Here is a 46224-nt window from a genome sequence, read left to right as displayed (position 1 = left end):
GATCAGCCTGGACCAGGCGGCGGTCGTGGCCCGGCACACCCCGGCCGCGTTCGACACCACGGTCGCGGAGTTCGCCCAGCACGCGACGGTGACCCAGCTGCAGCGCACCGTCACCCGCTACGACTTCACCCTCCAACCCGACAGCGTCGACGACCGCGGCCGAGGCCTCCCCGGAGAGATGCTGCCCGGTGAGATGCCGGCCGGTGACGAGAGCGGGGAGGACAGCGGCGGTGGGTCGGGGAAGCAGGTGCCGGTCGAGCCGGCGCACCTGAGCATGGGCCTCGACGCCGACGGGCGGTTCCGGCTGCGCTACGACGCCCCGGCCGAGGTCGGCGCCCTCGTCGAAGCCGCCCTCGCCGAGGCCAAGGACCACCTCTTCCACACCCTCACCTCCGACGGGCAGGAGCCCGACCGGCAGCTGCTCAACGGCGACGTGCTGCACCCGACCTGGACCGAGGTCGACGGCGGCCGGCCCCGGGTCACGTGGGCCGACGCCCTGCTCGTGCTCGCCACCCGCTCCCTCGACGCCGCCACCACGGCACGCTCAGACGGACCTGGCGACTCCGGTGGTTCGCGCGGGGCGGCCCGCCGGGCTCGCTACCGGGTACAGGTCCACCTCGACACCAACGGTGGCTGGCTCACCGGCCGCCCCCGCCTGCCCCAATACATCACCAACCAGCTGACCTGTGACGGGACCCTGACCCCGGTCTGGGAGACCGACGGACACCCCGTCAACGTCGGCCGCGCCCACCGCGTCGTCCCCCACCGCACCCGCATCCTGGTCCTGGACCGCGACCGCGGCTGCCGCTTCCCCGGCTGCGCCTCCACCCACCACCTCGAGATCCACCACCTCCGGCACTGGCGCGACGGCGGACCCACCGACACCACCAACCTCCTGGCCCTGTGCACCTTCCACCACGACGGACACCACCGCGGCGAGTTCACCCTCACCGGCGACCCCACCCACCCGGACGGGCTCACCTTCCACACCGACACCGGCCTGCTCATCGGCCCACCCCAGAAACCACCCCCACCACCCACGCCGCCCCCGACACACCGGCTCACCCTGGCCCCCGACCCCAACCAACCGGACGGGCCAGACGGGCCGGACGAGTCAGACGGGGCACACGAGCCGGACCGCCGCAGACCACCAGCCCGACTCGGTCGCCGCTACCCCGCGCCCTCCGGTGGCACCCTGCACCTGCACCTCGTCGACTTCACCCCGACCTGAGGGCGCGGCCGCCTGACGCGAACGGGGCTCAGGCCCACATCGGCATCAGGCCTGTGTGGCGCCGATCCCCTCAGCGGCCGTCACGTCGGTCCGCTCCACGACGCGTCCTCGGACGAACCACACGAGGATCAGGCCCGCGACGATGATGATGAAGCTGAACGACCCCGCGACGGTCAGCAGGGTGTTCTGGGTCCCGTTCGTGCCCACCTCGTCGATGCCACCCGTCGACAGCAGGACGAAGGGGTCGGTCAGCCCGTGGAGCACGATCGCCGGGATGATCGATCGCGTCACGCGCATCGTGAGGTACATGCAGACACCGAACCCGAACGTGTAGGCCATCGTGACGCCCACGGTCGAGACCGCTTGACCGCTCAGCAGGTTGACCGAGTGGAGCGCCGCGAAGACCAACGAGGAGACGAGCGCCACGACGCGCTCCGAGTGACCCGCATCGCGCAGCATCTTGACCGCGATGCCGCGCGTCAGCACCTCCTCGACGAGTCCGACGAGCAACCCCGTCACGATCGTGAGCACGATGACGGCGATGCCGTACTTCCCGTAGTCCGGGCCGATCACGCGCAGCACGATGGGGATCGTGACGAGGATCGGGCCCAGCCACATCCACCGCGACCCACCGATCGGCTGCGGGCCGAAGATCTCGCGCGTCCAGCCCATCGCCCACAGGAAGACGCCGAGGACGACAGCGCCGACGATGAGCGCGAAGGTGACGTCGACGAAGACGCTGCCGACGGTCGTCAGCAGCTCCTCCTCACTCTGTCGGGCGAAGACCCTCGACGCGAGCAGGCCCGCGCCGAGGTAGATGGCAAGGTAGACGACGACGAGGGGCACGAGCCTCCAGAAGCCGCCCCGGTCGAAGAACGAGCGCAAACGGCCCCTGAGTGCTGTGGCTGAGACGTCGGACATGTGGACCTCAACTCCCCTGTCGTGCGATGAGGCTGACACGTCGGCGGGTCAGCGAGTCACCACGATCATCACCCATCGCTCTGCTCGATGCCATGCGGGTTCGTCACGCCGCGGCCCCTGCCTGCGCCATACTCCCCACGTGACAGGGGACGAACCGACGCGGTGGGTCGACGGTAACCTTCACCGCTACGGAGGACGGCAGAACGTTCTCCGCGAGATGGCCGCGGCAGACGTACCAGCGGTCGTCGCGGTCCAGGAGCCGGGCGCGGTCCTCGGGCTGGCCGACGTCTTCTCGCAGGACGAGCACCCGTTCCCACGCGAGGCGATCGCCGAACGCTGGCTGCGTGAGATCGACCTCCCGGGGACCGACTGCTTCGTGGTCGTGCGCGACGACGCGGTCGCCGGTTTCGCCGCCACCCGTGGTGACGAGTTCCTGCACTTCGGCATCGCCGTCGAGCACTGGGGCACGGGCCTGGCCACGCTCGCGCACGACGACGTCCTCGACCACCTGCGTGGCGGCAGGGTCACACAGGCCCGGCTCCGCGTCTTCACCGGCAACGACCGAGGACGCCGCTTCTACGAGAAGCACGGCTGGCGGCCGACCGGCGAGCGCAGCAGGAGCTCGTTCGCGCCCTGCCCCGAGCTCCTCGGCTACGCGCGTCACCTCTGAGAGCGCCCGACCGCCCAGGTCGAGTACGCATACGGACGCGGTCCACGACAGGGAGCCGCGAGGATGGCGCCCATGGGCGCGGAAGAGTCGGCGGAGGGCCGGTGGGGACTCAGCCTGCCGTGGTGGTCACTGGCCATCGGCGTCCTGACGACGGCGTTCCTGGTCGGTCTGGCCTTCGCGCTGCTCGTCATGCACGCCCTGACCTTCGGCTTCACCTCCGTCGCGGGGCTCGGTTCGGTCGACGAGCCGGACGTCGACCGCTACGAGCTGGCGCTGGCGGTCGGCATCGGCACCAACGTCTTCGGCGCGCTGGGCCTGTCGCGACTGGCCCTCCGGACGCGGGCCGCCGCGTGGCCCCGGGAGCTGACGGCTCTGCTGATCGCCGTGGTCACCGGTGCGCTGGCCACAGCCGGGATGCTCGCAGTCCTGGGGATCGACCCCCTGCTGCTCGTCGACGGCCTCTGACATCGACGCGCCGACGGCGTCAGCCCTGGGGGTCGACGTCCACGGGGCGGTCAGCCGTCCTGCCCTCGTCGCGGCCGGCGGCGCGCCGGTCACGACGGCCGCGGACGACGGCGATGACGAGGCAGGCCACCATGCCGAGGAGGAAGAGAGGCAGGGCCGCCAGGTAGCCGAGGAAGAGGACGGCGTCCGAGGGAGCCGGGGCGCAGCCGAAGCCGAGACCCGTGCACTGCCCCGAGGCGTTGTAGTCCGGGAGCGTCAGGTGCAGCACGAGCACGAGGACGGCCGGGACGATCCAGAGCAGGCCGAGGGCGACGATGTACGGGCGAACGCTGCGTGGCTCCACACCCCCACCCTCGCCCATGACCGCCGGCCGCGCATCGTCGCCCCTCCTCAGCGCCGCCGACTCCCGCATCGCGTCGACGAAGCCGAACGTCCGCATCCGCTCCTACGGTGACGGCATGGCCACTCACTGGACCCTCGGCTGCGTCGCTTGACGGTCACAGCTCCTTGCGGAAGTGCACGTCGGCCGCGTCCGCCGTGGGCACGCCCTCCCAGCGGAAGATCTCGCGATAGCCCTGCTTCTCGTAGAAGCCGGGAGCCTGGAACGTGAACGACGTGACGAAGACGTGGCTGCAGCCACGCGACCGCGCCTCGGACTCGAAGTCGGCGAGCAGTCGCTCCCCCAGCCCGGTCCCGCGCACGTCCTCACGCACCCAGGTCATGCCGATGCCGGCCGCGACACCCCAGGTCCAGCCGCTGACGCCGGCCGCCAGCTCCCCCGACGCGTCCTCGAACCGGACCGTCAGCTCGCGGGCCGCCGGCGTGCCTGCAGTCGCGGCCGCGTTGACGTCGTCCAGCTCGTCGGAGAGCCGCTGGTCGAGGGCCCCATCGGCCTCGCCGACGGCCGACGTGAATCCCCGTGCCTCGGTCACGACGGGCGATCATGCCACGCCTCCGAGAGGGCGCGCACCCTCCACGACGCGCGCCCCTCGGTGTCGGGTGAGGCCCGCGTGTTCGAGCTCCGCACCCACGACCCGGTCGCGGGCACGTGGCCCTCGATGGTCGAGGGCAGCGACACCGGGTGTTGCCGTCGATGACGGAGTAGTCGCCGGTGCGGGGCCGACGCCGCACCGGTGCTGCCGGACCAGCCGATGATGCGTCCCTGATGTCCCCCGACGGGCACGTCGAGCACGACGACGGCGCGCCAGTCAGAGGCGCGCGATGACCTCGTCGAGCATCGTCTCGGTGAGCTTGCCCGTGAAGGTGTTCTGCTGGCTCACGTGGTAGCTGCCGACGAGTCGCACCCGCCGCCCGGTGTCGGTCGCCAGCACGGCCTCGGCACCGTGGCCGAACCTCGGCTTGGGTCTCGGCACGTCCCACCCCCGGCGGCGGGCCGCCCCGAGCGCCGCGTCCCAGGCGATGGACCCGAGGGCGAGCATCGAGCGCAGCCGCGGCTCGGAGAGCTCGAGGTCCCGGTCGAGCCACGCCGCGCACGTCGCCTTCTCCTCGCTCGTGGGCTTGTTGGCGGGCGGGGCGCACCGGACGGCGGCGACGATGCGCAGGCCCGTCAGCACGAGCCCGTCGCCCGAGGCCACCGACGTGGGCTGGCTCGCGTACCCACCTCGGTGGAGGGCGGCATACAACCAGTCGCCGGAGCGGTCGCCGGTGAACATCCGACCGGTCCGGTTGGTGCCGTTGGCCGCCGGGGCCAGGCCGACGACGAGCACCTCCGCGTCCGGGTCCCCGAAGGAGGGCCCGGGGCGCCCCCAGTACGGCTGGTCGGCGAACGCCGCGCGACGTCCCGCCGTCGCCACCGACTCCCGCCACGCGACGAGCCGCGGGCACGCGCGGCACACGCTGATGCGGGCATCGAGCTCGCGTATGCCGTCCGCACCCGTGGCTAGTCGGCGCACCTGCGCAGGGGTGGCCGCGACCGGTGTCTCGAACGTGGCCGGGTCACCCGGCCAGCCCGAGCCCGCCGGCACCGGCGACAGGAAGAGGCCGCCGGTGACGGGGTGCTGGGCCGGGTTCGGCAGGTCGGCGGGGCACATGGCCCCACGCTAGGCCGACCCGGCCCGCCCGTAGGTTCTAGGACTTGGTCTTGATCGGTGTCCCGGCGGCGTCGAGCACCCACCACACGTCCTTGACCGCCTGCCCCGTCACGTCACCGGGCTTCGTGTCCTTGGCCCAGTAGTAGAGCGGCCATCCACCCAGGGTGAGCTGCTTCTTGCCGTCCGGCGTGTCGATCGCAGCGACCGTGCCGGTGACCCCGGACGCCGTGGGCGCGGCCGCACCCATGAGGGCCGGTGGCCAGGCCGCCAGGCACTGACCCGTGCAGGCGCTCGTCGCGCCACCCTTCGTGTCCTTGTCGAACATGTAGAGCGTCATGCCCTTGCCGTCCGTCACGATCGTCCCGAGGGACGAGGTCGCCGTCTTGAGCTCGGCGACCTCGGCGCCGCCACCTCCGGCCGGAGTTCCGGCGGACGTGGAGGCCGACGGTGACGGGGCTGCCGGGCTGGCAGGGTCGGGAGTCGACGACCCACAGGCCGTCGTGAGCACCAGGACCGCGGCGGCGAGCGCCGTCGTGCTGATGGATCGGGTTCGCATCATGATGACCTCCTCGATCTCGACGCCCGGGTGGCGTCCATGTCGGATACGTCTCCCGGCGTGAGACGGTTCAGGGGTCGACAGAGTGAACCTGACGCGCCGCGCAGGCGTCTCTGGACGGTGGAGCACCAGTGAGGAGGTGGCTGCGGGATGCCGCTGGACGACGAGGCGGTCGCTGAGATCTACCGCGAGCACGGGCCGATGCTGCGACGCGTCGTCTGGCGCGCGACGAGCGACGCCAACCGGGTCGAGGACATCGTCCAGGAGGTCATCCTGCGCGTGTGGAAGCAGGCGCCCGAGGCCGACAACCTGCGCGCCTACCTCATCACGACCGCCCGCCACCTCATCGTCGACCAGCACCGTGCCGCCGGCCGGCGCCCCCAGCAGGCGCAGCTCGTCGACGTGGCCGAGGCGGACTCCGCCCTCGACCGCGCCCTCGACCAGGTGCTCGTCGAGGAAGCCCTCGGCCGCCTCCAGACCAACCACCGAGAGATCGTGCGCTACCTCTACTTCGAACGCCTGACCGTCGCCGAGACCTCCACCCGCGTGGGGGTGCCCGAGGGCACCGTGAAGTCGCGGGCCTACTACGCCGTGCGCAACCTGCGCGTCATCCTCGACGAGATGGGAGTGACGAGATGACCACCGGATCGGACGACCTGCACGTGCTGCTCGGCGCGTACGTGCTCGGTGGCCTGTCCGACGACGACCACCGTGCCTTCAGCGAGCACCTGCGCGCGTGTCGGCAGTGCCAGACCGAGCTCGGCCAGGTCTCCGGGATGCCGCGTCTGCTCGACCTCGCCGGCCCCGAGGGCGGGCCGCACCTCAGCGACACCCCCGTCGCCGTGCCCGCTCCCCTCCTGACCGACCACGACGACGAGCACCTCGTCACCCTGCTCGGTGAGGTCGGCCGACGCCGCCGCCGACGTCGGGCGTGGATGTCCGTCGTGGCCGCCGCGGCCGCGGTCGTGCTCTTCGCCGCCGGCGCCTGGCTCGGTCCGCAGCTGCTGACACCCACCACGCCGACACTGCCGACGACGCACGTCGCTGCGGCCGCCGTCGCGGGCAGCCAGGTCCGGATCGACATCGCCCTCGTGACGCGCGGCTGGGGGACCCAGCTCGACGTCAACTGCGAGGACATGCCGACCAACGGTGAGCTCGCCCTCTGGGTCATCGACCGGAGCGGCAAGGCGACGACCGCCGCGTCGTGGCGGGCGACCCCCGCCGGCTACTCCCGCGTCACGGGCGCGACGGCCTTGCGACCCAACGAGATCCAGGCACTCGAGGTGCGCACCGGCACCGGCAAGGTGCTCGCCGAGGCCCGCACGTGAGCCGGCCGACCTGACGGCCCGGGGCACGCCTGAAGAGCACGCCTGAGGGCCCGGCTCGCGACTGATCAGGTCTGCGATCCCGGGCCCTGATGGCGGTTAACGTACCTCAACGGGCCAGCCGCCCAAGCGATTCGGGGTGTGGTGCGGGGCAGCCCCCCTGCCCCGCACCGTTTCCCCTGACACTCAGAGCCTCTTCAGAGGTGGTTGATACACCGCAGACCTCACAAGCCGGACGGCAGCCGCGTCGCCGGCGGCGTGACCGAGACCTTCTTCCCGGCGACGGTGACCTCACTGAGCCACATCGTCCGGCCGGGCACCTCCGAGCCGATCGAGTCGGGCGCCCACGCGTGGTAGACCATGAGCACGCGCCCGTCCTTCTCGAGGAGCGCGCAGTGGCCCGGGCCCGCCGCGACGTCGCTGCTCGTCAGCACCGGATCGGGGTCCTTCGTGAAGGGCCCGGTCGGGGACGCCGCCGTGGCGTGCCCGACGGCGTACCGGTCGCTGCCGTAGTCGTTGGCGGAGTAGAAGAGGTGGAAGACGCCGTCCCGCTCCCACACGAAGGGCGCCTCGACGAGCTGGCCCTCCCATGGGAGGTCCTGTCGGATCAGGCGTCTCGGCTCGCCCTCGAGTCGCAGTCCGTCGGCCGACAGTCGCTGGACGGAGATCCACGTGTCCCTGCCGACGGCGTTGCCGTCGTTCTTCCAGTAGAGGTATGCCGTGCCGTCCGACGCGACGAAGGGTGACGCGTCGATGGAGCCGCCCTGGTCCTGCTCGCAGACGAGGGGCTTGCCGCTCGTGTCGCGGTACGGGCCCTTGGGGTCGTCGGCGACGGCGAGACCGATGCACTGGATGGCGGGGTCCGGCGCCATCGTCGTGTAGTACATGACCCACCGGTCGCCGAAGCGGTGCGCCTCGGGCGCCCAGACCTTGCCGGGTGTCGTCCACGACGCGAGCTCGGGCAGGGCGTCACTGCCCTGGGTCCACGAGGCGAGGTCGTCGCTGACGAGCGTCTGGACGTTCATCCCGTTGCCGTTGGTGGCGATGGCCACCCAGCCGTCGCCGTCCGGGAGGATCTGCGGGTCGGGGAAGTTGCTCGGCCAGACCGGATTGGTCGCGGCCGGTGCTGCCTGCGTGGCGGGGGTGGTCACGGTGCCTCCGGGGTCGGTGGACAGGCTGGTCGGGGCCCCGCCCCCGCACCCGGCGAGGAGCACGGCTGCGAGGGCGACGGTGGTGGTACGGATGAGGGTGCGCCTCATCCGGCGCCCGGGTCGGCCGGCCAGCTCGACGCATAGAACCGCAGGTGGTCGACCTCGGCGGTGACCGCCGGGCTCGACCCGCCGTGCGCGACGAGCCCGATGCGCGGGTGGGTGTCGGTGCGGAACGTCCACGTCGCTCCCCACGTCCAGTGCACGCCGTCGCGGCTCGTGCCGGCCCGGTAGAGGTGCTCGCCGGCGGCGTTGCGGTGGTGGGCGAGCCGCAGCCACAGCGTCGTCGCCGACGTGCCGATGACGGCACCGCCGTAGCTCGTCGGCCCGTCGGGAGCGGCCGGGTCGGCGGCGGTCTCCCGGCCGAACTCGGTCTGCCGGGTGTTCCAGATCGCGACGTTGGAGAGGCGCGCGAAGTCGTCGTCGTCCTCGTAGGCGACGAGACCGACCTGCTGGTAGTTGCGCACGGTGTCGACGCCGAGGTCGAGCGTCGTCCTCGCCTCGGCGATCCAGTCGCCGTCGCCCGGGGTGTCGTGGAGCAGGACACTCGCGGTGTTGCCGCCGCCGACGAGGTCGGCGCCCTCGACCGGCCAGCGCAGGCTGCCGCCGGAGACGGTGACGGCCGGGTTGCGCCGCACCCACGTGAAGCCGGCGAGGCTCGGGTCGTCGAACTCCTCGGACTCGAGCAGGGCCCCGGCCACGGGCACGGGCGCGAGGCCGGTTGCGTCCGTGGCTGCCGGGTTGACCACGACGTTGTCGACGACCGCGTTGCTGCTGCTGAGGCGTACGGGGGCGGCAGCGGGCCTGGTGTCGCCGGACACCTGCACCCGGGCCACGACGTCGGCGAGGTCGCTCTCGGTCACCTCGGCGGTGAGCCCGTCGGCCGTCGCCTCGACGGTGAGCGTGCGCCACGCCCCGGTCGGGAGCGGGGACAGCGCCGTCGTCGACGAGCGCACGGTGCCGTCCCGCTCGACCTGGGCCGTGAGCCGGGCGCCCTTGGGGTCGAGCGTGACCTTGACGGCGGGGTCGCGACCGAGCAGGACCCGGAGCGGCTCGGTGCCGCGGTGGTCGAGGCGCACGTGGACCGGGCCGGTCGGGGCCGAGGCGGTCGTCGAGGCGGTGCCGTGGACGAGGGCCGTCCGCCCGGCCACGGGATCCGTCGGCCCCGCGCCCAGACCCCTGAAGCCGCTCGCGGACGGGTCGGTCGGTGTGACCCCGAGCCCGGAGGCCAGCGACGGCGCCGGCTGGGGCGTGTCCGAGGGTCCGGCGCCCGCACGGGTGCGCGGCCAGCCGTCGACCCAGTCGAGGCGGTCGAGGAGCATCGGTCGACGGTTGATGCCGAAGGTCGTCGTCAGCCAAGGGTTCGTCCGGTCGATGGCGTGGTAGGCGATGAAGTCGCGCCCCTCGGCATCCGTGACGACGGCGTGGTGGCCGGCGCCGACGAAGCGGTTGCCGTTCTGCGTCAGGACCGTCGTGCCGCCGACGCGCGACGTGAGGAGCGAGGTGCCCTCGGCGTCGACGAACGGCCCGAGCGGCGACCGCGAGCGACCGGCGAAGACGGAGTAGCCCGTCGTCGGACCCGCGCAGCAGTTCGCGGCCGAGCCCATGAGGTAGTAGAAGTCGCCGTGGCGCACCACGTAGGAACCCTCGTAGCGGTTGTCGACGGCGACCTGTGTGGCCGGGCCGACCGGGGTCAGGCCGTCGGCCGACATCCTCGTCACCCACAGGCCGCCGAAGTAGCTGCCGTAGTAGAGGTAGCGCTGGCCGTCGACGTCCGTGAAGCCCGCCGGGTCGAACGTCCAGAGGAACCCGCCACCCGACGCCGGCCGGGGTGGGACGGCCGGCGCGGGGGCGGGAGTCCAGGGACCTGCCGGGGTGGGCGCCGTCGCCGCACCGATCGCGGAGTCGTCACCGGGGTTGAGGGTCGTGTCCGTCACGGTGAAGTAGAGGACGTACCGTCCTGCGACATAGCGGATGTCGGGCGCCCACAGGCCCGACGTCGCGGTCGCCCACGAGGGACGGTTGCCCGCGTCGAAGACCGTGCCGAGATACTCCCAGCTCGACCAGTCTCGGGTGCGCGCCACGTGGATCGCGCCCGGTGCGTCACCCGCGCGCAGCGGGTCCGACGTCGCATACGCGTACCACCAGCCGTCGCGTCCGCGGATGACGGACGGGTCGGCGAAGGTGTCCGAGAACGCGTCCGAGACGGCGTTGTCGTAGGTCGATGGGGCGGCAGCGGACGGCATCCGACCGGCCGACGCGGAGGCCGCCGGGACCGCGGCGCTCACACCGACGGCCGTGACGAGTGCTGCGATACAGGCGGTTCCGCGCCGCAGGGCACGGTGGCGCAGGGAGGTCAGGGGACGCATACGGACTCCTCAGCCCTTGACGCCGCTGCTGGCGACGCCCTCGATGACGTAGCGCTGCACGAAGACGTAGAGCGCGAGGACGGGGATCGCGGCGAGCATGGCGCCCGCCATGACCACGGGGTAGTCGATCGTGTACGCGCCCTGGAGGCGACTCAGGCCGGCGGGCAGGGTGAGCCGCTCCGGCGAGAAGAGGACGTAGATCGGCCAGATGAAGTCGTTCCAGTTGGCGAGGTAGCTGAGCACGCCGAGCGTGACGAGCGCCGGCCGCGCGTTGGGCAGCACGATCGACCACCACGTGCGGAAGGGCCCAGCGCCGTCGAGCCGGGCGCTCTCCTCGAGCTCCTTGGGCAGGCCCATGAAGAACTGCCGCATGAAGAAGACGCCGAACGCACCCGCCGCTCCGGGCACGACGAGCGCCCAGATCTGGTCGAGCCAGCCGAGCTTGTCGAGGAGCAGGAAGTTCGGCATGAGGAAGATGAACCCCGGCACGAAGAGGGTGAGGATGATGGCGCCGAAGATCGCCTTCTTGAAGCGGAACTCCATGCGAGCCAAGGCGTAGCCGGCGAGGGAGCAGACGACGAGGACGAGCGCGGCGTGCATCGTCGCGGCTGCCATCGAGTTGAGGAACCACCGCAGCACCGGGCTCGCGGCGTCCTGGAAGAAGAGGACGTCGAAGGCGCGCAGGCTCCACTCGGACGGGAAGTACGTCGGCGGCACGGTGCGCGACTCGCTCTGCGACTTGAACGCCGTGAGCAGCACGAGCAGCAGCGGTCCGATGAAGATGACGCTGAGCACGCCCATACCGAGCCAGAAGAAGGGTCCGTTGCGGCGCTTCACGACTTCTTCTCCCTCAGGGCCCAGACGTTGACGAGGGAGACGAGGGCGAGGAATACGGCGAGGACGTAGCTCATCGCCGAGGCCTGGCCCATCCGGTACTGCGAGAGCCCGAGGTCGGTGATCTCCATGATCGCCGTGCGCGTCGAGTCACCCGGCCCGCCCTTGGTGATGAGGTAGCTCTGGCCGAACATGTTGGCGCTGGCGAGCACCGTGGTGACGACGACGAAGACGAGCACGGGCCGCAAGCCGGGGATCGTGATGTAGCGCAGCTTCTGCCACGCGGTCGCCCCGTCGATCTCGGCGGCCTCGTAGTGCTCGGCCGGGATGTCGGCGAGGCCTGCGAGGTAGATGACGGCGTTGAAGCCGATGGTCCACCAGACGGTGACGGCCGCGAGCGAGATCCACGCCCACGGCTGCTCGGTCGTCCACGCCGTGTCGCCCGGCAGGCCGAGCGCGGAGAGCACACCGTTGACCATGCCGAACGACGGGTCGAGCAGGTAGCGCCACATGAGGCCGACGACAGCGACCCCGAGCACGAACGGTGCGAAGAAGACGGCCCGGAAGAACGTGCGTCCGGGGAACCGACGGTTGAGCAGGATCGCGAGCAGCAGCGGCAGCACGACGAGGAACGGCACGCTGATGACGACGAAGATGCCGGTCGCCTTCATGCCGTTCCAGAACGGCTCGAACTGCGGCGACCCGCTGTCGAAGAGGTCGGCGTAGTTCTGGCCCCCCACGAACGGCTTGTTGGGCAGCAGGAAGTCCCAGTCGTGCAAGGAGATCCAGATGCCGAGGAGGCCCGGGACGGCGACGAAGGTGATGAAGAGGAGCAGGAAGGGCGACAGGAAGAGGTAGGGCGTCCACCGGGACCCGTGGATGCCGGATGTCGCTCCCCGGGAGCGACGCCCACCCGGCGCAGGCGTCGCTCCCGAGGGCGGTCTCGTGGGCTGTGTCATGGTCACAGCCATGGCGTCAGCCGCCGTACTTCTTGGCGTTGGCCTCGAGGATCTTCGTCGCGCGGCCGGCTGCGTCGGACAGGACCGTCTTCGGGTCCTGCCCGCCGAGCACCGCGGCGTTGACGGCCTTGTCGAACTCCGGCATGGCGTCGCCGATGCCGGCGACGGCCGGCGTGAAGTGCAGGTCGTCGATCTGGCTGGCGAGCGTCGCCTGCTCGGTCAGGGCCTTGAACTCGGCCGACTCGCGGACGGAGTTGCGGGCCGGCACCTGGCCGCCCTTGGCCCACTCGAGGCTCTTCGTGCTGATCCAGTTGAGGAAGACACGGGCCGCGACCTGCTTGTTCGGGTCGGGCGTGCGCATCGTCGGAAGGACGAACTGGTGGGAGCCGGCCCAGGCGGCCTTGGTGCCACCGATGTCGGGCAGCGGCGCCACGCCCCACTGCAGGCCGGACTTCTCCTTGAGGGTGTTGATCGTCCAGATGCCGTTCCAGTTGAAGGCGGTCTTGCCGTTCTGGAGCGCGACGATGTCGGCGTCCTGGGCGATCTTCCCGGCCGAGTATCCCTTCGTGACGAGGTCCTGGAACCACGTGAGCGCCTTGACGCCGGCGTCGTCGGCCCAGAGCACCTGCTTGCCGTCGTCGGAGAAGAGCGAGCCGCCGAACTGGTAGATGAGCGACTGGATCGACAGGCCGCCGGTGAAGGGGAACGGGCTGGCCCAGTGGCCCTCGATGCCCTTGCCCTTCATCGTCTCGAGGGCCGCCATGTAGTCGTCGGCCGTCATCGGCGGCTTCTCGGGGTCGAGGCCGCCCTGCTCCATGACGCTCTTGTTGTAGAAGAAGCCGAGCGGGTGCACGTCGAGCGGGATCGAGTAGCGCTTGCCGTTGTAGACGCCGGCCTTCCACGGCACGGGCGCGAAGTCGCTCTCGTCGAGCTTGAGGGCGGTGGCGACGTCGTCGAGCGGCTGGACGACGTTGCGTGCGGCGTTCGTCGCGACCGAGTCGACGTGCATGATGCCGATGTCGGGGCCCTTGCCGGCCGCGACGGCGGCCGGGAGCTTGGCGTAGTAGTCGGCCCACTGCATCGTGTTCATGCTGACGGCGATGTTGGCGTGCTCCGTGTTGAACTGGTCGACGAGGCGCTTCATGTACGGGCCGTCGCCACCGGTGAAGCCGTTCCAGAACTGGAGGGCCACCTTCGGGCCGCTGTAGCCGGTCGCTCCCCCGCCGGCCGACACGGCAGGAGCCTGGCCGGGGACGCCGCTCGAGCCGGAGCCGCATGCGGCGAGGCCGGCCACGCCGGCGATCCCGAGCGCTCCCGACAGGATCGAGCGCCGCGAGAGCGGGGTGAGGGGTGACTGGGGGCGGGGCGTGGTGTTCGTCATTGAACGGTCCCTTCGGAGAGTCGGATGCAGTGCCAGGAGATGGGCGGCAGGGTTGCCGTGAGGGTGGTGCCGTCGGTGCCGTCGACCGCCGCGTCCCCCGGGCGCGGGGTCACCCGGTCGGGGTGGTCCTCGGTGTTCGTCGCCGAGGGGTCGTCGTCGTGCACCTGGAGGTGCTCGACGAGGGCGTATGCCGTGGGGTGGCCCCCCACGGCGGCCGCGACGTCGAGCGTCAGCTCGGCCGTCTCGGTGCGGCTGCGGTTGACGACGAAGACGGTGAGGTCTCCGGTGTCGGGGTCGTGGGTCGCGGTGACGACGAGCGCGTCGACGGGACCGAAGGCCTGGGTCGGGGTCGCGTCGCAGCGGACGGCGGGGCGCAGCACGGTGCCCCGGGCATACCTCGCCGTGAGCGCGAAGGGGTGGAAGATCGTCTGCTTCCACGCGGCGCCGCCGGGGCGGGTGGCGATGGGAGCGATGACGTTGACGAGCTGCGCCTGGCACGCCATCGAGACGCGATCGGTGTGCTGCAGGAGGGTGATGAGCAGGCTGCCGACGACGACGGCGTCGGTGACGTCGTAGACGTCCTCGATGAGCTCGGGTGCCTCGCGGATCTCGAGGGAGCTCTCGCCGTGGAAGCGCTCCTGGAACCACACGTTCCACTCGTCGAAGGAGACCATGATCCGCTTGTCGGAGCCCTTGACGGCGGCGACGTGGTCAGCCGTCGCCACGACCGACTCGATGAAGCGGTGCATGTCCTCGCCGCTCGCGAGGAAGGAGTCGACGTCGCCGTCGACGGGCTCGTAGTAGGCGTGCGCCGAGACGTGGTCGACGAGGTCGAAGCAGCGCTCGAGGACGACTCGCTCCCACGTGCCGAAGGTCGGCATGCCGCGGTTGGACGAACCGCAGGCGACGAGCTCGAGGCCGGGGTCGACGCGGCGCATGGCGCGCGCGGTCTCCTCGGCGACCCGGGCGTACTCCTCGGCGGTCTTGTGGCCCATCTGCCACGGGCCGTCCATCTCGTTGCCGAGGCACCAGACGCGCACGTCGTGCGGCTCGGGGTGGCCGTTCTTCGCCCGCTGGTCGGGCCACGAGGTGCCGGTCTCGGCGTTGCAGTAGAGGAGCAGGTCGATGGCCTCCTGCACACCACGCGTGCCGAGGTTGACGGCCATCATCGGCTCGACGCCGACGCCGCGGGCCCAGTCGACGAAGTCGTCGGTGCCGACCTGGTTCGTCTCGACGGAGCGCCAGGCGAGGTCGAGCTGCGTGGGACGGTCGGCCTTGGGTCCGACGCCGTCCTCCCACCGGTAGTTCGAGACGAAGTTGCCGCCGGGGTAGCGCACGACGGTGACTCCGAGCTCGCGGACGAGCTGCGCGACGTCGGTGCGGAAGCCCAGCTCGTCGGCATCGGGGTGGTCGGGCTCGTAGATGCCGGTGTAGACGCACCGGCCCATGTGCTCGACGAAGGACCCGAAGGTCCTCGGCCGCACGGGCCCCACCGTGAAGGCGGGGTCCAGCCGCACCGTCGCTCGTCCCATGCGCTCCTCCTTGACCGTCGGCGTCGGGTCGCACCGTGATGTACAACGGTTACCCATTTGCATCTGGGCTGAAAATTACAACGGTTACCGAAAAGTGTCCAGAGGTGTCCCGAGGTCATCACGCAGCGGGTCCCCGGGCGCTAGCCTGTTCCTCGACGGGGGCACACGGGTGCACTCAGGGGCAGTCAGGAGCCGGACAGGGCTCCGCACGGACGGAGGCACGGTTGGCGGCGCGGCTGCGGGACGTGGCGGAGCGTGCGGGAGTGTCGGTCAAGACCGCCTCCAACGTGCTCAACCACCACCCCCACGTGAAGGCCAGCACGCGCGAGCGCGTCGAGGCCGCCATGGCCGAGCTGCACTACCGCCCCAACCTGTCGGCGCGCAGCCTCAAGCACGGCCGCGCCGGGTTCCTCGCCCTCGCCGTGCCGGCGATGGACTCGCCCTACTTCGCCGAGCTCGCGGCGCGCATCACCGAGGAGGCGGCCGCCCTCGGCTTCATCGTCCTGCTCGACGTGACGGGAGGCGACGCCGACGCCGAGCGCGTCGTCCTCGAAGGCATGCGCTCGCACGTCATCGACGGCGTCATCTTCTCGCCGCTCGCCCTCTCCCCCGACGAGATCAGCCGGCGCGCTGACATCCTGCCCATGGTGCTGCTCGGCGAACGGCCCGTCCCCACGGGCTTCGACCACATCGCGGTCGACTCCGTCGCTGCCGCGAGAGCTGCCACGGAACACCTTGTGGCGCAAGGACGCCGGCGCATCGCAGCCGTCGGGCGCGAGACGATGAGGGGCACCGCCTCCGCTCGTCTGCGCGGCTACCGCCAGGCGCTCAAGGGCGCCGGCCTCCCCTACGACCCCGACCTCGTCATCGGCGTGCCCCACTTCGAGCGCGCCGACGGCCACGCCGCGATGCAACGGCTGCTCGCGCTGCCCGAGCCTCCCGACGCCGTCTTCTGCTTCAACGACCTCATGGCCATCGGCGCCCTGCGCGCCTGCGTCGAGGCCGGCGTGGACGTGCCGGGCGAGGTCGCCATCGTCGGGTTCGACGACATCGCCGAGACCCGCTACTCCAACCCGACGGTCACGACGATCTCGCCCGACCTCACCGGCCTGGCGCGAGCCGCGCTCGAGCTGCTGTCACGCCGCATCGACGGCGAGCGCGGTGACGCCGAGGAGGTCGAGGTGGCGTGGACGCTCGAGGCGCGCGAGACGACGCTCGGGGTCCCGGCCCGTCGGCACCGCCCGGCGGCGACCCAGGGCTGAGCCGGAGCGCTCAGTCGGCCGAGCTCGACGTCGCCGCAGCCGGGTCGGCCAGGGCGGCCGCGGGGGCGGCCGACGGAGGCTGGACCGGGAGCGTGACGCGGTAGGTCCGGGTGACGCTCGTGCCGACGCAGGGGGTGGAGGCCCTGGCGTCCGTGCCCGCCTTGCCCGTGGCGCCCGCGGCGCCCGCGGTGCTCGCGGTGCTCGTGCCGCTCGTCGTCGTGTAGCTCGCCGTGACGTCGGCCGTGACCACCTTCGCGGCAGAGAAGGCCGGCACGAGGAAGCGCACGGCGGTGTAGTCGTGGACGGATGCCGCGAGACGGTCCTGACGGTAGAAGGAGGAGTAGCCGCCGGTGTTGACCGGGTAGCCGACGTCGGCACCGTCCGCCGTCACCGTCACGGCCACCGAGCAGACGGGGGCGTCCGTCGTCCACGGGATCCGCACCCACGACTGCTGTCCGGCCACGACGGCGCCGAGCGCCCGGGTGACGGGCCGCAGGCCCGTGGAGACGCTGGCGTCCACGAGGTCGCTCTCCGCCGCTAGAGGCGTGACCGGCGCGGCCGGTGCGCTGCTCACGGCCGCCGCTGCGCGTGGCGCCGGCGTGGGCGCCGGTTCCATCGACTGGGCCCCGAGGACGACGGCGCCGGCTCCCACCGCGACCAGGACGGCACGACCGAGCAGCGTGCGGCGCGCCTGGGCGGGGGCAGACATGGGCGGTCCTCCGGGGACGGTCGGTCACGTGACGGCGCCGGGACCGGCGCCGCTGCCCCAGTGTGTCGAGGTCGCCGCAAGGGCAGCCGCGATAAGCAGCAGGAATCCCGCAAGGTCGGCGCAAGAGCAGCCCGGACCGGCGTCAGTCCCTAGGAGCTGAGGCGCCGGATCCCGCTGCGCGAGCGGCCTGCTCGACGCGCTCGCGGTGGGCCGCCCATTCGGCCGCGTCGTCGCTCGTCGACACCGGGTCGTCGCCGACGACGCCGTCGACCTGCTCCCGGAGGATGTCGGCGTGGCCGACGTGACGGTTGGTCTCGGTGAGGACGTGCACCATGAGGTTGAAGAGCATGACGTCCGGCCGGGGCCACCACGGCACGTGGCCGGGCGCGTCGATCGGCAGCGCCTCGATCGTCGCGTCGGCGTGGGCGCAGGCGCGGCGGTAGCGCTCGACGACCTCGGCCCGCGACTCGTCCACCCTGACCCACAGCTGGTCCCGGCTCACGAAGCCCGGGTCGTCGAACTGCGGCAGCGGCTCGGGGAAGGGCCGGCCCACGATGCCGCCGAGGTAGCGCGCCTCGGACAGCGTGAGGTGCTTGACGAGGCCGAGCAGGTTCGTGCCGGTCGTCGTCAGGGGTCGGCGTGCGTCGTACTCCGAGACCCCGTCCAGCTTCTGCAGCAGGGAAGCCCGGACCCATCGCAGGTTGTCGTGGAGGTACGCCTTGGCGAAGTCGTCGATCACGGGGCCCAGCCTCGCACGCGGGCACCTCGCTCACCCGTCGTGCGGCGCGGTCACACGGACCGGAAGAACCGCAGGTAGAAGGCCCCGAACACGAGGACGATGCCCACGTTGACCATGAGCCGCGCCCACACGTGGTCCCGGAAGAAGAGGACGTCGACGGCCACGACGACGGCCACCATCACGAGCGCGTAGAGCACGCCGAGCACGGGCCGTCCCATACCCCCAGTCCTACTCCCGATGTCCGCCGGAAGCCATGAGGTATGCCGTCAGCTCGGCCGGGTGCGAGAGCGCGGCCAGGTGCCCGCCGGGCACGAGGTCGATGTCGAGTCCCAGCCGGTCGCGCGCCACGCGACGCTGGAGGTCGACCGGGAAGAAGCGGTCGTCGGCGCCGGCGACGACGCGGATCGGCACGTCGGGCCAGGCGTCGATGGCGCACGGCGTCTCGAAGGCACGCTCGGCCTCGGGACGCTGGTGCTCCTCGCCACTCGCCGCGACCGCCGGGTCGACGTCGTGGAGGAAGTACGTGTCGAGGTCGAACTCCTCGCTCCACCCACCGGCGCGGGCCGCCGCGACCCGGGCCTCCTCGCACCGCACGGCGTCCCACCACGCCCCGGCGGTCTCGCCCGGCAGCGGGACCATGGCGTTGAGCAGGACGATGCCGGCCACGGGCCGCCGCGCGGCCACCATCGGCACGGTGAAGCCGCCCATCGACTGCCCGACGACCACGACGTCGTCACGGCCGTCGACCGCCGAGGTCACGAGGGCGGCATACTCCGGCAGCCCCGCCTCCGGGTCGTCGGCGGGCAGCTCGACGGCGACGGCCTCGTGGCCGGCGTCCTCGAGGAGCGGCACGACCTGGTGCCAGTACCAGGCGGCGCCACCGGCGCCGGGGACGAGCGCGAATGTGGTCACTGTCCACATGCTAGCCCTCGACGGCGCCCGTGGGGCCGTGCGATCGTGGCCCCATGGCTGACGACCCCTCGATCCAGGACCGCATCGGCTCACTCATCGACGAGGAGCACCGGCTGCGCTCCGCCCTGCAGGCCGGCGACATCACCGTCGACGAGGAGCACGCCCGACTGCGCAGCGTCGAGGTCGAGCTCGACCAGTGCTGGGACCTGCTGCGTCAGCGACGGGCGCGGCGCGAGTTCGGCCAGGACCCCGACGGCGCCGAGGTGCGCTCCGAGCGCACCGTCGAGGGCTACACCGGCTGACCGCCCCGAACACGCCTCAGATCGTGAGGCCGTGGCCGAAGGCGAAGAGCGGGTCGTCGTAGCCCGGCACGTCCTCGCCGTGCGCCCGCACCTGGTCCATCGACCGCGGGAGGTCGAAGGGCAGCCGCCCCTCGGGCGCGATGGTGCCGGTGACGGCGTCGAGCAGGGCGTCGTCGCTGCTGCCGTAGCTGCCGACGACGGCCGACGCGAAGCGCAGCAGCGGGGTGACGACGGCCGGCCGGTCGAGCACGACGTCGACGACGAGCGGGCAGACCGCGGCGATCCGCTCGAGCCGGGCGACGAGGCCGGGCGGGAAGTCGAGCGAGCCCTGGTGGAACCACGACTCGAGGAAGAGGTCCGACCGCGGGTCGAACGGGGCGTTGAGCCGCACGACGGCGACGTCGGCGTCCTCGGGCCGGTCGACGAGCTTGCCGTGCCGGACGACCGCCTCGGGTGAGACGCGCTCGGCGTAGATGCGCAGGCCCTGCTCGAGCGGGAGCCGATCGTCCTCGTTGTGCAGCACGGTCACCGAACGGGCCTGGGCGGCATACCCCTCCTCGCGGAAGTCACCCCGGCCCACGGTCGTGGCGGCGGCGTCCTCGTCGACGTAGGGGTCGTCGAACAGCCCCAGACGGAACTTCACGGCGAGGATGCGGCGCGCCGACTCGTCGACCCGGGCCTCGGTGACCCGACCCTGGGCGACGAGGTCGAGGAGGATGTCGACGCACTCCTCGCCGCCGAACTGGTCGGCACCGGCCTCGAGGATCAGCTCCATGCGGCCGTGCGGGTCGAGGTGCTCGACGCCCCACGCGCGCGCCGGGAGCACCTGGTCACCGACGTGGTTGTCGTTGACGAGCTCCCAGTCCGTGACGACGACGCCGTCGTAGCCGAGCTTCTCGCGGAGCAGGCCGGTGACGACCTGCCTGTTGTAGCCGAAGCCGATCGGCTCGATCTCGACGCCGTCGACGACGAGGTCGACCGGCATCCCGTAGTACGGCATGATCCCCGCGGTGCCGGCCTCGATGATCGGCGGGAACGGCTTGAGGTGGTCGGCGAATCGCCCACCGGGATAGACCTGCTCGCGGCCGTAGGGGAAGTGCGCGTCCTCGCCGTCCTTCTGCGGACCGCCGCCGGGGAAGTGCTTGCTCGTGCACGCGACACTGCCCGCACCGAGCGAATCTCCTTGGAAACCCTTGAGATACGCCACTCCGAGCTCGGTCACGAGGTCGGGGTCCTGGCCGAAGGTGCCGGCCTGGCGCGCCCAGCGCGGCTCGGTCGCGAGGTCGAGCGTCGGGTGCAGGGCGGCCCGGATGCCGACGGCGGCATACTCCTGGCGGGCGATGTCGGCGAAGCGCCGCACCGCGTCCGCGTCGCGCAGCGCCGCGAGCCCCAGCGGCTCGGGCCACTGCGAGAACGCGCCCGCGGAGAAGGAGACCCCGACGTTCTCGATGAACGCGTGCCGCGGGTCGGTCGACACCGTCACGGGTATGCCGTGTGGCGTGCGCTCGGCGAGCGCCTGCAGCGCGTTGCTCCACCGGGCCGCCATCCGCGGGTCGTCGAGCGCGTGGACGTTGAAGTGGTTGAGGTGCTTGTCGAGCACGACCGTGCTCGTCGGCGACTTGCTGATGGTGCCCGGGTGCTCGAGCACCGTGCCGTCCGAACCGGCCTCGATGACGGTCTGGAACATCAGACCGACCTTCTCCTCGAGGGAGAGCCGGCCGAGCAGGTCCTCGACCCGCTCCTCGACGGTCAGGCGTGGGTCCTCGTAGGGATCCATCCGGCCGTTGCCGTTGAGGTCGCGGTAGGCGACGCCGTCCTCGGAGGTGGAGAGCTCGGGGCGCACGGGTGTGCCTTTCGTCGGTGCGGGAAGTTCATACGCGGGTCAGGCGATCGGGCTCGCGCCGAACTCCTCGACACCGATGACCGGGCGCAGGGCGCGCTCGACGGCCGTGGTGCTGAAGGCGCGACGGAGGACGTCGTTGCCGAGCACGTTGCCCGCGGCGCCCATGACCATGGCCTGGTCGAGCGAGAGGTAGCGGCGGGCGACGGTCCCCGACCGGACGGCCACGGCGTCGAAGAAGCCACCGCGGTCGTAGGAGTGGAAGTCGGCCTTGAGGTTGGCGAGGTTGGTGAACGCCTCGTCCGGCTCGTGCATCATCGCGAGGAACGCCGCGTGCGGCGTGACGACGCCGTCGCCGTAGGTCGGGCTCGGGTTCGTCGCCGCCCGGCAGTCACCGAAGCCGGGGTCGTAGTTCGTGCTCTCCTGGTCGGACATGTAGCCCGTCGGGTTGAGCCCGAGAGCGTCGACGCCGTACTCCCGGTAGCCGCCCTTGGGGTTGCTCGACGGGCTGAAGCCCCAGTAGCCGTAGCCGGCGTCGATGAGCCCGTGCTCCCGCTGCGCCCGGACGTGGAGCGGGTGGTTGCGACCCCACGATCGGGGCGCCCAGGCGGCCTCGTCGACGAAGACGTCGGGCATGAGCTCCTCGAACATCGAGCCGCCCCAGCCGGGCACGATGTGCATACCGCGGTAGGTGTACGCACCCTCGTAGACGTCGAGGCCGTAGTAGGTGCGGTTCTCGCCGACCGGCTGCATCTCGTGCCACGACCAGTCGCACGTCGCGGGGAAGGTGCGCCACATCGCGAAGTACTGCTTGGCCGGCACCTGGCCGGTGATGATGCCGAGGTAGCTCGTGATGCGGGTCTCCGACACCGTCGTGTCGTAGTGGTGCGTCGTGAGCCAGACGGGGTCGCCGCCGATGTGGGTGCCCTGGTAGGTGCCGCCGGGGCGACCGTCCTCGTAGGGGTAGAAGCCGCCGTGGATGAGGCCACCCGGACGCACCTGGTGCGCGGGGTCGCTGTTGTCGTTGTAGAAGGAGTCCCAGCGCATCCGGCCGAAGATCCTCTTGGCCCACGGAGCGGCCGCGGCGTCGGAGCCGGCGACAACGAGCAGCGCGGCGCCAAGCCAGCCATTGTCGACGCTCGAGCAGAAGGGGACGACCTTGTCGCCCGAGTCCGGCCACGTGTGCAGCGCCTTGGCGGTCGCCTCGTCGTACCAGTTGTAGTACATGCCGCTCGGCGTGTGGTGCTCCATCCGCTCCACCGTCTTGAGCGTGCGGATGAGGCGGGCCGACGCCTCGCCACGGGTGATGATGCCGAGCTCGCGGGCGACGACGGTCGACCAGAGGTAGCCACCGATGTTGGTCGGCGACGTGTAGCTGGAGCGGTCGCCGGCGGCGAGCGACGCGGGGATGTTGTCGGCCGGCAGACCGGTCCTCGGGTCGGTCATCGCGACGAGGCTGCGCCACGTGTCGGCCGCCCACGTGCGCACCGTGGCGCTCTCGAGGGAGCGGACGGCATTCGGGCCCGTCGACCGCAGGAAGGCGGGCGCCTGGCGCGCGCCGGTCGTCGACGCGGACGCCGACGGTGCGAGCGCGAAGGCGGCGACGGAGGCCGCGCCCCCGACGAGCATCGAGCGGCGGCTGGGGGTGTAGAGCTTCTTCTCGGACATGGTGCAGTGCTCCTGTTTCCGGGGTGGGAGGCCTACTTGAGGCCGGTGGTGGCGATGCCCTCGATGAAGCGCTTCTGGAAGATGAGGAAGACGACGAGGATCGGGATGATGACGACGGTGGCGCCGGCGAGCAGCAGCCCGTAGTTCGTGCTGTTCTGGCCGGTCGAGTAGAGGGCCAGGGCCACCGGGAGGGTGTACTTGTCCTCGGACTGCGCCACGACGAGCGGCCACAGGAAGTTGTTCCAGCTGCCGAGGAAGGTCAGGATGCCGAGCGTCGCGAGCGCAGGACCGCAGAGCGGCAGGATGATCTTCCAGAAGATCCGCAGCTCACCGGCACCGTCGACGCGCCCTGCGTCGAGCAGGTCCCTCGGCAGGCCGAGGATGAACTGGCGCATGAGGAAGACGCCGAACGGGCTGACGAGGAACGGCAGGAAGAGGCCGGGCAGGGTGTTGACGAGTCCGGCGTTCGCGACGAGCACGAAGAGCGGCACGAAGGTCACGACGCCCGGGATCATGAGCGTGCCCATGACCGCGATGAAGATCGCCTTCTTGCCCCTGAAGTCGAGCATCGCCAGGGCATAGCCGAGCATCGAGCAGAAGACGAGGTTGCCGGCCGTCACGACGACGGCGACGACGATCGAGTTCGTGAAGAACTGTCCGAAGTTCAGCTTGCTGAACAGCTGCGTGTAGTTGTCGAGCGAGGCGCTCTCGGGCAGCCACGTCGGCGGGATCTGGCGCAGCTCGCCCTCACCCTTGAAGCTGCCGAGCACCATCCAGACGAACGGTGCGATGACGGCGACGAGCGCGACGGTCAGCAGCACGTAGAGCCACCAGCGGCTGCCCTGGCTCGAGCCGACCATGCCGGACCCGGTCCTGCTCGCCTTCGCCTTCGGTGCCGGGGCCGGAGCGGTCGGCCCGGTCGGCCGCGGTGCGGTGTCGACGGACATGTCAGGTCCTCTCTCGGAGCAGGCGGAACTGCAGGGCCGTGACGATCGCGATGACGACGAAGATGATGTAGCTCATCGCCGACGCGAGACCGTAGTTGCCGAAGCCGAACTGCTGGTAGGTGTACATCGACAGCGAGATCGTGCTGTTGAGCGGGCCGCCCTTGGTCATGACGAACGGCTCCTCGAAGAACTGGAGGTAGCCGATGGCCGTCGTGACCATGACGAAGAGCAGGGTCGGTCGCAGCAGCGGCATCGTGACGTGGCGGAACCGCTTCCAGGCGTTGGCGCCGTCGATGGCGGCCGCCTCGTGCAGCTCGGCCGGCACGGCCTGCAGCCCCGCGAGGAAGATGATCATCGCCGTGCCGAAGTTGCGCCACGAGGCCATCATGATGAGCGCCGGCATCGACCAGTTCGGGTCACCGAGCCAGTTGGGACCGGTGATGCCGAACCACCCGAGGGCGGTGTTGATGAGACCGCCCGGGTCCTGCAGGAGGAAGCGCCACACGACGGCCACCGCGACGATCGAGGTGATGACCGGCATGTAGAAGCCGAGGCGGAAGACCGCGCGGAAACGGGTGATCCCCTTGTCGAGCGCGACCGCAGCGGCGAGCGCCACGACGAGCGTCAGCGGCATACCGACGAGGACGAAGTACGCCGTGTTGGCGGCGGCCTTGCGGAAGGTCGGGTCCGACAACGCCTTGGTGAAGTTGTCGAGGCCGACGATGTTGACGCTGAAGGGGTGTCGCAGGTCGCGGGCCTTGGTGTCCGTGATGCTCATGAAGAGCGACTGGACCACCGGCCAGGCGGTGAAGGCGAGGAAGAGCAGGCAGAAGGGGATCGCGAGGATCCAGGCCGCCCGCCCCTCCCGACGGCGGGCCGATCCGACCCGGCCGGGGGAGCCTCCGTCGCCCGCCCCCCGGGACGACCCGTTCGTGGGTCGTCCCGGGGCGGTGACCGGAGGTGGCGTCACGGGTCCGGCGGGGGACCCGGTCGTGCCGGTCTGGGCGGTCATCGGATCACATTCCCGTGCCGATGGACTCGGCCTGCTGCTGGGCCGTCTTGAGTCCGGTGGCCGGGTCCTCGCCGGTCTTGGTGACCTTCTCCATCTCGGTGTCGAGCCCCTTGACGGCCTGCTCCCACGTCGGGAACGACGGCGGCGCCTTGGCGGTCTCGAGCTGCTTGCCGAAGACGGCGAGCTTCTTGTCCGAGGCGAGCGCGGGGTCCTGCCAGGCGCTCTTGACCGACGGGAGGTCGGTCGAGATGGTGTACCACTTCGACTGGACCTTGGGGTCGGCGAGCCACTGGACGAACTTCCAGGCGGTGTCGCGGTTCTTCGTGTTCTTGAAGACGACGAAGTTCGAGCCACCGACGAACGACGACGACCCGGCCGAACCGGCGGGGATCGGGGCGACGTTGTACTTGTCCTTGAAGCCGGCGCCGCCGACCTTCTCGACCGCGGACATCATCCACGGGCCGGAGATGAACATCGGGACCTTGCCGCTCGCGAAGTCGGGCTCGGTCGTCGGGGTCGCCGGGGCGCTCTTGTTGGAGATGCCGTCGGTGAAGTACGACTGGTAGTACTTCGCAGCCTTGACCATCTCGGGGCTGTCGAAGTTGTACGCCTTGCCGCCGTCCTTCGTGAGGTCGGCGCCGTCGCTCCAGGCGAACGGCATGAGGGTCTGCCACGAGCCCTCGCCACCGGCCTGGAGGCCGATGCCGTACTGCGCGCCGGCCTTGGTCTGCATGGCCTTGGCCATGTCCTTGAGGCCCTGCGCGTCGGTGGGCACGCTGTCGTAGCCGGCCTTCTTGGCGAGGTCGGTGCGGTAGAAGAGGACGCGGGTCTCGACGTACCAGGGGATGCCGTAGGACGTGCCGTTGACCTCGGTGGTCTTCTGCGCACCCTCGAAGAAGGCGGACGTGTCGATCTGCGCCGGCGTCGGGTCGATGGCGTCGCTGCTCGCGAACTCGCCCATCCACGTGGTGCCGACCATGGCGACGTCCGGCGTGTTGCCGGAGGCGATCGAGGCCGTGAACTTGTCGTGCGCGGCATCCCACGGGATGGCCGTGACTTGCACCTTGACGCCGGGGTTGGCGGCCTCGAAGTCCTTCGTCAGCTTGGGCAGGTTGTCCCCCTCGGCACCCATCGCCCAGACGGTGATCGTGCCGGTGGCCTTGCCGGTGCTGACCGCGGCGCCTGTCTGACCGGCGGTGGTGCCGCCGTTCTCGGCGCTGCGACCGCAGGCGGTCACGGTGAGGGCCGCGGCAGTCATGCACGCGACCGTGATGGCTGTGGTGCGTCTCATCGGTGTCTCACTTTCTCGGGTGTCTCCGACATCGGTGTCGGGGGTTGGGGAGGGACGGACGGGGGCAGGGGGATGGCGGTGGAGGAGCCTGGCGGGTCGCGCTCAGCGGGTGGGGCAGCCGCAGGACCCGCGGATGACCACTTCCGTCGGCAGGATCTGCGGCTCGAGCCGCGGCAGTGCGCCGGAGACCCGCTGGTGCAGGCGCTCGGCGGCGATGACGCCGAGCTCGTGGACGGGCTGGCGCACGGTGGTGAGGCCGGGGCGCACGTAGCGGGACGTCATGACGTCGTCCCAGCCGACGACGGCGATCTCGCCGGGGACCTCGCGGCCGGCGTCCTGGAGGTGGCTCATGATCGCGAGGGCGAGCTCGTCGTTGGCGCAGACGAGGGCGTCGGCCTCGATCTCGCCGGCGAGGATGCGCTCGGCGACGGCCTCGCCCTCCCCCTCGCGGAACGGGACGCGGACGGGGGCTGCGGGCTCGAGGCCGCGCGCCCGGTGGGCGGCGACGAAGCCGGCGTGGCGCTCGGCGATGTCGGGTGCGCCCTCGGGGTCACCGACGAAGACGAGGCGCGTGCGGCCGTGGGCGAGCACGTGCTCGGTGAGCTGCTCGGCGCTGTGGGCGTTCTCGGCGCGGACGCTCTCGATGCCCTCCTGGGGCGTGCCCGCGATGATGACGACGGGCTTCTGGCCGTGCAGGGCCCGGGCGACGGCGGGCGGCATGGCGGCCGAGCCGAGCACGGCGATGGCGTCGACGCGGGTGGCGAGCTGGCGCACGGCGCGAGCGAGGTCGGCCTTGCCGTCGGTGAGCATCAGGGTGACGCTCTGGCCGAGCTCGGCGGCCCGCGACTCGAAGCCCATGAGCAGCTCGGAGTAGTAGGGACCGGTGAGCTCGGGCAGCACGAGACCGTGTGCCTCGTGATGGCGCACGGCGAGGCTGCGGGCGGCGCCGAGCGGCACGTAGTTGAGCTGGTCGACGGCGTCGAGGACCTTCTGGGCCGTCGTCGACGACACGGTGCCGGCGCCCTGGAGGACGCGGGAGACGGTGGCGATCGAGACGCCGGCGCGCTCGGCGACGGAGTAGATGGTGGCGCCCGCCGAGGCCGCGCCGTCCGGGTGCTTGCGTGCTGTCGCCATGGGTCCCACCTCTCGCGTCTCGTCGTTGAGTGATGTGTCGCGACCAGGCCCCTGACCGGGTATCCCCGGCCCTGTAAGCGCTTACATCTGCACCTCCATACTGCACAGGTCAGCGCGGGGGCGCAAGACCCGCCCCTCGCTGCGGACAGCCCTGAGGGGCCGGGCGGGCGTCGACGACACCCCTCCCGGCCCCTCGTCACAGGACGTCGCCGACGCCGATCGCGTATGCCGTCACGCCCCGTCGGAGCAGTCGCCCCGTCACCTTGTGGATGGAGCGGGTTCGACTGTGGCACAGGCGAACTCGATATGCTCGGTCACTCGTCGGACGTGATCCACCGCCCGTCGAGCATCATGTCGCGGCCGCGCAGCTCGTTCTCCTCGCGCCAGGCCTGGATGCGGCTCGGGACGACCCGGAAGAAGAGGTACGAACCCGAGGTCTCCCGAGGGTCGAATCCGGTCCGCTGGGCGAAACGGTCGGCCTCCGCTGGCTCGAGCGCGGTGGTCGGGACCACCTCGACGGACCCGTCGACCATGACGACGTCACGCGTCGCGCCGAGCCCGATCCGCACCCCTGCGCCGGACGCCAGACCGCGTCCCGCGACGCTGCGCTCACCCGTCGAGAGCAGCATCGCGCGCCCGTCCCAGTCGAACGACAGGGGCACGAGGTGCGGTGCGCCGGTGGCGGGATCGGTCGTCGCGACCCAGCAGTCGATCTCCCGGCCCAGCAGCTCTCGGGTGTCCCGGACCCGCTGTGCGGTCGGTCGCGGCGGCGGAGGGGACGCGGGCACCTCGGCGGGCGGACGGCATACGCCCTCGGTGCTGTCGGTGACGTCGTCGGCCGTCATCCCTGCATCACGCCGATCATGTTGCCGTCGGCATCGAGGAGCACGGCCACGGTGCGCCCGCCTCCGACGGCGGTCGGCTGCTGGCTGACGGTCGCGCCGGCCGCGGTGAGCGCGGCGACGGTCGCCTCGAGGTCGTCGACCGACCAGTAGGGCGTCGCGCCGGTCAGGCCCTTGCGGTGCCCGTTCGGGTCGAGGGCGATCTCCTGGCCGTCGACGGAGTAGCCGACGTAGTAGGACTCGTCGGTGTGTGGCTCGGTGCCGAGAAGGGTCGTGAAGACCTGCTTCGCGGCGGCGAGGTCGGCGACGGGGTAGATGAGGGTGTTCACGGCGGACATCTTGGACTCCTGGTGAGTGATCGCGGTGGGTTGCCGAGCGGTGGTGGTGTCACATCCGGTGGCGCCGGCTCGTCAGTGCTATGACGGATCACGACCGGAGGATGTGACGAGATGGACGACGAGACCCGCGAGCAGTGGCTCGCCCGCGACTTCGAGCAGCAGCGGCCACGGCTGCGGGCCGTGGCCTACCGCGTGCTCGGGTCCGCCGCGGACGCCGACGACGCTGTGCAGGAGGCGTGGCTGCGCCTCAGCCGCAGCGACACGACCGAGGTCACCAACCTCGCGGGCTGGCTGACGACCGTCGTCGGGCGGATCAGCCTCGACATGCTGCGGTCGCGCAGCTCGCGCCGCGAGGACAGCTGGGACACCGGGCTCGCCGAGCTCGTCGCGGGTGGTGACGTGCGCACCGCGCCGACCCAACCGACGCGCCCCGCCCCCGATCCGGCGAGCGAGGTCGAGCTCGCCGACAGCATCGGCCTGGCCCTGCTCGTCGTCCTCGACACCCTCGCCCCGGCCGAGCGGCTCGCCTTCGTGCTCCACGACCTCTTCGGGATGCCGTTCGAGCAGATCGCCGACATCCTCGACCGCTCCCCCGCCGCGACCCGCCAGCTCGCGAGCCGCGCCCGTCGCCGGGTGCGCGCCGCCGACCTGGACGAGTCCGGGCCGGCCCACACCCGGCAGCGCGAGGTCGTCACCGCCTTCCTCGCCGCCGCACGGGGCGGCGACTTCTCCGCCCTGCTCGAGATGCTCGACCCCGACGTCGTGCTGAGCGCCGACGAGGCAGCGGTCGCGATGGGCTCGCCCGACGTGCTCCGCGGGCCCGAGGCCGTGGCCCAGCGGTTCAACGGCGGCGCCAGGTCGGCACGGCTGGCCGCCTTCGACGGCGGCATCGGCGCCGTGTGGACGCTGCGGGGCGAGGCCAAGGTGGCCTTCCGCTTCACGGTGGACGACCGCGACCTCGTCACCGGCATCGAGATGGTCGCCGACCGTGCGCGGCTCGACGCGATGGAGATCTGGTTCCTGACGTCCTGACCGGCGCGCGAGCCGTCCGGGAGGCGGACTATCGTCGAGGACGTGGCTGAGGGGATGCGTGCAGCGGTCGTGCTCGGGTCGGGCGGGGCGCGCGGCTACGCCCACATCGGCGCGCTCGAGGTGCTCGCCGAGCGCGGCTTCGAGATCGTGACGATCGCGGGCACGTCGATGGGCGCGCTCGTCGGCGGGGTGGCGGCCGCAGGGAGGCTCGACGCGTACACCGATTGGGCCCGGAGCCTGACCCAGCGCGAGGTGTGGCGGCTGCTCGACCTCAGCATCACCTCGCCGAACGGCGCGATCCGGGCCGAGCGGATCATCGCGAAGGTCGGGGAGATCCTCGACGGCGCGACGATCGAGAGCCTGCCGATCCCCTACACGGCCGTCGCGACCGACATCAACGCGCGCCGCGAGGTGTGGTTCCAGCGCGGGCCGGTCGAGCACGCGATCCGCGCCTCCATCGCGATCCCCGGCGTCATCACCCCCGCCGTCATCAACGGCCGCGTCCTCGTCGACGGGGGTCTCATCAACCCGATCCCCATCGAGCCGACCGCGGCGACCTCGGCGGACCTCACGATCGCCGTCTCCCTGTCGGGCATGCGGGCCACCGGCGGACCGACGACCCCCGTCAAGGAGTCGTCGGAGCCCGTGTCGCGCGAGGAGTGGACGACCCGGCTTCGGCGCAGTGCCGCCGAGGTGCTCGAGTCCGATCGGGTCCGCGCCATCACGAGCCGCTTCGGCGGGCACGCCCGCGACCACGACCACGACCACGACGTCGAGCACGACCAGCCGATTCCGCCGGAGGCCGTCGACCGGCTGGCGCAGACGCCGACCGATGCGCTCGTCGTCCGGTCGGCCGACGTCGGGCTCGTCGACCTGCTCAACATGTCGTTCGAGACGATGAGCGCCCTCATCTCGCGCTATCGGATGGCCAGCAACCCGCCGGACGTGCTCGTCACCGTGCCGTCCAACGCCGTGCGGACCCTCGACTTCCACCGGGCCGCGGAGATGATCGAGCTCGGTCGGCAGCTGACGACCGAGGCGCTCGACCACGCCGGCTACTGAGCCTCGTCATGACCCGGCGGGTCGTGTCGCGGATGGTGCGGCATCTGGTGGGGTGATCACCCCACCGAGCGCAGCACCATCACGCACGCCATCCGTCGGCCTGTCGGTGGCCGGGCGGAGACTGGGCCGGTGGTGATCCTGCACGCCGACGCCGACGCGTTCTTCGCCTCCGTCGAGCAGCGCGACGACCCGGCGCTGCGCGGGCGGCCGATGGTCGTGGCCCACGAGGTCGTCGCGTGCCCGTCCTACGAGGCACGTGCGCTCGGCATCCACGCCGGTATGCCGCTGCGGCAGGTCCAGCGCCGTTGGCCGCAGGTGCTCGTCACCGGCTACCGCGCGGAGGCCTACGAGGAGGCGTCCGTCCGGCTGTTCGAGGTGTTCCGCCGCTTCACGCCCCTCGTCGAGCCCGGATCGGTCGAGGAGGCCTTCCTCGACGTCACCGGACGCGACCGCGGCGATCCGCGCGGGATGGCGGTGGCCCTGCGCGCGGCCGCCCGCGCCGAGGTCGGGCTCCCGGTCTCGGTCGGCGTCGGGCGCACCAAGCTCATGGCCAAGCTCGCGAGCCGCCGCGCCAAGCCCGACGGCCTCGTCGTCGTCGACGCCGAGCTCGAGGCGCGCGTCCGGCCTCGTCTGCGCCTCGACGAGCTCTGGGGTGTCGGTCCGACGACCTACGGAAAGCTCCACGCCGCAGGGCTGTTCGTCGTCGCCGACCTCCACGCCCTCGACGAGGACGACCTCAAGCGCCTCGTCACCACGGCGATGGCCCGGCGTCTCGTCTCCATCGCGCGTGGCACCGACGACGCGACGATCCGCCTGCCCGGGCCGCGCAGGTCGGTCAGCGCGAGCCGGTCACTGCCCGCGACGCGGACCAGGTCCAAGGTCGTCGCGGTGCTCGACGGCTGCGTCGAGCGTGCCGTCGCGCGGGTGCTCTCGCTCGACGGGCCGCCGCGTCTCCCCCGCCGCCTCGAGGTCCTCGTCCGCTACGACGACGGCACCCAGGTGCTCGAGCGCGGCCCGCTCGCCGCCCCGTCGCTCGACCCGACCGTCCTGCGGTCCGCGGCGGGAGACCTGCTCGAGCGCACGGCCTACGAGTGTGACGGGCGCGGCGTGACGATGGTCGGCGTGACGCTGCCACTTCCGGCGCCGGCTTGACCTCAAGGTGGCTCGAGGTCGCAGGATGACCGGGTGACCTCACCGACGACGACCGACGCGCTGACGACGACCGAGGCGACGGCATACCTCCGGCGCATCGGCGCGGCCGCTTCCGAGTCCCCCACCCTGGCGGCGCTCGCGTCGCTCCACCGGGCGCACCTGCTGGCCGTGCCGTTCGAGAGCCTCGACATCTCGCTCGGCCGGCCGATCCGCCTCGACCGCGCGTCGCTGCTGGCCAAGGTCGTCGGCGCCCGGCGCGGCGGTTACTGCTACGAGCTCAACGGTCTCTTCGCCCTGCTGCTGCGCAGCCTCGGGTATGCCGTCGACCTCGTCTCCGCGCGCGTGACCACCGCCGCCGGTGGGCTCACCGACGACTTCGACCACGTCGCGCTCGTCGTGTCGGGCGGCCGGCTCGAGGAGCCCGTGCTCGCGGACGTCGGGTTCGGCGAGGGGTTCATCGAGCCGCTGCCGTTACGCGACGGCTTCGAGCGACGCGAACGCGGACACCTGGTAGGACTCGTGCGGCGCGACGACACGTGGGTCTCCCGCGAGCGCCGCGACGGCGAGGACTGGCGCGACTGCTTCGTCTTCTCGACGGCGCCCCACCCGCTGACCGACTTCGCGGCGCGCAACGAGTGGCAGCAGACCTCGCCCGACAGCCACTTCACGCGGTCGCGGCTCGCGTCGCTGCTGACGCCGACGGGCCGGGTCACCCTGAGCGGCGACCGGCTCATCACGACGACACAGGGCCGACGCGAGGAGACCGAGCTCGCCGACGAGGACGCCGTGCGCGCCGCCCTCGTCGCCCACTTCCTCATCCTCCTCGACTGACTGACGCACCCCCTCGACCTCGCTAGACTGCGACCCATTCGGTGGCCGAGAGGGTGACATGACGCAGAACCCCGCCCAAGGTTCGGATCCCGATGTGCCGGGGAGCCGCCGCCTGATGCTCCTGCTGGCCATGGCGATGTTCGTCCTCGTGGTCGACACCTCCTTGATGAACGTGTCGATCTCGGCGGTCATCACCGACCTCGACACGACGGCCAGCGGGGTGCAGTCGGCCATCGCGCTCGAGGCGCTCGTCTCGGCCGCGTTCATCCTCATCAACAGCAAGGTCGGCGACCTCATCGGCCGCAAGCGGGCCTACGTCCTCGGCCTGCTCGGATACGCCATCGGGGCGCTCGCGATGACGCTCGCCCAGAGCCTCACGGCGATCATCATCTTCTGGGCGATCATCGGGGGCCTGGGAGCCTCGTTGCTCCTGCCGGCGATGCAGTCACTGATCCACGGCAACTTCGCCGGGGCAGCCCAGAAGCAGGCCTACGCGCTCGTCGGGGCCTCGGCCGCCATCGCCGCCGCGATCGGCCCACTGCTCGGCGGGTTCGTCACGACGTACCTGTCGTGGCGGGTCGGTTTTGCCCTCGAGGTCCTCATCATCGTCGTCGTGCTGAGCCAGATCCGGCTGGTCCGGGACGTCGAGTACACCGGTTCGCGCCAGATCGACGTGGTCGGCGCGATCCTGTCCGCCCTCGGCATGGGCGGGGTGGTGCTGGGCATCCTCGTCTGGCAGGAGGGCGGTCAGTACGTCGGCCTGCTCCTCGTCGTCGGGGCGACCGCGCTCGTGCTCTTGGCCCGGTGGCTCCGCCGGCGCAAGCGCGCCGGGCAGGTCACCCTGCTCGACCCGGACCTGTTCCGGCACCCGAACTTCACGGCCGGTGTCACGGGCCAGCTGCTGCAGCAGGTCACCCTGGGCGGCGCGATGATCGCCCTTCCGCTCTACTTCCAGATGACGCTGGAGTACAACGCCCTCCAGTCCGGCCTGTCGCTGGCACCGCTGTCGCTGACGATGTTCGGGGCAGCGCTGCTGGCCGGACGCAAGGCCGGTGACCGGCGACCGGCCTCGATCATCCGCACCGGCTTCGTCCTCACGAGTCTGGGTGTCGCGATCATCCTCCCGCTCGTCCCCCGCGCCGACAGCGCGTGGTACTTCGTGGTCCCGCTCGCGATCACCGGTTGCGGCCTCGGCCTCCTGGTCTCGCAGCTGAACAACTACACCCTCGCCCCCGTGGAGGAGGAGCGCGTCAGCGAGGCCGCCGGCGTCAACTCCGCGGCCGGGTCCTTCGGGCTCTCCTTCGGTCTCGCGATGGCGGGCGGCCTCATGCTCGCTGCGCTGTCGGTCGGCTTCACCCAGCTGGCGCAGAACAGCTCCGTCATCCCGGCCGCGCAGCAGCAGCAGATCGCCCAGGCCCTCGAGCACGACGCCGAGATCATGAGCAACACCCAGCTGGAGCAGCAGATCTCTGGCCAGCCGGCCGAGGTCGAGGCCGAGGTGCTGGCCATCAACGACGAAGCCCGCAACCGCTCTCTCCAGATCGCCCTGCTGGTCCCTCTCCTCGCCGGCCTGCTGGGTCTGGGCAACTCGTTCCGCATGCTGCGGCTGCCGGACCAGAAGCCGTCGACGTCACTCGACGGGCTCGACTTCGGCTGACGGTCGCGGGCCCGCCTCAGGCCCAGGCGTCCGGGGTCGGACGGCAGAGGCAGAACGGGTGGCCGGCCGGGTCGGCGTAGACGCGGAACCCGCGGTCCGGCGCCGGCTGCGGCGGCTCGACAGGATCGAGTGCCGTGCCGCCGAGGGCGAGCACCCGCTCGTGGGCGGCGGCGATGTCGGCGACGACGAAGTCGAGGTGCGCCTGCTGCTGGCCGCGGGGCCAGTCAGGAGACTCGTGCCCGGGTGCGAGCTGGGTCGCGATGCGCGGGCCGTCCCACAGCACGTTGAACCAGTCGCCCTCGGGGTCGGCCTCCACTCGGCCGCCCAGGAGGTCGGCGTAGAACTGCGCCACCCCTGCCGCGTCCGCGCAGTCGAGCGCGACGCAGTCCCAGCCGATCGTCGATCCAGTGCTCTTCTCTGAAGTCATGCCCACCACCCAACCACCGCCTGACGACAGTGCGTCAGACCGACGGAGCGGGGGTCGACAGAACTGGAGCGACAGAACGGGAGCGACAGAACGGGATGGTCCAGGGCCCGACCGGCGGCACCCCGCGCGTGGCGGCGCACGACATCGCGGGGTCGGAGAGCGTCCGTGCGCCGGAGGCCGGCCGCACCTGGACATCGCCCCAGCCTTCGCTCGCCACCTGGTCCCGCCGAGCAGGGATCATCGCCACCGGAATGGACCCGGGACCATGTGGTGCACGCGCCCCGGCCCGTGCCGGGTCAGGGCCGTCGATGCTCGCGCGGTGGCTGCCAGATGACGTTGCTCGGCGTGACGATCGCCGTCACCCCGAGCTGGTGGACGATCGTGTGGTGCCTCCCACAGAGGAGGGCACCGTTGGACAGGTCGGTCGTTCCGCCATGAAGCCAGTGCACCACGTGGTGCGCCTCGCACCACTGCGGAGGTACGGAGCACCCCGGGTAGCTGCAGCCGTGGTCACGCTGCGCCAGCGCCAGTCTCTGGGCGGGAGTGAAGTAGCGATCCTCGCGGCCGATGTCGAGCGACTGGGACGGACCGCCCAGCACCATCGGGATGACCTCGGCCTCGCAGGCCAGCCGGCGCACCGTCGCTGCGGACAGGACCTCGTCGTTGTCGGCCAGCCCGGCACCGCGCAGGCGGTCGAGCAACGCCTCCAGCGACATCGTGACCACGAGCTTCGTCCTCGGCGTTCTGGTGACGCCTAGGGGCGCCGCGACGGCGCGTCCGATCAGCTCGAGCAGGGCGTCGGCACGGCGCGTCGCCGCCGACCGGGGATCGACGGACCCGCGCTGGACTCTCGCGCCGTCGCCGTCGCCGTCGCCGTCGTCGTCGCCGGCTCCGGCGGCAGACGCGCCGCTGCCGGGCACTGTGGGCCAACGACTCCAGTCCAGATCAGGGCGCGGCCGCGCCAAGGCGTCGATCGCTGCGTCGACGATCGCCGAACCCTCGGGATCGAGTCTCCAGAGGTACTCCGTCATCCCGGCGCACCGGCCGATCTTCTTCAGCGACCGGGCTGCACGGAGGCGCTGATCATCGTCCTCGACCACCGCCGGTGGTCGAAGGCCCGCCCGGGCGTGCGATGCCAGACGCCTCAGGTCCTTGATGCCGAGCGCCGACGCGCCCTCGACCATCGCGTTGACCACACTGTCCACCTGGGCGACATCAGCACACCGGATGACGTCGTCGCGCAAGCGCACGATGACCGCAGCCTTGTCGACCGAGATCGAGCCGTCGCGCACTCCTCCTGACAGTGCAGCCCACCGTGGCTCGTTCATGGCCGCGCCCACGGCGGTCAGAGCGGCCGACGCCCCTGCGGCCAAGCCGGGAGCGTGACCCGCGACCCAGTCGTTGCGGGAGAGCCCGGATCTGTCAGGCAGCCCTCGCGCGCTCACCTCGGCGGCCAGCACTGCGGACAGGTTGTGCGCCATCTCGCGCACGGCCTGAGCCTGCTCGATCGCGTCCCCGAGTCCCGTCTCGGCCATGGCCCACAGCGGCGTGCTGCGGGCGACCAGCCGGAGCTCCGCAGCCATGGCCGCCAGTCGTGCCGCGAGCCCCGGGAGGTCGGTCAGCCCGATCACCTCTGCGACAGCGGCCTCCCGCTCGCCCACCGGACGCGCCGGCCGCTCGGCATGAGCGACACCGGCGTGGCGCGCGCCACCCCCGGGGCGCTCTATGGTCGATGCGGTCATGGTTCGATCATATGTTCGACTGCCGACAGTGCTCGCCGACTGTCCACAGGCCCAGAGGCCCTCGACGATCCCGTCCGCGCGAATCCGCCGGCACCACCGGGCTCCGCACCCTCAGCCGGTGGACTTCGGCCAGACGAGGGTCGTCGAGGTGACGGGGCGCACCGTCGAGGTGGGACCGGAGCCGGTGACGGTCACGGTGTGCGTGCCTGGGGGAAGGTCGTCGAAGGTTGCGACGCCGTGCCCCTTCCGTAGGGTCGGCTCGGCAGTCGCGAGCACCTTGCCCTTCGCGCCGCTGACCGTGATGGTCACGGCCTTGCGCGGCGGGTCGGCGCCCGGGTCGTCCGACTCGAGGTCGAAGGCCACCTTGAGGGCCTGACCCTGCGTGACGAGGTCAGGCACGACGGCGCGGACGTTCGTGTCGGTGATCTCGCGGCGGCGGAGCGGCTTCGCGCTGAGGATCTCCTGCACCTGGTCGAGGGCGAGCTGGTTGCACTGGAGGTTGGTGTGCTGGTCGGGCACGCGGACCGCCAGGTTCGTGTCGAGGGCCTCGCCGAGACCGACGGCCCCGGTCAGCGGCACCGTGCCGTCGCCGAAGTCGTTGTCGGTGCCGAAGTCCTGGTAGGCCGTGGCCGTGCCGCCCGAGAGCTGGACCGTGGTCGCGGTGGGCTGCCGGATGCCGACGATCATGTGGGCGGAGGTCCGGCTGTCCGGCCGGGCCGCCTCGGCGGCCTGGAGGTCGGTGTGGAAGGCCATCGCGTCGGCGACCATCGTGGTGCTGACGTTGGGCACCGACACCTCGGTCGTCTTGGCGTAGCCCCCGCCGTTGCCGATGCATGCGAACTCCGGCAGCAGCTGGAAGAGCGAGGGCATGCTGCGCGAGAAGTCCGTGAGGTCGATCGACAGCGGGCCGATGCCCTTCTTGACGCCGTTGACGAGCTGGGTCAGCGCGTCGGTCGCCCCGCGCCACGGCGTGCCGAGGGTGATGAGCTTGCGCGTCACCTCGGCGCCGCCGCACTTCTCGATGTACCAGCGGGCGACGAGGCCACCCATGGAGTGGCAGACGAAGACGACCTTCGCGTCGGCATACGCCCCGCCCTGCGCCCGCAGCTGCTCGAGCGCCGGCTCGACGACGGTCTTCAGGCGAGCGCCGTTGTAGCGGTTGGAGAGGCGCCAGTCGTACGCGTACGTGATGAGCGTGGCCGGCTTGCCGCCGGCGCCCCGCTGGTAGCCCTGCTTCTCGAGGGCGCTGACGAGCACGTCGTAGCCGCGGATCGGCGTCCAGATGCCCGGCAGGACGTGGACGTCGGGCATGAGCGCGACCGGTTCGACACCGTCGCCCGGGTGGTCGTCGCCGATCCCCTCGGGCAGGACCTTCTTGAGGATCGACTGGCCGCCGGTCAGCAGCTTCCAGACGGCGCCGGCGCTCGGGGCCCAGATGAGGTTCTCGCTCGCCGGTGAGCCGTCGTCACCCCGGACCCCGAGCGTGCTGCCGGTGATCCCCGGAAGCACCACGACCAGGTCGTTGCTCGTCATGCGGACCCACCACCCAATCCTGCGTCGATGAACTGCGCCGGTGAACTGCGTCGATGAACTGCGTCGGACACTCCCGACCAAGCAACGGTGGCACCAGCAGGGCCCGCTGATACGCGAAACGGCCAAGCCCGCGACGGCATCGGGTATGGATGCGGCACAGTGGATCCGGAACCCGCCGGACGACAGAGAGGCCCTCCCGTGGACATCACCGACGTCATCCTCCGCCAGCACGACGAGCAGCGACGGATGTTCGCCATGCTCGAGGAGTGGCCGCGCGACGACCACGAGGGCCTCGCCGCCGTCTGGAAGCGGCTCGAGATCCTCCTCGAGACGCACGCCGAGGCCGAGGAGCTCTACTTCTACCCGGAGCTGCTGCGCATCGGCACGGGCGGCGCCGACGCCGAGTCCGTCGACGAGGAGGTCGAGGATGCCGTCAAGGACCACAACGACATCCGCAAGTCCGTGCGCAAGGTCGGGCGCTGTCGCACCGGGTCCGACGCGTGGTGGACGGCGGTCGTCGACGCCAACGTCCACAACAGCGACCACATGGGCGAGGAGGAGCGCCAGGACCTCGCCGACTTCCGCCAGCGCGCGAGCCTCGAGCTGCGCCACGAGATCGCGGTCCAGTTCCTGCGCTACGAGGCGGTCCGCTGGGCCGAGGGGATCACCCCGAAGGACAAGGACCCGGAGCGCTACGTGGCCGCCAGGAAGACGACCAAGGCGTCGGCCACGGCGAAGAAGGCCGCCCGCGACGCGAAGAAGGCCGCCACGACCGCGCCCGCCCGCGCGGCCCGCTCCAAGAAGGCCTCCGCAGGCGCCTCCGAGGAGTGACTAGCCGGTCAGCCGGTCCCGGCGGCGACGTTCGAGCCGGAGGGCGGCGAGGACGAGCACGCCGGCGACCAGCCCCCAGAACGCGGCGCCCACCCCGGCGACGGTGATGCCCGACGCGGCCACGACGAGGGTGACGGCGCCGGCCTCGCGGGTCGAGGCGTCGGTCAGCGCGGCCGCCGCAGCACTCGCGAAGGTGCCGATCAGGGCGAGGCCGGCGATGGTCTCGATGAGGCCTGCGGGCGCCGAACGCGCTGCGGCCGTGACGATCCCGGCGAGCGGGCCGAAGGCGAGGTAGGTGACGCCGCACGCGACACCCGCGACCCAGCGCCGGCTTCGGTCCGGGTGGGCCTCGGGCCCGGCGGCGAGCGCCGCGGAGATCGCGGCCAGGTTGATCGCGTGCGCGCCGCCGACGGCGCCGAGCGCGCTCGCACCACCGGTGTAGAGCAGCGGACCGCGGATGCCGGGCCGGTAGCCGAAGGACGCGAGCACGGCCATGCCGGGGATGTTCTGGCTCGTCATCGTGACGATGAAGAGCGGGATCGCCACGGCGAGAAGGGTCGTCGCGTCCCAGGTAGGTAGGACGAGGACGACGGACGGCGCCGCCGCCCCGAGATCGAGCCGCCCGAAGACCCCCTGCACCGCCATGACGACGAGGGCCGCCCCGAGCGCGCCGATGACCGCCCACCGCCGCGCGACCGCGACGAGGACGAGCCACGTCACCATGACCGGCGCGATCGCGGCCGGCGACGCGACGACCGCCCGGAACGGGGCGACGCAGAGCGTCAGCAGCACCCCCGCGAGCATGGCGCTCGCGAGCGGCTTGGGGATCGCCTCGACGACCCGCTCGAGCGGTCGCACGAGACCGCACAGTGCGAACAACAGTCCACAGACGACGAAAGCGCCCACCGCAGAGGCGAACCCACCGCTCGGCACCGCGGCCGCAGCGAGCAGCGCCGCGCCAGGCGTCGACCACGCCATGGTGATCGGCAGCCGCAGCCGCCACGAGAAGAGCACGCAGCCGAGGCCCATCGTCACGCAGAGCACGAGCAGACCCGAGGCCGCCTGGTCCGAGCGCGCCCCCACCGCCCGCAGGCCCGTCAGCACGACGGCGAACGAGCTCGTGAAGCCGACGAGCCCGCAGACGACACCGGCCAGCACCGCGTGCGCCGTGGAGCCGAACGGGACGGGCGAGCCGGACGGGCCGGTCGAGCCGGACGGGCGGGTGTGCGACGTCACCGGCGGTCAGGGCAGGTGGGCGCTCGCGGCGAGCGCACGGCATACGTGGTCGTATGCCGTGGGGCTGCCGGCGGCGACGAGCCCCGGGGGCGCGATGTCGCGAGGTGAGTACGTGACGCCCGCGGTCGTGCCGAGCAGGCCGCCGGCCTCGGAGAGCAGGAGCGAGCCGGGCACGTGGTCCCACGGCGCGGCCTTGGCGTAGACGATGTAGTCGGCCGCGCCCTCGACGAGCTTGGGGTAGTCGATGCCGCACGACACCCACGTCAGGGTCATCGGCTCGAGGCCGTCGAGCGACTGGCCGATCCACGCGCGGCGGGAGGTGCGGCCGCGCAGGGCGCCCTCGGGCCGCTCGGGGACCGTCAGGCGACGCGACCCCTCGGCGCCGTGGCGCCACGTGCCGGCCCCGCGTTCGGCGACGAAGCCGAGCTCGTGCTGCGGCTGCCAGATCCACGCCCGCACGGCCTCGCCGGCGACCGTCTCGGCGACCATGACGGCGTGGTCCTTGGAGCCGTGGACGAAGTTCTTCGTGCCGTCGACGGGGTCGACGGTGAACGCGTGGTCCGCGGCGGCATACCGCTCCATGAGCGCGGGGTCGCCCGCGAACGTCTCCTCCCCGAGCACGACGGCGTCGGGGTAGGCGCCGACGAGGGCTGCCGTGATGAGCACCTCGGCCTCGCGGTCGGCGTCGGTGACGAGGTCGCCGGGTCGCTTCTCGTGGATCTCGCCGGCGGCGAGCGCCCGGAACCGGGGGTTGATGACCTCCTCGGCCACGTCCTTGAGCAGGCTCAGCACCTCGTCGGTCTCCACGCCCCCAACCTAGCGATCGACGGTCGGCCTCAGCGGAGCGGTCTCAGGTGCTCGGGCACGTCGAGCCACCACACGAGGGTGGCGCGAGCCTGCTCGGCCATCGCCAGCGGGTCGGGCCCCGGCTCGGGGAGGGCGTCGACGAGGGCGGAGACGAGGTCCTGCCGCCCTCGCATGCCGAGGGCGTAGACGAGGCCGCGCAGCAGCTGGACCTCGGGCTCGTCCCGGCCGGTGGCTACGATCTCGGCGATCCGACGGGCGACGGCCTCCTCGCGCTCGTCGCGACGCCGACCCCGCGGCTCCATCGTGTTGCCGACGACGTAGCCCGCCTCCTTGGCGACGTCGGGCGCCGAGGACGGCGAGAGCGCGACGCGCTCGAAGAGGTCGAGGTCCTCGACCTGGGCCATCCACGTCAGCACGGTCATGCTCTCGTGCGCCGCCACGGTGTCCTGGCGCGCGAGGGCGTCGGCGAAGGCCGCGGCGTGGACCCGGCCGATGATCCTGCTCTGCGGCGACAGCATGAGGATGCCGAGGGCGTAGGAGCGGTCCTCCTCGTTCGTCTCGCCGAGCGCCGTCTGCAGCAGGTCGCCGAGGATCGGCTCGTGGGCGGTCGCATGCCCCTCGGCCGCCTCGAGCTCGCCCCGGATGCGCAGGTGCGCCTCGCGGATCGCCTGGGCGGTGATGGCTCGACCGTTGCGGATGATCGAGGCGGCGGCCCGACGGTCCTCGGCCGTGAGCCCCGTCGCGACGCGGTGGCCGTCGGGACCCAGCGTGCGCACGAGGTTGGCGGCGCCGCGGTGCACGAGATAGGGGTGCGAGGGGTCGCGCAGGTGGTCGACCGCGAGCCGGACCGCCTCGAGCCGGGTCTCGGGGTCGAGACCGGTGCCGCGCACGAGCGTCGTCAGCACGCTGAGGCAGGCCCGCAGCGAGCTGGCGTTGGTGGGCTCGCGCAGCTGGCCGACGAGGACCGCGTAGCCCCGCGGGGCCTCCATGAAGCGCAGCAGGCTCAGGGTGTCGACGTAGAACTGCGCGTCGGGGCGGCCCACGACCTCCGCAGCCAGCGAGGCGACGACACCGGCGCTGCGGGGGTGCCCGGCCAGGCGCGCGATGGCCTCGGCCCGCTGCACGTAGTCGAGGCCGAGCCCGAGGCTGACCTCCTGGAGGAGGCGCCGGATCAGCCCCTCCCAGTCGCCGGCCCGCACCATCGCGTGCGGCATCCGTCCCAGGTGGTCCGAGAGCCGGTCCCAGTCACCGCCGCTCATCCGCTCGTCGGCGAGCGCCCGCTCGAGCAGGACCAGGGTGGCGTCGACGTCGGGCGGGGTCGGCGGAGGGAGCGTGGCGGCCGGGCGCACGGGCTGGTGCGAGCGCGAGAAGAGGTCGACGGCGGCGAGGAGCTGGCCGTCGCGCAGGCCGAGCACCGTCTCGTAGCGGCGCACGAGCGACCGGGTCACCTCGACGCGGCCGTTCTCCCAGCGCCCGACCTGGGCCCGGTGCACCGGCTCGGCCCGACCCGCCCCCTGGGCGAAACCCGCAGCGCTGCGCAGGGCGGGGTCGGCGGCCTGCAGTCGGGCGTTGCGCAGCACCCACTGCACCTGTTCGTTCAGCACGACGACGCCCGGGCACGGCGCCCTGTTGCGCGTGGCGCCCACGTGCGCAACGACGACCCGTCGCGGCGCCCGACCTTCGTATCGTGACACCTGGCACCGGTGGGTCGGGGCGGGAGTCGAGGCCAGGGGGAGACTCCCGCCCCACCACCGGGCTGTCGCCGCATGAGCGTCGGGCATCGCACGCCCCGCTCGGCCCCTGTCTCCACGGCAACCCTTCCTCGCGTCGCGAGCCGGTCGGCTCCCACGCATCCTCCCCCGAGTTGCGATGTCGAGGGTTCACCGCAACGCGTGTTCGTGCGGGCCACCCATTGGGTACGGTAAGCCTCGGTACGCAGCCTGTGGAGGGGAAGCGGGCCTATGGACCGGGAGTCAGCACGCTGGCTCCCGGTCCTTCTTCTTCGGGGCGCTCGAATCGCGGGTGACGAGGGCGTATGCCGGCTGGCAGGCTGACGCCGTGACCGACGCCTCCCAGCCGCCCGCCGTGACCTCGCCCGAGACCTCGCCCGAGACCTCGCCCGAGACCCCGCCCGAGACCCCGCCCGTGACCCTGCTGACCGACGGCGTCGTGACCCTGCGCGCCCACTCGGTCGACGACGCCGACGCGATCGTCGAGCAGAGCAGCGACCCGGAGAGCCTGCGGTGGACAACCGTCCCGAGGCCCTATGCGCGCGAGGACGCACTCGGCTGGGTCGAGCACAACCTCAGCGCCTGGGGCGAGCCCCAGGGCACGCGGTCGTGGGCCATCGCGTGGACCGACGCGACGGGCACGCCCCGCTACGCCGGGACCATCGACCTGCGCCCCGGCGCCGCGCCGTCGGCCGGAGAGCTCGGCTTCGGGCTGCACCCGGACGCCCGCGGCCACGGGCTCATGTCACGCGCCGTCCGGCTCGTCGTCGCGCACGCCTTCGCGACGCCGGTCTGGGGCGCACCGGTGACCCGTGTCCACTGGCGCGCCGTCGTCGGCAACTGGGGCTCGCGGCGGACCGCGTGGTCCACGGGCTTCACCTTCCACGGCACGATCCCGGGCAGCCACCCCGACCCCGAGGGCGGCACCGAGGCGCTCGACACGTGGACCGCCAGCATCACCCCGGGCGTCCCGCTCGAGCCGCAGGGGCCGTGGTTCGCCGCGGTGCCGATCGACGGCGAGCGCGTCCGGCTGCGGCCCTGGCGGGCCGAGGACGTCGACGCGATCGAGCCGCGCGACGACCCCGGGCACTGGATGCCGTCCCGGTCGATCCTGCGACCCGAGACCTTCCCGGCGTGGCTGCGCACCCGGCAGGAGCGGATGTCCGAAGGCACGGCGGTCGACTGGTGCGTCGCCGACCTCGGCACCGACCGCGCCCTGGGGAGCGTCACCGTCTTCAGCCGCGGCGGGGCCATCACCGACACGGCCGAGCTCGGCTACCAGTTCTTCCCGAGCGCCCGCGGCCGTGGCGCCGCCAAGGAGGCGGCCCGGCTCGCCGTCGACCACGCGCTGGCCCCGGCGAGCGAGGGCGGGCTCGGCGTGCGGCGCCTCGTCGCCGAGACGGCCGCCGACAACGAGGCGAGCAACGGCGTGCTCCGGTCCGTCGGCTTCGTGGAGTTCGGTCGCGAGCACGCGGTCGACCGCGTGGCCGACGGCGGCTGGGGCGACGGCCTGCACTGGGAGCTGCTGCCGCCCGGCTCGACCGACTGAGGCCACGCGCTGGACCGAGGTGCTCACCCTGGACACCGGGCGCCCCTGTCGGCGGCCGTTCGGGTATGCCACGGTTGACGAAGCGCCGCCGGCCAGCCACCGGGCGGCGCGCCTGACGGAAGGACACGCGATGAGACTCGGGCACGAGCAGGAGCTCGACGCACCGCGGAGCGTGGTCTGGACGAACTTCATGGACCTGCGCCGGATCGGCCGCTGCTTCCCCGGTGCCGAGGTCACCGAGGTCGACGGCGACGACTTCGTCGGCGAGATCACGGCCAAGCTCGGGCCGCTCTCGATGTACTTCGACGGCACCGGCTCGATGGTCGAGCGGGACGAGAAGGCCGGACGAGCCCGCCTCACGGCCACCGGGCAGGAGCGTCACGGCCTCGGCAAGGCGACCATCGACATCACGCTGACGCTGCACCAGGTGTTGGGCGACGACACCCGGACCCGCGCGCACCTCGTGACCGACCTCGTCTTCCTCGGCTTCCCGATGGACTTCGGCACCGGCCTCGTCCAGCGCGCCTCCGACCCGCTCATCGAGCGCTTCCTCACGTGCATGTCGGTGTCGGGGCCGGTCCCAGATGCCGACGCGGACGACGACAGCCCGCTCGATCTCGTCCGCTCGGCGACCGACCTCTTCGGCTCCTTCCGGCGCGACCGCCGCGAGCGCAAGCGGCGATGAGGGTCGCCGTCGTCGGCGCGAGCGGCTACATCGGGTCCCGGCTCGTCCCCGAGCTTCTCCGCCGCGGCCACGACGTCGTGGCCACCCACCACCGGAGCCCGGCCACGGCATACCCCTGGTCCGGCGACGTCGAGTGGCGGCGGGTCGACGTGCACGACGAGGACCGCGTCCTCGAGGCGCTCGAGGGCGTCGACGCCATCTGCTACCTCGTGCACGGCCTCGACGCGGACGACTTCATGCAGCGCGACCGCCAGGCCGCCGACAACGTCGCGTATGCCGCTGGCGTCGTCGGCGCGGGCCGCCTCGTCTACTTCTCCGGCATCGTGCCCGACCTGCCCAACGACGAGCTCTCGGACCACCTGCTCTCGCGACTCGAGGTCGAGGAGATCCTCGCGACGGCCGACTGCCCGGTGCTGACCCTGCGCGCGTCGATGGTCGTCGGGGCCGGGTCGACGAGCTTCGAGGTGATGCGCCAGATGTCGACCCGGCTCGGGGTCGTGCAGACCGTGCCCGCGTGGATGGGCAGCTCGGTCATCCAGCCGGTGGCGGTCGCGGACGCCGTCTGGTTCCTCGCCGAGGCGCTCGAGCGACCCGACGTGACGGGACACCTCGACGTCGTCGGGCCCGACCGGCTCAGCTACGTCTCGCTCCTGCGGACGTATGCCGCCCGCGCCCGACTGCTGCGCGTGCAGGTCCCCGTGTGGCTGGCCCCCGTCGAGACGGTCGCGCGCGTGGCCGGGGCCCTCGTCGACGTGCCGAACGGGACGGTGGAGTCGCTCATCCCGAGCCTCGGGCACGACATGGTCGGTGAGCGCGACGCCGCCGACGTGTTCGGCGAGCCGCCGGGTGGACGGCTCGGCGTCTCCGACGCGGTGACCCGGTCGCTCGCGACGACGCGGGCCGGAGACGGAGCCCCCGACGGGGCCGCGGTCGACGGCGACCCCCAGGCGCCGTCGGCCGGTGACCCGACGTGGTCCCGCCACCGGTCGGTCCTCGACTGGGCGTGGTCGACCGCCCGCGGGCGCTAACGGGCGATGTAACCGCCGTCGATGTAGAGCTCGAGGCCGGTGACGAAGGCCGCGTCGTCGCTGACGAGGTAGGCCACGCCGGCCGCGATCTCGTCGGGCCGACCGACTCGACCCATCGGGGTCAGGTCGATCATCGCCTGCTCGAACGGGGTGCCCCGCGCGCCGTCGAGGATCGGGGTGTCGATGAAGCCGGGGTGGATCGAGTTGACCCGCACGCCCTCCGTGGCCCAGTGCACGGCGACGTTCTTCGTCAGCGTCCGGACCGCACCCTTGGCCGCGTGGTAGGCGGGCGAGGTGCCGAAGCCGCCGCTCGTGCCGAAGATCGAGCTGATGTTGACGACCGTGCCGTGGCCCGAGGCCTTGAGGTGCGCGGCGGCGGTCTTCATGCCGAGGAAGACCCCGGTCTGGTCGATGGCGATGGTGC

At 71.9% G+C, this 46224-nt stretch carries 47 protein-coding genes (1 of these 47 only partly in view); 17 read left to right on the top strand and 30 right to left on the bottom strand.

Annotation, left to right across the window (positions count from 1 at the left end):
- On the top strand, window positions 1-1231 hold a 1231-nt coding region (locus tag AC1DW8_RS09065; RefSeq protein WP_478093422.1), incomplete at its 5' end, for an HNH endonuclease signature motif containing protein.
- 45 nt (window positions 1232-1276) lie between these two features.
- Here the strand turns inward: AC1DW8_RS09065 and AC1DW8_RS09060 are convergent.
- A complete protein-coding gene (locus tag AC1DW8_RS09060) occupies window positions 1277-2152 on the bottom strand; it encodes a CPBP family intramembrane glutamic endopeptidase (protein WP_478093420.1) in 876 nt (291 codons plus the stop codon).
- A 139-nt stretch (window positions 2153-2291) separates the two neighbouring features.
- Here AC1DW8_RS09060 and AC1DW8_RS09055 point away from each other — a divergent pair, with 139 nt between their 5' ends.
- Window positions 2292-2822, top strand: coding sequence for an N-acetyltransferase family protein (locus AC1DW8_RS09055; RefSeq protein WP_478093418.1), 531 nt, complete (start codon window positions 2292-2294; stop codon window positions 2820-2822).
- A gap of 72 nt (window positions 2823-2894) precedes the next feature.
- Window positions 2895-3287 carry a hypothetical protein gene (locus AC1DW8_RS09050; RefSeq protein WP_478093416.1) on the top strand — a complete coding sequence of 131 codons (393 nt, stop codon included), beginning with the start codon at window positions 2895-2897 and terminating at the stop codon, window positions 3285-3287.
- Window positions 3288-3306: 19 nt separating this feature from the next.
- On the opposite strand, the gene AC1DW8_RS09045 is transcribed toward AC1DW8_RS09050, so the two are convergent.
- On the bottom strand, window positions 3307-3630 hold the full coding sequence (locus AC1DW8_RS09045) for a hypothetical protein (protein WP_056779036.1): 324 nt from the start codon (window positions 3628-3630) through the stop codon (window positions 3307-3309).
- Between the two features lie 16 nt (window positions 3631-3646).
- Here AC1DW8_RS09045 and AC1DW8_RS09040 point away from each other — a divergent pair, with 16 nt between their 5' ends.
- Complete coding sequence (locus AC1DW8_RS09040; protein WP_478093413.1) at window positions 3647-3781, top strand: hypothetical protein; 135 nt, start codon at window positions 3647-3649, stop codon at window positions 3779-3781.
- 3 nt (window positions 3782-3784) lie between these two features.
- On the opposite strand, the gene AC1DW8_RS09035 is transcribed toward AC1DW8_RS09040, so the two are convergent.
- The 3 genes from AC1DW8_RS09035 to AC1DW8_RS09025 form a co-directional block, all read right to left on the bottom strand.
- A complete protein-coding gene (locus AC1DW8_RS09035; RefSeq protein WP_478093411.1) occupies window positions 3785-4219 on the bottom strand; it encodes a GNAT family N-acetyltransferase in 435 nt (144 codons plus the stop codon).
- A 276-nt stretch (window positions 4220-4495) separates the two neighbouring features.
- Window positions 4496-5338 (bottom strand): uracil-DNA glycosylase, encoded by an 843-nt coding sequence (locus AC1DW8_RS09030; RefSeq protein WP_478093409.1) that lies wholly within the window; start codon window positions 5336-5338, stop codon window positions 4496-4498.
- A 37-nt stretch (window positions 5339-5375) separates the two neighbouring features.
- On the bottom strand, window positions 5376-5897 hold the full coding sequence (locus AC1DW8_RS09025) for a COG4315 family predicted lipoprotein (RefSeq protein WP_478093407.1): 522 nt from the start codon (window positions 5895-5897) through the stop codon (window positions 5376-5378).
- Between the two features lie 147 nt (window positions 5898-6044).
- On the opposite strand from AC1DW8_RS09025, the gene AC1DW8_RS09020 reads away from it, so the two are divergent.
- The gene (locus tag AC1DW8_RS09020; protein ID WP_020141884.1) at window positions 6045-6533 is read left to right on the top strand and encodes a sigma-70 family RNA polymerase sigma factor; all 489 of its coding nucleotides are present in this window, start codon (window positions 6045-6047) and stop codon (window positions 6531-6533) included.
- Entirely contained in the window at window positions 6530-7222 is a 693-nt protein-coding gene (locus AC1DW8_RS09015) for a zf-HC2 domain-containing protein (RefSeq protein WP_478093405.1), read from the top strand. Before AC1DW8_RS09020 ends, AC1DW8_RS09015 begins: the two co-directional genes overlap by 4 nt.
- 221 nt (window positions 7223-7443) lie before the next feature.
- Here AC1DW8_RS09015 and AC1DW8_RS09010 read toward each other — a convergent pair whose 3' ends face one another.
- Genes AC1DW8_RS09010 through arfA form a run of 6 tightly spaced genes read right to left on the bottom strand, consistent with a single transcriptional unit; the run spans window position 7444 to window position 15502 of the window.
- On the bottom strand, window positions 7444-8478 hold the full coding sequence (locus AC1DW8_RS09010) for a glycoside hydrolase family 43 protein (RefSeq protein WP_478093403.1): 1035 nt from the start codon (window positions 8476-8478) through the stop codon (window positions 7444-7446).
- Window positions 8475-10796: a family 43 glycosylhydrolase gene (locus AC1DW8_RS09005; protein ID WP_478093401.1), complete on the bottom strand. Its 2322-nt coding sequence runs from the start codon at window positions 10794-10796 to the stop codon at window positions 8475-8477. Before AC1DW8_RS09005 ends, AC1DW8_RS09010 begins: the two co-directional genes overlap by 4 nt.
- Before the next feature lie 9 nt (window positions 10797-10805).
- Window positions 10806-11633, bottom strand: coding sequence for a carbohydrate ABC transporter permease (locus tag AC1DW8_RS09000; protein WP_478093399.1), 828 nt, complete (start codon window positions 11631-11633; stop codon window positions 10806-10808).
- A complete protein-coding gene (locus tag AC1DW8_RS08995; protein WP_478093397.1) occupies window positions 11630-12589 on the bottom strand; it encodes a carbohydrate ABC transporter permease in 960 nt (319 codons plus the stop codon). Before AC1DW8_RS08995 ends, AC1DW8_RS09000 begins: the two co-directional genes overlap by 4 nt.
- A 16-nt stretch (window positions 12590-12605) precedes the next feature.
- Window positions 12606-13970, bottom strand: a complete 1365-nt coding sequence (locus tag AC1DW8_RS08990) for an ABC transporter substrate-binding protein (protein WP_056779059.1) — start codon at window positions 13968-13970, stop codon at window positions 12606-12608.
- Window positions 13967-15502 carry an arabinosylfuranosidase ArfA gene (arfA, locus tag AC1DW8_RS08985; RefSeq protein ID WP_056822944.1) on the bottom strand — a complete coding sequence of 512 codons (1536 nt, stop codon included), beginning with the start codon at window positions 15500-15502 and terminating at the stop codon, window positions 13967-13969. The genes AC1DW8_RS08990 and arfA overlap by 4 nt, the downstream gene beginning before the upstream one ends.
- Window positions 15503-15747: 245 nt before the next feature.
- On the opposite strand from arfA, the gene AC1DW8_RS08980 reads away from it, so the two are divergent.
- On the top strand, window positions 15748-16764 hold the full coding sequence (locus AC1DW8_RS08980) for a LacI family DNA-binding transcriptional regulator (protein ID WP_255358373.1): 1017 nt from the start codon (window positions 15748-15750) through the stop codon (window positions 16762-16764).
- Between the two features lie 10 nt (window positions 16765-16774).
- Here AC1DW8_RS08980 and AC1DW8_RS08975 read toward each other — a convergent pair whose 3' ends face one another.
- The 4 genes from AC1DW8_RS08975 to AC1DW8_RS08960 all read right to left on the bottom strand — a co-directional run bounded on the left by AC1DW8_RS08975 (window position 16775) and on the right by AC1DW8_RS08960 (window position 19133).
- A complete protein-coding gene (locus AC1DW8_RS08975) occupies window positions 16775-17473 on the bottom strand; it encodes a hypothetical protein (RefSeq protein ID WP_056822951.1) in 699 nt (232 codons plus the stop codon).
- A 142-nt stretch (window positions 17474-17615) separates the two neighbouring features.
- Window positions 17616-18212 carry a DinB family protein gene (locus AC1DW8_RS08970; RefSeq protein WP_056823852.1) on the bottom strand — a complete coding sequence of 199 codons (597 nt, stop codon included), beginning with the start codon at window positions 18210-18212 and terminating at the stop codon, window positions 17616-17618.
- A gap of 50 nt (window positions 18213-18262) precedes the next feature.
- Window positions 18263-18430, bottom strand: a complete 168-nt coding sequence (locus AC1DW8_RS08965; protein ID WP_200958960.1) for a hypothetical protein — start codon at window positions 18428-18430, stop codon at window positions 18263-18265.
- A 10-nt stretch (window positions 18431-18440) separates the two neighbouring features.
- Window positions 18441-19133 (bottom strand): alpha/beta fold hydrolase, encoded by a 693-nt coding sequence (locus tag AC1DW8_RS08960; protein WP_478093393.1) that lies wholly within the window; start codon window positions 19131-19133, stop codon window positions 18441-18443.
- A gap of 44 nt (window positions 19134-19177) precedes the next feature.
- Between AC1DW8_RS08960 and AC1DW8_RS08955 the strand changes: the two genes are divergently transcribed.
- On the top strand, window positions 19178-19426 hold the full coding sequence (locus tag AC1DW8_RS08955) for a DUF2630 family protein (protein ID WP_020141871.1): 249 nt from the start codon (window positions 19178-19180) through the stop codon (window positions 19424-19426).
- A gap of 16 nt (window positions 19427-19442) precedes the next feature.
- On the opposite strand, the gene AC1DW8_RS08950 is transcribed toward AC1DW8_RS08955, so the two are convergent.
- From AC1DW8_RS08950 to AC1DW8_RS08915, 8 genes are all read right to left on the bottom strand, one after another.
- Window positions 19443-21269 carry a glycoside hydrolase family 3 protein gene (locus AC1DW8_RS08950; RefSeq protein ID WP_478093391.1) on the bottom strand — a complete coding sequence of 609 codons (1827 nt, stop codon included), beginning with the start codon at window positions 21267-21269 and terminating at the stop codon, window positions 19443-19445.
- Between the two features lie 39 nt (window positions 21270-21308).
- A complete protein-coding gene (locus tag AC1DW8_RS08945) occupies window positions 21309-22934 on the bottom strand; it encodes a glucoamylase family protein (RefSeq protein WP_478093388.1) in 1626 nt (541 codons plus the stop codon).
- A 32-nt stretch (window positions 22935-22966) separates the two neighbouring features.
- Complete coding sequence (locus tag AC1DW8_RS08940; protein WP_082622672.1) at window positions 22967-23881, bottom strand: carbohydrate ABC transporter permease; 915 nt, start codon at window positions 23879-23881, stop codon at window positions 22967-22969.
- 1 nt (window position 23882) lies between these two features.
- Window positions 23883-24893, bottom strand: a complete 1011-nt coding sequence (locus AC1DW8_RS08935) for a carbohydrate ABC transporter permease (protein WP_056779080.1) — start codon at window positions 24891-24893, stop codon at window positions 23883-23885.
- Between the two features lie 4 nt (window positions 24894-24897).
- Entirely contained in the window at window positions 24898-26184 is a 1287-nt protein-coding gene (locus AC1DW8_RS08930) for a sugar ABC transporter substrate-binding protein (protein ID WP_056822963.1), read from the bottom strand.
- Between the two features lie 102 nt (window positions 26185-26286).
- Window positions 26287-27318: a LacI family DNA-binding transcriptional regulator gene (locus tag AC1DW8_RS08925; protein WP_478093385.1), complete on the bottom strand. Its 1032-nt coding sequence runs from the start codon at window positions 27316-27318 to the stop codon at window positions 26287-26289.
- A gap of 314 nt (window positions 27319-27632) precedes the next feature.
- Complete coding sequence (locus AC1DW8_RS08920) at window positions 27633-28163, bottom strand: pyridoxamine 5'-phosphate oxidase family protein (RefSeq protein ID WP_478093383.1); 531 nt, start codon at window positions 28161-28163, stop codon at window positions 27633-27635.
- Window positions 28160-28498, bottom strand: a complete 339-nt coding sequence (locus tag AC1DW8_RS08915) for a VOC family protein (RefSeq protein WP_056779090.1) — start codon at window positions 28496-28498, stop codon at window positions 28160-28162. The genes AC1DW8_RS08920 and AC1DW8_RS08915 overlap by 4 nt, the downstream gene beginning before the upstream one ends.
- A 111-nt stretch (window positions 28499-28609) precedes the next feature.
- Here AC1DW8_RS08915 and AC1DW8_RS08910 point away from each other — a divergent pair, with 111 nt between their 5' ends.
- The 5 genes from AC1DW8_RS08910 to AC1DW8_RS08890 all read left to right on the top strand — a co-directional run bounded on the left by AC1DW8_RS08910 (window position 28610) and on the right by AC1DW8_RS08890 (window position 34232).
- Complete coding sequence (locus AC1DW8_RS08910) at window positions 28610-29530, top strand: sigma-70 family RNA polymerase sigma factor (RefSeq protein WP_478093380.1); 921 nt, start codon at window positions 28610-28612, stop codon at window positions 29528-29530.
- Between the two features lie 54 nt (window positions 29531-29584).
- On the top strand, window positions 29585-30592 hold the full coding sequence (locus AC1DW8_RS08905) for a patatin-like phospholipase family protein (protein WP_478093431.1): 1008 nt from the start codon (window positions 29585-29587) through the stop codon (window positions 30590-30592).
- A gap of 129 nt (window positions 30593-30721) precedes the next feature.
- Complete coding sequence (locus tag AC1DW8_RS08900; protein ID WP_478093379.1) at window positions 30722-31744, top strand: Y-family DNA polymerase; 1023 nt, start codon at window positions 30722-30724, stop codon at window positions 31742-31744.
- A gap of 33 nt (window positions 31745-31777) precedes the next feature.
- Window positions 31778-32575: an arylamine N-acetyltransferase family protein gene (locus AC1DW8_RS08895; protein WP_478093377.1), complete on the top strand. Its 798-nt coding sequence runs from the start codon at window positions 31778-31780 to the stop codon at window positions 32573-32575.
- A gap of 58 nt (window positions 32576-32633) precedes the next feature.
- On the top strand, window positions 32634-34232 hold the full coding sequence (locus tag AC1DW8_RS08890) for an MFS transporter (RefSeq protein WP_056779107.1): 1599 nt from the start codon (window positions 32634-32636) through the stop codon (window positions 34230-34232).
- A gap of 16 nt (window positions 34233-34248) precedes the next feature.
- Here the strand turns inward: AC1DW8_RS08890 and AC1DW8_RS08885 are convergent, their stop codons facing one another.
- The 3 genes from AC1DW8_RS08885 to AC1DW8_RS08875 all read right to left on the bottom strand — a co-directional run bounded on the left by AC1DW8_RS08885 (window position 34249) and on the right by AC1DW8_RS08875 (window position 37934).
- Window positions 34249-34659, bottom strand: coding sequence for a VOC family protein (locus tag AC1DW8_RS08885; RefSeq protein ID WP_082622724.1), 411 nt, complete (start codon window positions 34657-34659; stop codon window positions 34249-34251).
- Between the two features lie 296 nt (window positions 34660-34955).
- On the bottom strand, window positions 34956-36401 hold the full coding sequence (locus AC1DW8_RS08880; protein ID WP_478093374.1) for an HNH endonuclease signature motif containing protein: 1446 nt from the start codon (window positions 36399-36401) through the stop codon (window positions 34956-34958).
- A gap of 111 nt (window positions 36402-36512) precedes the next feature.
- Window positions 36513-37934 carry an esterase/lipase family protein gene (locus AC1DW8_RS08875; protein WP_478093372.1) on the bottom strand — a complete coding sequence of 474 codons (1422 nt, stop codon included), beginning with the start codon at window positions 37932-37934 and terminating at the stop codon, window positions 36513-36515.
- Between the two features lie 198 nt (window positions 37935-38132).
- Here AC1DW8_RS08875 and AC1DW8_RS08870 point away from each other — a divergent pair, with 198 nt between their 5' ends.
- A complete protein-coding gene (locus AC1DW8_RS08870) occupies window positions 38133-38765 on the top strand; it encodes a hemerythrin domain-containing protein (RefSeq protein WP_056779117.1) in 633 nt (210 codons plus the stop codon).
- Here the strand turns inward: AC1DW8_RS08870 and AC1DW8_RS08865 are convergent, their stop codons facing one another.
- The 3 genes from AC1DW8_RS08865 to AC1DW8_RS08855 are packed head-to-tail and all read right to left on the bottom strand — an operon-like array spanning window position 38766 to window position 42412.
- Complete coding sequence (locus tag AC1DW8_RS08865) at window positions 38766-40001, bottom strand: benzoate/H(+) symporter BenE family transporter (protein WP_478093370.1); 1236 nt, start codon at window positions 39999-40001, stop codon at window positions 38766-38768. It lies immediately after the preceding gene.
- A gap of 6 nt (window positions 40002-40007) precedes the next feature.
- Complete coding sequence (locus tag AC1DW8_RS08860) at window positions 40008-40808, bottom strand: inositol monophosphatase family protein (protein ID WP_478093367.1); 801 nt, start codon at window positions 40806-40808, stop codon at window positions 40008-40010.
- A 29-nt stretch (window positions 40809-40837) separates the two neighbouring features.
- Window positions 40838-42412 (bottom strand): hypothetical protein, encoded by a 1575-nt coding sequence (locus AC1DW8_RS08855; RefSeq protein ID WP_156415644.1) that lies wholly within the window; start codon window positions 42410-42412, stop codon window positions 40838-40840.
- A gap of 454 nt (window positions 42413-42866) precedes the next feature.
- Between AC1DW8_RS08855 and AC1DW8_RS08850 the strand changes: the two genes are divergently transcribed.
- From AC1DW8_RS08850 to AC1DW8_RS08840, 3 genes are all read left to right on the top strand, one after another.
- The gene (locus tag AC1DW8_RS08850) at window positions 42867-44087 is read left to right on the top strand and encodes a GNAT family N-acetyltransferase (protein WP_478093365.1); all 1221 of its coding nucleotides are present in this window, start codon (window positions 42867-42869) and stop codon (window positions 44085-44087) included.
- Window positions 44088-44217: 130 nt separating this feature from the next.
- Window positions 44218-44772: an SRPBCC domain-containing protein gene (locus AC1DW8_RS08845; RefSeq protein ID WP_056822990.1), complete on the top strand. Its 555-nt coding sequence runs from the start codon at window positions 44218-44220 to the stop codon at window positions 44770-44772.
- Entirely contained in the window at window positions 44769-45800 is a 1032-nt protein-coding gene (locus tag AC1DW8_RS08840) for an NAD-dependent epimerase/dehydratase family protein (RefSeq protein ID WP_478093363.1), read from the top strand. Before AC1DW8_RS08845 ends, AC1DW8_RS08840 begins: the two co-directional genes overlap by 4 nt.
- On the opposite strand, the gene AC1DW8_RS08835 is transcribed toward AC1DW8_RS08840, so the two are convergent.
- Window positions 45797-46224 carry the 3' portion of an SDR family NAD(P)-dependent oxidoreductase gene (locus AC1DW8_RS08835; RefSeq protein WP_478093361.1) on the bottom strand. It continues 325 nt past the right edge of the window, so only the last 428 of its 753 coding nucleotides appear in the window; its start codon lies beyond the right edge, outside the window; it ends in the stop codon at window positions 45797-45799. The genes AC1DW8_RS08840 and AC1DW8_RS08835 overlap by 4 nt on opposite strands.

The sequence above is a fragment of the Terrabacter sp. P2_E3 genome, assembly GCF_056403915.1.
The sequence above is the reverse complement of the archived record's forward strand: the minus strand, read 5'-3'. Positions and strand labels throughout refer to the sequence as shown.

Coding starts and splice junctions, on each gene's coding strand:
- AC1DW8_RS08840 (WP_478093363.1), top strand. CDS start 44,769: ATGAGGGTCGCCGTCGTCGGCGCGAGCGGCTACATCGGGTCCCGGCTC.
- AC1DW8_RS08940 (WP_082622672.1), bottom strand. CDS start 23,881: ATGTCCGTCGACACCGCACCGCGGCCGACCGGGCCGACCGCTCCGGCC.
- AC1DW8_RS09030 (WP_478093409.1), bottom strand. CDS start 5,338: ATGTGCCCCGCCGACCTGCCGAACCCGGCCCAGCACCCCGTCACCGGC.
- arfA (WP_056822944.1), bottom strand. CDS start 15,502: ATGGGACGAGCGACGGTGCGGCTGGACCCCGCCTTCACGGTGGGGCCC.
- AC1DW8_RS09025 (WP_478093407.1), bottom strand. CDS start 5,897: ATGATGCGAACCCGATCCATCAGCACGACGGCGCTCGCCGCCGCGGTC.
- AC1DW8_RS09040 (WP_478093413.1), top strand. CDS start 3,647: ATGACCGCCGGCCGCGCATCGTCGCCCCTCCTCAGCGCCGCCGACTCC.
- AC1DW8_RS08915 (WP_056779090.1), bottom strand. CDS start 28,498: ATGTCCGCCGTGAACACCCTCATCTACCCCGTCGCCGACCTCGCCGCC.
- AC1DW8_RS08875 (WP_478093372.1), bottom strand. CDS start 37,934: ATGACGAGCAACGACCTGGTCGTGGTGCTTCCGGGGATCACCGGCAGC.
- AC1DW8_RS08935 (WP_056779080.1), bottom strand. CDS start 24,893: ATGACCGCCCAGACCGGCACGACCGGGTCCCCCGCCGGACCCGTGACG.
- AC1DW8_RS09005 (WP_478093401.1), bottom strand. CDS start 10,796: ATGCGTCCCCTGACCTCCCTGCGCCACCGTGCCCTGCGGCGCGGAACC.
- AC1DW8_RS08960 (WP_478093393.1), bottom strand. CDS start 19,133: ATGTGGACAGTGACCACATTCGCGCTCGTCCCCGGCGCCGGTGGCGCC.
- AC1DW8_RS08930 (WP_056822963.1), bottom strand. CDS start 26,184: ATGAGACGCACCACAGCCATCACGGTCGCGTGCATGACTGCCGCGGCC.
- AC1DW8_RS08885 (WP_082622724.1), bottom strand. CDS start 34,659: ATGACTTCAGAGAAGAGCACTGGATCGACGATCGGCTGGGACTGCGTC.
- AC1DW8_RS08925 (WP_478093385.1), bottom strand. CDS start 27,318: ATGGCGACAGCACGCAAGCACCCGGACGGCGCGGCCTCGGCGGGCGCC.
- AC1DW8_RS09020 (WP_020141884.1), top strand. CDS start 6,045: ATGCCGCTGGACGACGAGGCGGTCGCTGAGATCTACCGCGAGCACGGG.
- AC1DW8_RS09015 (WP_478093405.1), top strand. CDS start 6,530: ATGACCACCGGATCGGACGACCTGCACGTGCTGCTCGGCGCGTACGTG.
- AC1DW8_RS08990 (WP_056779059.1), bottom strand. CDS start 13,970: ATGACGAACACCACGCCCCGCCCCCAGTCACCCCTCACCCCGCTCTCG.
- AC1DW8_RS09050 (WP_478093416.1), top strand. CDS start 2,895: ATGGGCGCGGAAGAGTCGGCGGAGGGCCGGTGGGGACTCAGCCTGCCG.
- AC1DW8_RS08910 (WP_478093380.1), top strand. CDS start 28,610: ATGGACGACGAGACCCGCGAGCAGTGGCTCGCCCGCGACTTCGAGCAG.
- AC1DW8_RS08880 (WP_478093374.1), bottom strand. CDS start 36,401: ATGACCGCATCGACCATAGAGCGCCCCGGGGGTGGCGCGCGCCACGCC.
- AC1DW8_RS08890 (WP_056779107.1), top strand. CDS start 32,634: ATGACGCAGAACCCCGCCCAAGGTTCGGATCCCGATGTGCCGGGGAGC.
- AC1DW8_RS08975 (WP_056822951.1), bottom strand. CDS start 17,473: ATGTCTGCCCCCGCCCAGGCGCGCCGCACGCTGCTCGGTCGTGCCGTC.
- AC1DW8_RS08905 (WP_478093431.1), top strand. CDS start 29,585: ATGCGTGCAGCGGTCGTGCTCGGGTCGGGCGGGGCGCGCGGCTACGCC.
- AC1DW8_RS08845 (WP_056822990.1), top strand. CDS start 44,218: ATGAGACTCGGGCACGAGCAGGAGCTCGACGCACCGCGGAGCGTGGTC.
- AC1DW8_RS09060 (WP_478093420.1), bottom strand. CDS start 2,152: ATGTCCGACGTCTCAGCCACAGCACTCAGGGGCCGTTTGCGCTCGTTC.
- AC1DW8_RS09010 (WP_478093403.1), bottom strand. CDS start 8,478: ATGAGGCGCACCCTCATCCGTACCACCACCGTCGCCCTCGCAGCCGTG.
- AC1DW8_RS08945 (WP_478093388.1), bottom strand. CDS start 22,934: ATGTCCGAGAAGAAGCTCTACACCCCCAGCCGCCGCTCGATGCTCGTC.
- AC1DW8_RS08995 (WP_478093397.1), bottom strand. CDS start 12,589: ATGACACAGCCCACGAGACCGCCCTCGGGAGCGACGCCTGCGCCGGGT.
- AC1DW8_RS08920 (WP_478093383.1), bottom strand. CDS start 28,163: ATGACGGCCGACGACGTCACCGACAGCACCGAGGGCGTATGCCGTCCG.
- AC1DW8_RS08965 (WP_200958960.1), bottom strand. CDS start 18,430: ATGGGACGGCCCGTGCTCGGCGTGCTCTACGCGCTCGTGATGGTGGCC.
- AC1DW8_RS08955 (WP_020141871.1), top strand. CDS start 19,178: ATGGCTGACGACCCCTCGATCCAGGACCGCATCGGCTCACTCATCGAC.